General features: G+C 46.1%; 51 protein-coding genes (2 of these 51 cut by a window edge). 31 read left to right on the top strand and 20 right to left on the bottom strand.

The window, feature by feature from the left end; all coding sequences use genetic code 11:
• Window positions 1-616 carry the start of an MFS transporter gene (locus JN178_RS18800; protein WP_269752170.1) on the bottom strand. The gene continues 623 nt to the left of window position 1, outside the view, so only the first 616 of its 1,239 coding nucleotides appear in the window; its start codon is at window positions 614-616; its stop codon lies off the left edge, out of view.
• A gap of 866 nt (window positions 617-1,482) precedes the next feature.
• Here JN178_RS18800 and JN178_RS18795 point away from each other — a divergent pair.
• The 5 genes from JN178_RS18795 (at window position 1,483) to JN178_RS18775 (ending at window position 7,834) form a co-directional block, all read left to right on the top strand.
• On the top strand, window positions 1,483-4,062 hold the full coding sequence (locus JN178_RS18795) for an efflux RND transporter permease subunit (protein WP_202262824.1): 2,580 nt from the start codon (window positions 1,483-1,485) through the stop codon (window positions 4,060-4,062).
• A 1-nt stretch (window position 4,063) separates the two neighbouring features.
• Window positions 4,064-4,927 (top strand): outer membrane lipoprotein-sorting protein, encoded by an 864-nt coding sequence (locus JN178_RS18790; RefSeq protein ID WP_202262823.1) that lies wholly within the window; start codon window positions 4,064-4,066, stop codon window positions 4,925-4,927.
• An 18-nt stretch (window positions 4,928-4,945) separates the two neighbouring features.
• Entirely contained in the window at window positions 4,946-6,403 is a 1,458-nt protein-coding gene (locus JN178_RS18785) for a hypothetical protein (protein ID WP_202262822.1), read from the top strand.
• A gap of 79 nt (window positions 6,404-6,482) precedes the next feature.
• Entirely contained in the window at window positions 6,483-6,695 is a 213-nt protein-coding gene (locus JN178_RS18780) for a YgaP family membrane protein (protein ID WP_202262821.1), read from the top strand.
• A gap of 116 nt (window positions 6,696-6,811) precedes the next feature.
• Complete coding sequence (locus JN178_RS18775) at window positions 6,812-7,834, top strand: FAD:protein FMN transferase (RefSeq protein WP_232369625.1); 1,023 nt, start codon at window positions 6,812-6,814, stop codon at window positions 7,832-7,834.
• 26 nt (window positions 7,835-7,860) lie between these two features.
• Here the strand turns inward: JN178_RS18775 and JN178_RS18770 are convergent, their stop codons facing one another.
• The 4 genes from JN178_RS18770 to JN178_RS18755 form a co-directional block, all read right to left on the bottom strand.
• Window positions 7,861-8,865, bottom strand: coding sequence for a sensor domain-containing diguanylate cyclase (locus tag JN178_RS18770; RefSeq protein WP_202262820.1), 1,005 nt, complete (start codon window positions 8,863-8,865; stop codon window positions 7,861-7,863).
• Window positions 8,866-9,088: 223 nt separating this feature from the next.
• Complete coding sequence (locus JN178_RS18765; protein ID WP_202262819.1) at window positions 9,089-10,708, bottom strand: general secretion pathway protein GspF; 1,620 nt, start codon at window positions 10,706-10,708, stop codon at window positions 9,089-9,091.
• A gap of 10 nt (window positions 10,709-10,718) precedes the next feature.
• Window positions 10,719-13,199 (bottom strand): LamG domain-containing protein, encoded by a 2,481-nt coding sequence (locus JN178_RS18760; protein ID WP_232369624.1) that lies wholly within the window; start codon window positions 13,197-13,199, stop codon window positions 10,719-10,721.
• A gap of 2 nt (window positions 13,200-13,201) precedes the next feature.
• The gene (locus JN178_RS18755; protein WP_232369623.1) at window positions 13,202-14,506 is read right to left on the bottom strand and encodes a hypothetical protein; all 1,305 of its coding nucleotides are present in this window, start codon (window positions 14,504-14,506) and stop codon (window positions 13,202-13,204) included.
• 468 nt (window positions 14,507-14,974) lie between these two features.
• On the opposite strand from JN178_RS18755, the gene JN178_RS18750 reads away from it, so the two are divergent.
• The 18 genes from JN178_RS18750 to JN178_RS18665 all read left to right on the top strand — a co-directional run bounded on the left by JN178_RS18750 (window position 14,975) and on the right by JN178_RS18665 (window position 32,956).
• The gene (locus JN178_RS18750; RefSeq protein WP_202262818.1) at window positions 14,975-17,674 is read left to right on the top strand and encodes a PD40 domain-containing protein; all 2,700 of its coding nucleotides are present in this window, start codon (window positions 14,975-14,977) and stop codon (window positions 17,672-17,674) included.
• Between the two features lie 4 nt (window positions 17,675-17,678).
• Complete coding sequence (locus tag JN178_RS18745; RefSeq protein WP_232369622.1) at window positions 17,679-18,431, top strand: SH3 domain-containing protein; 753 nt, start codon at window positions 17,679-17,681, stop codon at window positions 18,429-18,431.
• Window positions 18,401-19,030 (top strand): outer membrane beta-barrel domain-containing protein, encoded by a 630-nt coding sequence (locus JN178_RS18740; RefSeq protein ID WP_202262816.1) that lies wholly within the window; start codon window positions 18,401-18,403, stop codon window positions 19,028-19,030. Before JN178_RS18745 ends, JN178_RS18740 begins: the two co-directional genes overlap by 31 nt.
• A gap of 10 nt (window positions 19,031-19,040) precedes the next feature.
• Window positions 19,041-19,565, top strand: coding sequence for a TlpA disulfide reductase family protein (locus tag JN178_RS18735; protein WP_202262815.1), 525 nt, complete (start codon window positions 19,041-19,043; stop codon window positions 19,563-19,565).
• Between the two features lie 2 nt (window positions 19,566-19,567).
• A complete protein-coding gene (locus JN178_RS18730; protein ID WP_202262814.1) occupies window positions 19,568-19,822 on the top strand; it encodes a DUF4266 domain-containing protein in 255 nt (84 codons plus the stop codon).
• Window positions 19,809-20,966: a DUF3570 domain-containing protein gene (locus tag JN178_RS18725; RefSeq protein WP_232369621.1), complete on the top strand. Its 1,158-nt coding sequence runs from the start codon at window positions 19,809-19,811 to the stop codon at window positions 20,964-20,966. The genes JN178_RS18730 and JN178_RS18725 overlap by 14 nt, the downstream gene beginning before the upstream one ends.
• A 13-nt stretch (window positions 20,967-20,979) precedes the next feature.
• On the top strand, window positions 20,980-21,582 hold the full coding sequence (locus JN178_RS18720; RefSeq protein WP_232369620.1) for a hypothetical protein: 603 nt from the start codon (window positions 20,980-20,982) through the stop codon (window positions 21,580-21,582).
• A 12-nt stretch (window positions 21,583-21,594) separates the two neighbouring features.
• Window positions 21,595-23,955 carry a hypothetical protein gene (locus JN178_RS18715; protein WP_202262813.1) on the top strand — a complete coding sequence of 787 codons (2,361 nt, stop codon included), beginning with the start codon at window positions 21,595-21,597 and terminating at the stop codon, window positions 23,953-23,955.
• Window positions 23,948-26,926, top strand: coding sequence for a tetratricopeptide repeat protein (locus JN178_RS18710; protein WP_202262812.1), 2,979 nt, complete (start codon window positions 23,948-23,950; stop codon window positions 26,924-26,926). The genes JN178_RS18715 and JN178_RS18710 overlap by 8 nt, the downstream gene beginning before the upstream one ends.
• Entirely contained in the window at window positions 26,910-27,722 is an 813-nt protein-coding gene (locus tag JN178_RS18705) for a tetratricopeptide repeat protein (RefSeq protein ID WP_202262811.1), read from the top strand. The genes JN178_RS18710 and JN178_RS18705 overlap by 17 nt, the downstream gene beginning before the upstream one ends.
• A complete protein-coding gene (locus JN178_RS18700; RefSeq protein WP_202266151.1) occupies window positions 27,715-28,029 on the top strand; it encodes a hypothetical protein in 315 nt (104 codons plus the stop codon). The genes JN178_RS18705 and JN178_RS18700 overlap by 8 nt, the downstream gene beginning before the upstream one ends.
• Window positions 28,030-28,168: 139 nt before the next feature.
• Entirely contained in the window at window positions 28,169-28,834 is a 666-nt protein-coding gene (locus JN178_RS18695) for a MotA/TolQ/ExbB proton channel family protein (RefSeq protein ID WP_202262810.1), read from the top strand.
• A 6-nt stretch (window positions 28,835-28,840) separates the two neighbouring features.
• Window positions 28,841-29,428: an ExbD/TolR family protein gene (locus JN178_RS18690; protein ID WP_202262809.1), complete on the top strand. Its 588-nt coding sequence runs from the start codon at window positions 28,841-28,843 to the stop codon at window positions 29,426-29,428.
• Window positions 29,425-29,961, top strand: coding sequence for an ExbD/TolR family protein (locus JN178_RS18685; protein ID WP_202262808.1), 537 nt, complete (start codon window positions 29,425-29,427; stop codon window positions 29,959-29,961). Before JN178_RS18690 ends, JN178_RS18685 begins: the two co-directional genes overlap by 4 nt.
• Window positions 29,958-30,938: an AgmX/PglI C-terminal domain-containing protein gene (locus tag JN178_RS18680; protein ID WP_202262807.1), complete on the top strand. Its 981-nt coding sequence runs from the start codon at window positions 29,958-29,960 to the stop codon at window positions 30,936-30,938. The genes JN178_RS18685 and JN178_RS18680 overlap by 4 nt, the downstream gene beginning before the upstream one ends.
• Before the next feature lie 250 nt (window positions 30,939-31,188).
• Window positions 31,189-31,713 carry a DUF3299 domain-containing protein gene (locus JN178_RS18675; RefSeq protein ID WP_202262806.1) on the top strand — a complete coding sequence of 175 codons (525 nt, stop codon included), beginning with the start codon at window positions 31,189-31,191 and terminating at the stop codon, window positions 31,711-31,713.
• Window positions 31,714-31,720: 7 nt separating this feature from the next.
• A complete protein-coding gene (locus JN178_RS18670) occupies window positions 31,721-32,173 on the top strand; it encodes a hypothetical protein (RefSeq protein ID WP_232369619.1) in 453 nt (150 codons plus the stop codon).
• Window positions 32,174-32,194: 21 nt separating this feature from the next.
• Window positions 32,195-32,956, top strand: coding sequence for a DUF3299 domain-containing protein (locus tag JN178_RS18665; RefSeq protein WP_202262805.1), 762 nt, complete (start codon window positions 32,195-32,197; stop codon window positions 32,954-32,956).
• Between the two features lie 28 nt (window positions 32,957-32,984).
• Here JN178_RS18665 and JN178_RS18660 read toward each other — a convergent pair whose 3' ends face one another.
• From JN178_RS18660 to JN178_RS18645, 4 genes are all read right to left on the bottom strand, one after another.
• A complete protein-coding gene (locus JN178_RS18660; protein ID WP_232369618.1) occupies window positions 32,985-33,779 on the bottom strand; it encodes an HAD family acid phosphatase in 795 nt (264 codons plus the stop codon).
• A gap of 61 nt (window positions 33,780-33,840) precedes the next feature.
• Window positions 33,841-34,767 (bottom strand): GTP cyclohydrolase FolE2, encoded by a 927-nt coding sequence (folE2, locus tag JN178_RS18655; RefSeq protein ID WP_232369617.1) that lies wholly within the window; start codon window positions 34,765-34,767, stop codon window positions 33,841-33,843.
• Between the two features lie 47 nt (window positions 34,768-34,814).
• Window positions 34,815-35,270: a MerC domain-containing protein gene (locus JN178_RS18650; protein ID WP_232369616.1), complete on the bottom strand. Its 456-nt coding sequence runs from the start codon at window positions 35,268-35,270 to the stop codon at window positions 34,815-34,817.
• A gap of 22 nt (window positions 35,271-35,292) precedes the next feature.
• A complete protein-coding gene (locus JN178_RS18645; RefSeq protein WP_202262804.1) occupies window positions 35,293-35,886 on the bottom strand; it encodes a ZrgA family zinc uptake protein in 594 nt (197 codons plus the stop codon).
• A 105-nt stretch (window positions 35,887-35,991) separates the two neighbouring features.
• Between JN178_RS18645 and JN178_RS18640 the strand changes: the two genes are divergently transcribed.
• On the top strand, window positions 35,992-38,433 hold the full coding sequence (locus JN178_RS18640) for a TonB-dependent receptor (protein ID WP_202262803.1): 2,442 nt from the start codon (window positions 35,992-35,994) through the stop codon (window positions 38,431-38,433).
• Window positions 38,434-38,475: 42 nt separating this feature from the next.
• Window positions 38,476-39,843, top strand: coding sequence for a 5-methyltetrahydrofolate--homocysteine methyltransferase (locus JN178_RS18635; RefSeq protein WP_202262802.1), 1,368 nt, complete (start codon window positions 38,476-38,478; stop codon window positions 39,841-39,843).
• Between the two features lie 72 nt (window positions 39,844-39,915).
• Here JN178_RS18635 and JN178_RS18630 read toward each other — a convergent pair whose 3' ends face one another.
• The 7 genes from JN178_RS18630 to JN178_RS18600 form a co-directional block, all read right to left on the bottom strand.
• Window positions 39,916-40,767: a pirin family protein gene (locus tag JN178_RS18630; RefSeq protein ID WP_202262801.1), complete on the bottom strand. Its 852-nt coding sequence runs from the start codon at window positions 40,765-40,767 to the stop codon at window positions 39,916-39,918.
• Window positions 40,768-40,779: 12 nt separating this feature from the next.
• Window positions 40,780-42,558 carry an amidohydrolase gene (locus tag JN178_RS18625; RefSeq protein ID WP_202262800.1) on the bottom strand — a complete coding sequence of 593 codons (1,779 nt, stop codon included), beginning with the start codon at window positions 42,556-42,558 and terminating at the stop codon, window positions 40,780-40,782.
• Window positions 42,559-42,589: 31 nt separating this feature from the next.
• Window positions 42,590-42,943 carry a c-type cytochrome gene (locus JN178_RS18620; protein WP_202262799.1) on the bottom strand — a complete coding sequence of 118 codons (354 nt, stop codon included), beginning with the start codon at window positions 42,941-42,943 and terminating at the stop codon, window positions 42,590-42,592.
• Window positions 42,944-43,012: 69 nt separating this feature from the next.
• Window positions 43,013-43,723, bottom strand: a complete 711-nt coding sequence (locus tag JN178_RS18615) for a hydrolase (protein ID WP_202262798.1) — start codon at window positions 43,721-43,723, stop codon at window positions 43,013-43,015.
• A gap of 126 nt (window positions 43,724-43,849) precedes the next feature.
• Window positions 43,850-44,257, bottom strand: coding sequence for a YybH family protein (locus JN178_RS18610; protein WP_202262797.1), 408 nt, complete (start codon window positions 44,255-44,257; stop codon window positions 43,850-43,852).
• Between the two features lie 286 nt (window positions 44,258-44,543).
• Window positions 44,544-44,732 carry a hypothetical protein gene (locus tag JN178_RS18605; protein WP_202262796.1) on the bottom strand — a complete coding sequence of 63 codons (189 nt, stop codon included), beginning with the start codon at window positions 44,730-44,732 and terminating at the stop codon, window positions 44,544-44,546.
• 120 nt (window positions 44,733-44,852) lie between these two features.
• Complete coding sequence (locus tag JN178_RS18600) at window positions 44,853-45,299, bottom strand: hypothetical protein (protein WP_202262795.1); 447 nt, start codon at window positions 45,297-45,299, stop codon at window positions 44,853-44,855.
• A 160-nt stretch (window positions 45,300-45,459) separates the two neighbouring features.
• On the opposite strand from JN178_RS18600, the gene JN178_RS18595 reads away from it, so the two are divergent.
• A complete protein-coding gene (locus JN178_RS18595) occupies window positions 45,460-46,230 on the top strand; it encodes a sulfite exporter TauE/SafE family protein (RefSeq protein WP_202262794.1) in 771 nt (256 codons plus the stop codon).
• Window positions 46,231-46,250: 20 nt separating this feature from the next.
• Here JN178_RS18595 and JN178_RS18590 read toward each other — a convergent pair whose 3' ends face one another.
• From JN178_RS18590 to JN178_RS18580, 3 genes are all read right to left on the bottom strand, one after another.
• Window positions 46,251-48,359, bottom strand: a complete 2,109-nt coding sequence (locus tag JN178_RS18590) for a TonB-dependent receptor (protein WP_202262793.1) — start codon at window positions 48,357-48,359, stop codon at window positions 46,251-46,253.
• A 48-nt stretch (window positions 48,360-48,407) separates the two neighbouring features.
• Window positions 48,408-48,818, bottom strand: coding sequence for a hypothetical protein (locus JN178_RS18585; protein WP_202262792.1), 411 nt, complete (start codon window positions 48,816-48,818; stop codon window positions 48,408-48,410).
• 88 nt (window positions 48,819-48,906) lie between these two features.
• The gene (locus tag JN178_RS18580) at window positions 48,907-50,253 is read right to left on the bottom strand and encodes a sigma-54 interaction domain-containing protein (protein ID WP_202266124.1); all 1,347 of its coding nucleotides are present in this window, start codon (window positions 50,251-50,253) and stop codon (window positions 48,907-48,909) included.
• Window positions 50,254-50,705: 452 nt separating this feature from the next.
• On the opposite strand from JN178_RS18580, the gene JN178_RS18575 reads away from it, so the two are divergent.
• The 5 genes from JN178_RS18575 (at window position 50,706) to JN178_RS18555 (ending at window position 56,935) form a co-directional block, all read left to right on the top strand.
• A complete protein-coding gene (locus tag JN178_RS18575; RefSeq protein ID WP_202262791.1) occupies window positions 50,706-52,301 on the top strand; it encodes a cytochrome ubiquinol oxidase subunit I in 1,596 nt (531 codons plus the stop codon).
• Complete coding sequence (cydB, locus tag JN178_RS18570; protein ID WP_202262790.1) at window positions 52,298-53,434, top strand: cytochrome d ubiquinol oxidase subunit II; 1,137 nt, start codon at window positions 52,298-52,300, stop codon at window positions 53,432-53,434. Before JN178_RS18575 ends, cydB begins: the two co-directional genes overlap by 4 nt.
• A 10-nt stretch (window positions 53,435-53,444) precedes the next feature.
• A complete protein-coding gene (cydX, locus tag JN178_RS18565; protein WP_202262789.1) occupies window positions 53,445-53,558 on the top strand; it encodes a cytochrome bd-I oxidase subunit CydX in 114 nt (37 codons plus the stop codon).
• 61 nt (window positions 53,559-53,619) lie between these two features.
• On the top strand, window positions 53,620-55,350 hold the full coding sequence (locus tag JN178_RS18560) for an ABC transporter transmembrane domain-containing protein (protein WP_202262788.1): 1,731 nt from the start codon (window positions 53,620-53,622) through the stop codon (window positions 55,348-55,350).
• A complete protein-coding gene (locus JN178_RS18555) occupies window positions 55,343-56,935 on the top strand; it encodes an ATP-binding cassette domain-containing protein (protein WP_202262787.1) in 1,593 nt (530 codons plus the stop codon). The genes JN178_RS18560 and JN178_RS18555 overlap by 8 nt, the downstream gene beginning before the upstream one ends.
• On the opposite strand, the gene JN178_RS18550 is transcribed toward JN178_RS18555, so the two are convergent.
• Window positions 56,925-57,671, bottom strand: the 3' end of a protein-coding gene (locus JN178_RS18550; RefSeq protein WP_202262786.1) for a sugar porter family MFS transporter. 828 nt of this gene lie beyond the right edge of the window; 747 of the gene's 1,575 nt are visible here — the last part of the coding sequence; its start codon lies off the right edge, out of view; the stop codon is at window positions 56,925-56,927. The two genes, JN178_RS18555 and JN178_RS18550, sit on opposite strands and share 11 nt — an antisense overlap.

Genomic DNA, 57,671 nt, shown 5'->3' with positions numbered 1-57,671 from the left:
TGTTTTGCTGTGAAACCGGTGCCAGTACAGGAAGTTTTACATAAACGAGTAATAGTGCCAGCAGTGTGAGCAAAACAATACTGTAAAGTGGTGCGAGTAAGCCGAACCCAACTAATAGCCCAGCGTACGCAGGCCCGATAATCTGGCCTACATTACTAGCCGATGTTACTTTACTAATTGCACTAACCCGCCCTTGCACAGAGCTGATGGCAACAGCATAACCCACTGCTGACGGTGGTGTGGCTGACATTATTGTTGATTGTAAGCTTCGACTTAGCAGCAAGGCTAAAAACAAATTGGTTCCGCTTATGAACCCTGAAAATCCCGCCATCCAGGCGCTTGCAAAGGCAAACGTTCCCAAGCTATACCCGGTCAAACCAACCATCAATATTCGTTTAAAGCCAGCTCGTTTAGCAACTTTGCTCCATACGTTAGTGCCGAGGGCGAAGATAAATGCAGAGCTCGACATGATAGTGGCAATATGAAATTCCGTCAGCTCAGCTTCTCTTCCCATAGATGGCAACGTCGTAAGCATGACGCTTTGGCCAACTGAGGTAGCAAGTAGTGCGCAGAACAAGACACGAAAAACAATGGGTGTAGAGGAAGCCGGTAACACTTATTAAAGCCCTTAAACACTAGGCAAATTAGACGGCAAGCAGTATATCATAGCGACGCTAAAAAAATGCCCGCCAAAGGCGGGCCAAAATCAGAGGTATGTAAAGGCCGGGATGGGCCTTTGAGGGGAGAGGGTAGTCGCCTGATGACAACTCACTAATAACATCGACGACATTACCAGTGTCCTCACAATGGTTTCGCTGAAGGAACACACAAAGTCATTCAACGAATCCAAATAGGGTCAACAATCCCTTGCTGCACGAGACATCACTGTCAAAGCTTTCGATGTAGGTACTCTTGTACTTGTTTGCATTCCTTTTGAAACAAGTTCGTTGCATCCTGCGAGTTTATTTAGGTTGTCTTTTACCTAACCTCATCATCGTCCAGCGCTTAACGAATACAAAACACCTTGTCCTTAGCATCGATATCAAAACACTCCGGTTTCCTTGTTGACCAAGTCCATTTACATCCAATGTCGTCAACGTCAATATCAATCACCCATGCAATCTGGTCTCTCCGTTACTAAAGCCTTCCTGGCTACACATTGCATTCTGTCTTTATCCGTTAGTCTAATCTATGCTTTATCTGTGCCATAAATTTATTTTCGAAAGTAACATGTTTATATCTTTGATTTTTATGGGTTTATTTGTTCTTCTGTAAGTAGAGTAAAAAGCTACTACACGCACTTTGAAAAAACGATATGTAGTTTTTTCAAAGTGTGTGTCGCGTTTTACAAACAACAAAATGTGCTGGCTCGGTACTGTTTAAAAAATAGCTTGATCTTAGTGTATTAATATAAGATTATTTATATATAAGATTTATCTTATTTTGATTTGTCTTGAGTTAAGTTGGTTCTTTGGAGTTTTTATGACAGCACTAAGTACTCGCATCGTCGAAAAGTTATTGTGGATATCTACGCATAAAGGGAAATGGGTATATGCCGCATTGCTTGCGATAGTGTTATTTTGTGCATTCCAAATGCGTCTTATCGCGATTGACACCGATCCGGAGAACATGCTCGAACGCACTCATCCTGCGCGTACTTTTCACAATGAGACAAAACAAACCTTCGCCATGTTTGATGCCATTGTTGTTGGCGTGATTGCCCCGACGGGCGACATCTTCACACAAGAAAACCTAGTGGCTATCGATAGTCTTACCCAGCATATTTTATCTATAGACGGTGTTGTCGAACGGGATGTGATGTCGTTTTCCACGGTGGATAACATTACACAAGGTGATCAGGGCGAGTTGGTCTTTTCTTGGATGATGTCAGCACCTCCCGCATCAGATGTTCAGGCTAAAGATATTGCCTCTGCAATTTCGCGACTGCCTATGCTAGATGGCACGCTAGCGTCGTCGTCAGGCAACGCGGCGGCTATTTATGTACCAATAAAAGATAAAAACGAAAGTTATCGCATTGCACAAGATATTCGCCTGTTCTTAGAGAACAGTGGTAAAAGTAATGCAGATAGTCGAGATTCTAACAGCACATTGCAGTGGCACATTACTGGCCTTCCGGTGGCCGAAGACCAATTTGGTGTTGAAATGTTCGTACAGATGGGCATTGCAGCGCCTGCGGCGGGCTTGATGATTTTTGTTCTTCTGTTTGTGTTTTTCCGCAATCTCACCTTGATTAGTGCCCCTATGGTAGTGGCGATGGCAACTGTCATCATAACCATGGGCGCGCTAATTGGTATGGGGTTTACGGTGCATATCATGTCATCAATGATTGCGATTTTTCTTATGCCCATAGCCGTCGTAGATTCTGTACACATTCTTTCTGAATTTTCAGACCGCTATAAGCCTAGTCAAAAGGCAAATGAGGTCATTACTACCGTTGTTGAGCATCTATTTAAACCCATGCTGTTTACGTCACTGACATCGTCGGCGGGTTTCTTCTCTCTCATGCTAACGCCCATTCCACCAGTGCAGATATTTGGTGCTTACATTGGCTTTGGTATTTTATTAGCGTTTGTGATTACCCTCACGTTTATACCGGCATACATCTCGCACATGTCAGATGCATCACTACAAAAACTTCAGCAATCACTTCACGAAGGTAGAAGTGAAACTTTGCTGCAGCGCGGCATAGACCGTGTTCGTTATGTCGCACTCAACTATAAAAGTGCGCTGTTAATAACGTTTACCATAGTATCTGCTGTGTCTGTGTGGGGTATTACGCAAATTCAAATAAACGATAATCCCGTGCGTTGGTTTAAATCTGACCATGAAATTCGTGTGGCAGACCAGGCACTAAATCAAGCGTTTGCGGGTACTTATAACGCCTATATCGTGATTGAGAGTAGCCGCGAGGCCGAGAGCGCAGAGCGTATTTTAGCAACTTCGCAATTGCCAGATTCGCTTAACCAATGGAAACAACAAACGCTGACACTGCTGCAACAAGAAACTGAAGATAATCGACTTAGCCAGCTTTCCTTACGCATAGATGATGCACTTTTTGACGTCACTGACGATAGCGCAATAACAGCCTTGGAAGCATTCTCTAAACGCGTAGAAACCATTAAGCGAGAAAGTAAAATATTTCAACAGCCAGAGAACGTAGCGCTGCTAGCTAAATTACAGGCCTATCTTAATGAGCAAGCGTTGGTCGGTAAATCTCAATCGCTAAGCGATATTGTTAAAGTGGTCAACCGAGAGCTTCGCTCAGGGCAAGACAAAGACTACGTACTACCCACAACACAAGCGGCAATTGCACAAACCCTATTGCAATACCAGTCTTCACACCGTCCGCAAAACTTATGGCATTTTGTAACGCCTGACTATCAGAAAACGCTGGTATGGCTGCAACTAACCAGTGGTGACAACCAAGATATGACCCAAGTAATCAAGCTGGTAGATGATTACTTTGCGCAAAATCCGTTACCTGAAGGCTTGCGCTATCAGTGGGCAGGCAAAGCCTATCTCAACGTGGTATGGCAAGAAAATATGGTGGCAGGCATGCTCGAAAGCTTGCTAAGCGCATTCATTATTGTGTTCTTGATGATGGTCGTACTGTTCCGCTCACTGGTGTTTGGCGTACTCGCTATGTTGCCATTGACCATCACCATCACGTTTATCTATGGCGCAATTGGCATTGTTGGCAAAGATTACGATATGCCAATTGCCGTGCTGTCTGCACTGACACTGGGGTTGTCGGTAGACTTCGCTATCCACTTTTTGGCAAGGGCAAAAGAAATATACAAAGAAACGGGCAATGTAAACGCCACCTTAAACGCTATGTTCGACGAGCCGGCAAGTGCGATTACTCGAAATGCGTTGGTTATTGCGCTTGGATTCACGCCACTACTACTGGCGCCACTGGTACCTTACATCACGGTGGGCGTTTTCCTCGCCAGTATTATGTTTATTTCGGCGCTGGTCACCTTGTTGGTGTTACCCGCGGCCATGATCATGTTTAAACGTTGGGTTTTCAAGGAGGCCTAAAATGCGCGTTACAACTGTTCTTTCTGAAAATATAAAGTTATTCACGGTATGGGTGATAGCACTGCTTGTATCAGCCACTACGCTCGCTGCACAGCCATCAGAGCAGCAAGCTAATACAGACATGGCACTCGATGTCGATACAATTGTTAAAAAAGCCGAGCAGGTGGCGTACTACTCTGGCAAAGACGGTAAGTCTATGGCGCGCATGCTCATTGTGGACGAACAAGGCCGTAAACAAATGCGTCAGTTCACTATTTTGCGCAAAGACGTAACCACTGATGAAGGCGCAGATACTGGCGACCAACGCATGCTGGTGTTTTTTAGCCGTCCTACAGAAGTACAAGGCACGGTTTTTCGTGTTGAAAAGCATGCTGACCTCAATACTGATGACGACCGTTGGTTATATCTTCCGGCGCTTGATTTAGTGAAGCGTATTGCCGCAGGAGATAAGCGGACGTCGTTCGTAGGCTCTCATTTTTTCTATGAAGATGTGTCGGGGCGCGCAATCGCGCAGGATGATTTCACCTTGGTTTCTCAATCTGATACACATTATGTGCTTAAGGCTACCCCTAAAATGCCTCAAAGCGTTGAGTTTACCCACTATCTGGTTGAAATCGACAAGCGTACTTTCTTACCAACCACCATTAATTTTTATAAAGGTGATAACAATTATCGTCGTGTTGAAGCGGTAAGTGTGGAAATTATTCAAGGCCACCCTACAGTGGTGCGCAGCAAGGTGTCAGATTTAGCCTCAGGAGGGTATACCTTAATGGAGTTTAAAGGTGTGCAGTACGACGTTGACTTACCCGATAGTATCTTTAGCGAGCGCAGTCTGCGTGTGCCGCCACAGGCATACATGAACTAGTATGTGAGCTGATCGACGATGCGAATTAAACATGCCAAGAAAATGCCTTTTATTTTGCTTGCATTGTTACCGGTAATGCATAGCCAGATTGCGTTTTCACAACAAACTCAAAGCACGCCACCAAATACTGCCCAACGTGCGGTCCAAGCTGCTGCTCAAGGTTCTGCTCAAGATGCTGTGCCTGCAGATGAACAAAGCGAATGGCAAAGCGACGGCTGGGAAAACGATGTATGGGATGAGAATGATTGGGCAGTAACTGAGTCAAACACGCTTACCTTCAGCGGCTTTGGCGAACTCGCCATTGGTAACAGAATGCAGCGCGACATGGCCCTTGATACGCAAAGTACATTGCGTGATGCACGGCTACAGCTTCGTGCAGACTATGCACTAAGTGCGTCGTCGCTTTCATCAAAAGTGGATGTTTTTTACGATGGGGTTAAAAAGCGCTGGCAAAGCCAAGTGAGAGAACTTGCGTGGCAGGGTAACTTACGTGAGTTATTACCACAGAGTATGGGAGGCAATGCTGCATGGGCTAATGCCTTTGATATGAAAATTGGCCGACAGGTACTCACTTGGGGCACAGGCGATTATGTTTTTCTAAACGATCTCTTTCCTAAAGACTACCAATCGTTTTTTTCCGGTCGCGATGACGAATACCTGAAAGCGCCCAGCACAGCGTTAAAGCTATCGGGCTATTTTGAACTGGCCAACATGGATGTGGTTTATATGCCACAGTTTGAGCCCGATATCGGTATAACCGGCGAGGTGTTTTCATTTTACAGCCCACAGGCTCAGCAAAATATTGCCCCAGCATTTAGTGTTGTTGATGAAAATCGCCCTACCAATCGAGAAATTGCACTGCGCGTTTATAAAACTGTATCAAGCATAGAGTTAGCGGCATATGGCTATGTGGGTTACAGCAAACAACCTACCGCGTTTGATGTGAGCGGTCGCCCTCGCTATAGCAAAATGAACGCGTATGGCGTGAGTGCAGTGGCTCCCATTGGTAGCGGAATAGCCAACGCCGAATACGTATTTTACAACAGCACAGAAGATACCGATGGTAGCAACCCGTTTATACCTAATGATCAAAGCCGTTTTCTTTTAGGTTACAGCCAAGAACTTGTGGCCAATGTTACCGCGGGTGTGCAGTGGTATACCGAGTATACCCATGATGCTGCAAGGCTAGATCGCACCATGGGCACATTGGAAACTCTACAAGAAAAATATCGTCATTGGGCTACGGCGCGCCTGACATGGATGGCCCTTCGTCAAACACTTAACGTAAATGGTTTTATTTTTTATTCCCCCAGCGATAATGACGCTTACCTAAAGGCAACCGTCACTTATTCGCCTACCGACAAATGGCAAATTCGAAGTGGCATTAACCTGTTTGGTGGTGACAATCCATTTACATTTTGGGGGCAGTTTGAAGATGCCAGCAATGCGTACGTAGCGTATCGCTATTTTTATTAACGTCAGTTTGAAAAGACTGTCAGGTCAATCGTTTGTGTTTCTGACAGCCACTACATGAGTAAAGTGAAGAGGAATTATCATGTCTCAAGAAAAAGCCCTTACCGCATTTGCAGGTTTTATGGTGTTACTGTCGGTGGCGCTTACCCACTTTGTGCACCCTAACTTCATGTGGTTTACCGTGTTTATCGGTGCCAATTTGTTCCAGCAAAGCTTTACAGGGTTTTGCCCAGCCACGCTTTTCTTTAAAAAGGTCTTAGGGCTTAAAAGCGAGCGCGAATTGGCAAATCAGTAGCAGGGCTCACCCAAGGCCCTTTAAAAATACTTATTAAAAATGCCCAGTAGAAGTGCCTAAATATAAAAGATACTCAGATATAAATGCTAACACCCGCAATTTAAAAGGGGTGTGCTATGGTAGTGCCATTGTTATATGCAATTTTTTTCAGAGCAATGCGAACTGACAGTATGAAAAAGTGGCTAGCACTATTGGCATTTTGGGGAGTATGTTCACCCAACACACTATTAGCAGATTGGTTTTGGGGCAATGCTAGCATTATGGGTACCAATATCGAGGTGCAAGTGTGGGCTGATAACAAAGCCCAAGGTGATGCCGCTATAAAATCCGTCTTCACTCAAATGGAGGCGGTTAACCAACTTATGAGCCCTTATATTGAAACGAGTCAGCTTGCCATGCTTAATCGCGAGGCAGCCCAGTACCCTGTAAAAGTCGATACCGCTTTGTTTGAACTTATCGAAAAAGCCAACACCTTTAGCGCGATGAGCCATGGTGCCTTTGATATTACCTTTGCTAGCGTTGGCTTTATGTACGACTATCGCAACCACGCAAAACCCGATCAAGACCGTATTAATAAGCAGCTTAACGCCGTAAATTATCGCCATATTTCGCTAGATAATGAAGAAAACACCGTTTTCTTTAATCATCCCGACGTTAAAATTGACCTTGGTGGTATAGGAAAAGGCTACGCAGTTGATAAGTCGATAGAAGCACTGATTGCGATGGGAATAGAGCATGCACTGGTTACTGCAGGAGGCGATACCCGCCTTCTAGGAGATAGACGCGGCAGACCTTGGGTGGTCGGTATTCGCGACCCGCGAAACGAAGATAAGCAAGCAGTAAGGTTACCCCTTGAGAGTATCGCCATTTCGACATCTGGCGATTATGAGCGTTATTTCGAAGAAGATGGCAACCGATACCATCATATTCTGTCACCTAAAACAGGCAAGTCAGTGTATGAAGTGCAGTCAGTGTCGATTATTGGTCCATCAAGTACGATCAACGATGCTCTTTCTACCACTGTATTTGTGTTGGGCGTGGTCGATGGTATTAATCTGATTAATACCTTTTCTGACTACGAAGCTATCATTTTAGATAATGAGCGAAAGCTACATTACTCTGCGGGATTAACGCAGTAAGAATGCAGCGTAAGAGTTCGTACGCGCTAAACCATAACGTATTTATTTCTTCCCGTAGCTTTAGCGTTGTATAGGGCTTTGTCGGCCAATTCAATAAGTGACTCACTTTTCGTACTTCGGGGGATGGTATGCACTATACCTAAACTCATGCTCACATACTGGCTAACTTCAGAGCGAGAATGCGCTATTTTGAGTGATTGAATATGATTGAGAAGCTTTTGTGCTGCGTGTTCGGCACCGCTTGCATCTGTGTCTGTCAATATAACTGCAAACTCTTCACCACCATAACGCGCGACAAAATCGCCTGCACGTTGAAACACCGTCTTCAGTGTCTGGCCAACCTGCTGCAGGCAACTGTCACCTTCAATATGGCCATAGGTGTCATTGTATTTTTTGAAAAAATCGATATCGCCGAGTATAAGCGTTATGGGTTTATTTGAACGTTTTGATCTGCGAATTTCTTTACTTAATGCTTTGTCAAAGGAGCGCCGGTTAGCTACCCCTGTTAGCCCGTCGGTTAGTGTTAGTTTCTTCAGCTTTTCGTTTGCTTGAACCAATTTTTGCGTTTTCTCTTCTACAATTTTTTCAAGCTGGTGCTGATATTTATAAAGTAGCGCCTCTTTTTCTTTGCGTTCAGTAATATCGATAAAGGTAACGACAACGCCCGTTACTTCTCCGTCAGACAAAATTGGGTTTGCAAAATACTCTATTGGGAAGAGTGTACCATCGGCTCTCACAAAATATTCGTCATCGCCATGACGAGGCTGCCCGTCTTGTAACGTGGCGTATATTGGGCATTGGTCTTTAGGATATTCAGAACCGTCTTCATGCTTATAATGCACCAATGTGTGATTGCACTTTCCCTTCAGGTGCCCGAGTTCTAATCCAACCATACGCGCTGCCGCATTATTAACAAAGGTGGTTTTTCCATCTAAGTCCAGACCGTAAATACCTTCTCCTGCGTGTGTGAGTATTAGTGATAACTCCTGTTGTACTTTGTATAGAATATTATCGTTTCGACTTCTTCCCATAAGTACCGCCTTATGCAGGAGCTATATGATGTACACACTAGCGCGCGTGGCTTAAATGCTAATGCAAGGAATGCAAACGCGTATGTTTAAAGGTTAGTTCAAACATACTTTTACGCCAAGTAATCCAGGTGGTGTTACAGAATGTGACCTAGGGAATAGAGAGAATTGAGAGTGGAAAGAAGGGGCTTACACACTTAAAGCCCCTTCATACTATAAAGGCAGATTAAATAGTGCCACTGACGATAGGCTCAAAGGCAGTTAGACTGTCCATTAACGCACTGTTACCCAATCCGTGATTAGGAAACATCGACGCAAATTGACCTTGTTCTCCATGCAGCGCTAAATAATTTAGAATAATGGTTTCAACCAGCAAGTTAACATTGTTTGCTGCTGGTGTTGACGCTGTTTCTACTGAACCGTCGCTGCGCATAAAGCCAAGCTGCTGATGCTGCGCCTGCATATCTGGCGTTGCGCCAATGAGTTGCGGTGCGCCGCCGGGGTTGTATACCAAGAAGAATGAGGCCGACGTTGATGAGTTATCACCCGTCCACACACCTTTGCCACGGCCGTTCTCTGAATCATCCACCATGCCGTTACTGAATACCGAGCCATCACTGCAGACATACATCATAAGCGGCATGCCCACTCGTGCTGCGTATTCTAAACATGCACCCATGCAGCGTCCCGCTCGGCGGTCGCGCACCTCACCGGTGGCGCGACTACCGTCGTGATAATCATATCCGCCCATTGTAATTGTGCCAGCACCGGCAAAGCCATTAATTACCAACTTCATAACAGACGCGGTTTTTCTAAACTCACCGTCACCGCTGAATTCTTCTTCACTGAATATGCCATCGCTGCCCACAATAACGGGGTCGAGTGCAGGGTCTAGTGTTGAAGGATCGCCAAATCGGTCGGCAATGTCAGCGCTTTTCACATAGCCACAGCGCACCATGTCTTTGACGACTTCGTCAGCAGTAATTTGTGTGTTGACGTTATTTAGCTTCATATCGCTAATACGCTGAATCGACTCCATTACAGCCACCGAGTCTTGCTGGCTTAATAAGCCAACTAAATCGCCAGTGTTTACAAGCCCAGTTACATCAGACGGTCTGTCAATTTTGGTGGGCCTTACGGCAGCATCAATCATGGCTGCCGGTGCCATTGAGTTACCGCCAGAGTCACTGTTGCGGCTGCCTATCAGGGTAAGTAGAGACCCATCGGCACCTGCGCGATTAATACCGTACATGGGGTTGTGCGGGTTGTTACCCGTATCGTTTTCTGAGCGTGCGGGAATGACAGCGCCATCAATGTTGGCGCGATTAGTTACGCTGACTTTATCGAGAATACCGTGCAAAAAAGCACTGTCGCTGTGAAACGCAAGGCCCAATTCGTTATTTACAAAATCAGATAGCCCAGTATCAGGATTAGCAATGGACGGCACCATATCACCCGGCAGGCCTTGGCGAGAATAGCCAGCGGTGCTCAAAAAGTCGAGTTGGCCGCCGCGACCACCTACCAGTACATTCGAGCCTGCTATATTCGCACCGCCTGCGAGATCAAAAACGATAAAGGGTATTTTTCCCGCGCCTTGTGACGCAATACCACAGGTTGCTTTTAAGGCTTCCAAATCGGCTGATAGCGTGGCGTGTGCCATTTTAGGGTTGGCAAATAGGCTCATTACAGAGCCCCCCATAACCGTGGCTGCCCCCGTACAAAAACCTTGTGCGATGAACTCGCGGCGACTCATCGGGCGGCCGTGATCAAGGTGATACAAAGGAGCATCTGCACTTGCTGCTTGCTTAGGGCGTTTCTTAAAAAAGTGTGATGTAAGTTTTGCCATAATTGTTGTCCTACTGTATCAGCATAGTGGCGCTGCCAAGCACGGCGGCACAACTTGCTTTAGTCACGGTGCGCGTATACTGCACGTCGCAGCTGTTAGCGTTTGCGCATTGCGTTAAGCGGTCAATGAGCTGCTCAACTTCACTGCGTACTAGAGCGGCATCGGCTTGAGTACCAATATCAGTGCCGAGCATTGTCGTAATAATGGGGTTGATGACGCCATCGCGAGCCGCGCCGTTAAACGCCGTACTTGCAGGTTGAGAGAAGTCAAATTGCGGAAAGTAGGCTTGGCGTAAGCTGTCACTTTCAACCAAGGTATCGCAGTATTTAATTGCAAGCTGAGTAACGGCCATTTGATTCGCCGCTAAGAAGCTGGTGATGTCGGTGACAGACGGCAGTTGTTGTTTCAACTGACTAAAGGTCTGGTTAACAGAGGGTGTACTCATCGGCACGGTAGTCATTGCTGACATGCTGGCGTTAATCTCAGCGAAGTGCTTGGTGCCAATATCAGGTTGTGCTTCGAGGTCTGCCGCTTCTGCAGGGGCCGGTGGTGTAGCCTCAACTCGAACATCAGTATTGTCACCTAGTACTTCAAAGGTCAAAAAGAACTCGTCTAGTTCTGGCCCTTTCTCTAAAGGAATAATGGTACCTTGTCGTGACAACAGTTGGCCTGACTGTGCCGAATAAGACGCTGCGTTAATCGAAGTACTAAGCGTTGAAAACACTTGTCCCGCGAAAGACTCTCTGCCATTTATGCCTATGCGAATACCTTCTATGGCAACGTCTGGAATCTGCGCATTACTATCAAGGGAAATAAAGAACGGCTCAGCAAAAAGGTAGCTGTAGCTATCAAACTGGCTTACCTCAAAAACAATATAGCTTTGTGGTACGTCAATAAGGTCACTAATGCCAAACAGCAAGAAGTATTGCTGGCCAACACCCGCATCGAAGTTTTTCGTAATTTCATCATCGGTTAATGTACGGTTGTGAACCGCAACCATACGCAGTGTACCTGCCCATGGAAAGTCGCCTGATACTTCGCTGCCCAGTACAAAAGCAAAGCTGTCATCCCAGTCAAGGAAGTTGCCACCCTCAACATCATCTATATCGTCAGTAAACGCGCCGTTAACGTAAATTCTACGACGGTTATTGGCGTCAATATTTACCACAACATGTTGTAAGGCCGCTTGTAAATCTTCATCGGCATCGGCAGTTGATAAGGCGGGTTCGCCATTTACATCGGTGTTTTCATTGCGTAGCAGCACATCATAATTGTATAGCGTTTGCCCTAGTGTGAAGTTGCGGCGGTCGCGCCCTCCCGAGTAGCTCACAATACGCGCTGGGCCTTCTTGAGTAACATTCGCTGGTGCTACCCAAGCTTCAATCGCAAATTCGCCACTACCTAGAATGAGATCATACAGTTTTCGGCTGTTGGTGGTGCTGCCTTGGGCTTTACCATTGGCAAACTGCACGCCGTAACCGCCTACCCAGTTGTAGCTGCCCGAGAGTGTCAAATCGAGTGCCGGATCTACGCCTGACGTGTCAAATGCCGTGTTCCCGCTACCGGTTTTAAATTCCCATTTTGCAATGACATATTGCTCGAATCGTCCGCCACCACTGGCTAGGGTTCCGTCAAATAACGATAGAGCATCAGAGTTAACAAGGTTTCCATCAAGCTCAGTGAGTTCAATATTGTCTGACATCTGTGCAATCGCCGCGCTAACGGCATTGCCATCTTGCTGGCAGTCACTCCAGCAATTGTGAAACTCATCGCGCAAACGCACCACAAAACGCGAATCGTCCGGTACGTCAAGGTTCATTCGGTCTTTTGCGGCTTCATAGGCTTCATCAATATCGCTCGATGAGAAGAAAGGCGAAATAGGAATGGTGGCACTATTGGTGTGACAGCTGGCGCAATGCGTTTGCAATATGGGATACACCGTATTCTCAAAAAGCGCAGGGCTCTCTGGAAAGTTTTTGGTCGAGCCCGGTGCTCTAGCAACAGGGGCTTGTAGCTCTATTTCGGTGGCTTGGTTTTGCGCATCAGAGTCACTAGCCCAATCGCTAATCCATGTCGTCATGATGTCGGCGCAAGCGCTGTCGCTGGTGAGCCAGCAGTTGTGGCCGCCAGCAACTTTGGTGACAAGCCGTGACTCACTTGGTTGTGCTAAATCTACCAAGGCGCCTGTATCGGCATAGGCTAAATTAATATCATCGTTACGCGCGAAAGTGGGCGTTTGTACACCTTGGGTATGACACGCGCCGCAGCGGTCGGCCGTGGCAATGTTATCCCATAATGCGCGTTTGAAATTGGCGACGTCATCGGTACTCGCTGCAGGTCCTGTGTAATTCACAACTGGCTGCTCGGTAGGGGGCGGTAACGGTGTAGATTGTACCTCTACATCGCTGCCTCCACATGCACTTAATGCTGTTACCAACGTTCCTATAGCAACGGCGCGAAGACCGTTATGGTTGAAGAGAAAGTGCGCCACAATTATTCTCCTTTGCAGTAGTTTGCCGCATCAGCAAACACAGACTTCATTTGATAGCCAGACGCTGCAAATTGAGATTGCATAGCGCTAATCTGAGTGCGATCGTCGCTGTCTTGAGGTTTGCGAAGGCACACTTCTTCAAACACTTTTGTAACTTGGCATTTTGCGAATTGCTGGCTATTCGCCAGTTCTTGTCCCATCGATTTAGCACCGTTCCCAGAACCCGGCAGGGCGTTTGACCAACCAAGATTAAAGTTGGGGCCTTCCCGCCAGTAGTTGTCCCAACCGTCATCAAGTGTCACAAAGCCGTGAATAAAGTTGTTGCTGTTAATGCGATACTTCTCTTGAACACGAGTACCCGTGACAGGATCTGTTTGACCTTGAGCGTTGTACTGCAGCGCGCCGCGTTCGCCGTCTGGGTCGTTGTCTACATCGTATTGATAGTTGTAGTAAGCAAACGCTTGGGCAAGAGGATCCATACCAGAGTGACAACTTACGCAGTTGTTGTGGAATAACCTACTATCGCCACCCGGGCTTCTGCTTACGTCTTGCCTAATGCGATCTGGTGCACGGGTTATATCGGCAACCCCTTCTAAGTCGGTGCACATATGGTTCATTAGAGTAAAACGAAACATGGCACGATTAGTTCCGTCTTTGAAAAAGGCTTTGGCGGCTGCACGGGTAGTCATAACACCTGCAGTAGCCTCTGCGGGTAGGCCGGTTGTTGCCGATTGTGTGGTGCTCACAAGGTGTGCATGTAAATCGGTTACGGCGTCTTCCATAGCCAAATAATGATCGTTATTGCTCGTGCTATAGGGTGGTAAGCCCAATGTGGGTGAGCCGACGTATAAAATGTCGCCGCTCAATACTTCGCGAAAATCAACATCGTCCCTCACCATGCCGATTACCGTTGCCATGTAATCATTGAGAGGCTCAAATTTATCGAACGCTTCATTGGTCCAGGGCGCTACCCACGTTTTCACCGTCACGTTGTAAAAAGCGGGATTTTCCATCGCTAGGTATGCTGCACTTCGGGCATCCCCAGCTTCGATATAGCTTTGCATAGTATTAAGCACAGTTTCAGAAGCAGGCACGCCTACAAGGCGTTCGTGCATACGTGCAGCTTGTTCTCGCGCGCCTGCGTTTGCATTAGCGCAAAATACAGTAGAAAGTGCGGCAGAAAGCCCTAACCCCCAAAGGGTGTGTTTGATACCGAACTGTAAAGCACGAGGCCTTAACGAACCTGATGGCCAAGCGGAATATAAAAAATTGGGTAACGGGGAAAAAAGGCTGAGAAAATTTCGCACGGTGTGTGATCCTGTCATTCGCAGTATGACAAATGAAACCAATCGCACCGTTACAGTTAAATACTCATAAAATGTTATAGGTCTTAAAACTTATAACTAAGTGTAAAGTGTCGCGGTTGATAAGTAGTGAAAAGCAAACCTTTAGGTGACAGCATTAAAAAAACCACAAACTGCGCTAAGTCTCTGAAACTTGGATAAAGTATCGGCTAATTTTCTTGTCTACTGTCTGGGATAAGCCCGCAGTAATGAGCAGCAGCGCGCTGTCACACCCATACCCTCGACTTTTTTCAGTCTGTTGTCGTTATTGCACCAAAAATTAGAAGTAAGTCATTCCTGTGTCTGTTACGTCAGGTATGAAAACGCATCCCCTTATATAACCTACAGTCTTGTGACATTTTGCTCTCAGTGAAATGCTGATATGGCTTAAAACCCTTTATCGCACCATTTTTACTCTGAGGTATGATGACAATGGTATTTAATTCACTACACAGCTCGACGAAAAAGTCAGCCCTTCGTGCAGTAGCGTTACTGCTAAGTGCTACTTTAGTGAGTGCGTGCGGTGAATCTGTGGTTTCTCAAAGTAACGAAGAGCCCGACCCGGTTGTTGTTGATATTCCCATCGCGTTTGTAAAACGTACCCTGCCTATTGATGAAGAAGGCATGCGCGTAGTCAACGATTTACGTAACCCTGCCGAGTTTGTACCAGGTGCAGCACTTTATATAAAAGCGCGCGCCGCGGTTAGCAGTGCTGAAATAAATATTACAGACCGCGCATTTAGCGATGGCGATACAGCACAAGATGCTGCGCCGCTATATGATGTAAAAGATATTGAAGTGTCGTACGACGGCACCAAACTGCTATTTGCCATGCGCGCACCTGAAATTGAAGGGGCAGATGAGGACGAGCAGCCCACTTGGAACATCTGGGAATACGACATTAGCACCGACGTGCTTCGCCGCGTTATTGCTTCTGATATTGTGGCCGAAGCAGGTGAAGACACTAGCCCTGTCTATCTTCCTGATGGACGCATTGTATTTAGCTCTACGAGACAGCGCACTAACCAAGCCATTTTAATCGATGAAGGCAAAGCGCAGTACTCTGCATTGGAAGAAAGCCTAAACGTAGAAGCATCGGTATTGCATGTAATGGATGCGAATGGCAGCGACATTACGCAGATTTCGTTTAACCAAAGCCATGATATTGACCCGTTAGTGATGCCAAACGGTAAAATCCTATTTACGCGTTGGGATCAGGCCGCTGGTGATAAAGGTATGCACCTGTATCAAATGAACCCAGACGGTAGCGAACTAGAAATTGTGTATGGTCGTCACAGCCATGAACTCAATGGAGATAATGTCCATTTTGTGAAAAGCCGCATTACGCCTGATGGCGACGTGTTGGCCGCTGTTCGTGAGTACACCCGCGATACACTAGGCGGAAATTACTATCGTATAGACGTACAACAGTATATTGATAGCAACACCCCAATCGCCTCTAGCGATAGCCTTTCTGAGCCGGGGCAAACTGCCGCGTTGTTCGACAATATTGATACCCATGCCCCTATTTCTGCTGGCGGTTATGTAGGCGCGCTATATCCGTTATTTGACGGCAGCAATCGTCAGTTATTTGCATGGAGTCAGTGCCGCGTTTACGACCCAGAGCAAGAAGTAGCGGAAGGTGAGACGCGTACTATTTTGCCGTGCAGCGACGCCTTGCTTGCCAATGAAAACATTGAAGCTGCACCATTGCTATATGGCCTATGGATGTACGACCCACAAACCAATACACAGCAAGTTATTGCGACTCCACAAGAGGGTGTTGCGTATACCGAGCTCGTGTCGATGGAGCAACGTGGGTTTCCCGCTGATTACACCCCCGGTGAAAACTACGATGATACGCTGGCAAGCGAAGGGCTTGGCCGTATTCATATTCGCAGTGTTTATGACTTTGCAGGTGATGATGTAACACCAAGTGGTATTGAGGTAATGGCTAACCCGAGTTTGACCGCTGCCAGTGAACGCCCAGTGCGCTTTGTACGTGTGGTAAAAAGTGTATCTATTCCCGATGAAGATGTCATTGATGTAGAGCGTAGTGATTTTGGTCCATCTCGCAATTTGTTGATGCGCGATATTATTGGTTATTCGACCGTTGAACCAGATGGTTCGGTTCTGCTTGATTTACCTGCGAATATTCCTCTGTCATTCGAGTTTCTTGATGTTAGAGGCAAGCGGGTTTTGCCACGCCACGACAATTGGGTGCAACTCGTTCCCGGTGAGGTTAAAACCTGTAATGGCTGTCATACGCAAGACAGTACGTTACCGCACGGGCGACTTGATGCCGAGTACCCGTCTATCAACTTAGGCGCACCGTCGACAGGTGTGGCTCACCCTGGTGCCAACCCTGCATTGTTTGCTGATATGGGTGAAACCATGGCGCAAACGAAAAGTCGCGTTTTAGGGGCAACGTATCCGTTGGCTGACATTCTCTATGAAGACGTATGGAGCAACCCTCAAAATACCCCTCTTTCTGATGCGTTCGCTTACGCTTACGGCGATATGCAATCGGCTATTCCTATCTCGCAAAGTTGCGCGCAAAACTGGACCAGCTTGTGCCGTATTACGATTAACTACCCAGACCATATACAGCCACTGTTTGAGGTTGACCGTCGCTCTTTTGATGATGCGGGTATGCTTGTAAGTGATACAACGTGTATCAGCTGTCACACGCCAACAGACAGTGACGGCGTTACCCAAGTACCCGCTGCGCAACTCGACTTAACAAACCAAGTGTCGCTTGATAATCCAGACCAACTTACGGGCTATCGCGAACTGCTTTTCACCGATGCTGAAGTTGAGTTAGTGGATGGCGTATTGCTAGATAGACTTGTAGAAGCTGTTGATGGTAACGGCAATCCTATTTTTGAAAGGGACGAGGATGGTGAATTGATCCTCGACCCTGAAGGCAATCCTATTGTTGTCATGGTGACAGTACCTGTTGCTCCCTCTGCTCGCGCGTCAAGTGCCTTGGCAAGCGAGCGGTTTTTCACTTTATTTGAAACGGGCTCACACGCCAATTGGCTAAGTGATGCTGAGTTGAAGTTAATGGCCGAATGGTTAGACCTAGGTGCCCAATACTACAACAATCCGTTTGATGCGCCGCAGGACTAAGTACATGAAATTGGTTGCAGCGGTGTTAACAGTACTTATTTCGACATGCTTGTGTGCGTTAGGTGGCGATGCAAAAGCAGACGAGCTTGTTGTGAAAGTAGTTGAGCCTTATGCCGACATGCATACAGGGCCCGCTCAAGCCTTTCCTATTTTTCACGCCATCAAAAAAGATGAAGTGATTACCGTGCTGAAATCGCATACGGGGTGGTACAAAGTGCGTACGTCTGATGGCAAAGAAGGTTGGATTGCCAAAACATCACTTGCGGCCACGCTACATTTAGATAATGCAGAGGTGTTGATCGCGCAAAGTAATTTTGAAGGCTATCAGCATCGTACATGGGAATTTGGTGTTCACGCTGGCAAATTGAAAGATGTAACTGCTATGTCCATCAGTGCCGCATGGGTGCTCACCGACAATATCGCCGCTGAAATTAGTGCCACGCAAGCACTAGGCGACTTCTCTGATAACAGAATGTGGCTTGTTCGCGTTCAACATTACACCTTTCCAGAGTGGCGTTTATCGCCCTACTTCAGTCTAGGTGCCGGACAAATCCGAACTGAACCTAGCGCTACGCTTGTGCAAAGCGGTGCTGAGTCAAGAACGAATGACCTCCTCGAAGTAGGAGTGGGTGCGCGTTATTACCTACAAAACAACTTTGTAGTTCGCGCGGAATACAAACGCTTAACGGCATTAACCGAGCGTGACGAATTTGAGGAGTTGAATCTATGGACGTTAGGTCTATCCGTCTTCTTTTGATGAGCTTTACCGCTTTAGTGGTATCAGTTGGTGCCGTTGCACAGCAAGGCCCCATTATCGAGCCAAACCTTGAACGTCGCGATATACGCGAAGCCGACATTGACAGTGAAAACGTCGAAATTGGCGTGTTTGCAGGTCAGGTGAGTATTGAAGACTTCTCCAGTTCATCGATTGTTGGCGTCAGTTTGGGTTATCACATTACTGAGAATATCTTCGCTGAAGCAACGTATGCACAAGCTGATGCCGGCGAGACAAGCTTTGAGATCCTCTCTGGTGGTGCGCCATTTCTCACTGAAGAACAACGCGAATACCGTTATTACGACTTATCAGTGGGTTACAACTTTAATGGAGAACTCTTTGTTACTCAAAATACGGTTTTTAATACCGACTTTTTTGTCACTGTAGGCGGCGGTAGCACCGACTTTGGAGGCGAAAGTCAATTTACATTGAGTTTGGGCGCGGGATATCGCGTGCTTATTACCGATTACTTTGCACTGCGTTTAGACGTGCGCGATCGTATCTTCAACAGTGAGATTATTGGTGAAGAGAAAGACACTCACAACATTCAGTACACCCTAGGTGCGACTTACTTTTTCTGAGTAGAATGCTATGAAAATAAAACACTTTGACTCAATTTCTTGCTTAATCGCCTGTGTCACTATCTTGCTGGGACTGGCTTTGACCACGGCAACGCGAGCGGCTGAACCTGCACTCAATACACCTGCAACTGACTTTACGCTAAAAGGTAGAGACGGTGCCAATCATCGCTTAAGTGAAGAGGTGGGCAATATCGTTATAGTGAACTTCTGGGCGTCGTGGTGTGGCCCTTGTCGCGAGGAACTGCCCGCTTTTGAGTCACTGTATCAGGAATATGCCGATTTGGGCGTTACCGTGCTTGGTGTCAATGTTGATGACGATTCAAGTAAAGCTAATGTGCTGCTAAAAGATATAGAAGTGTCATTTCCAGTGCTTTACGACCCAGAGGGTGAAGTAAGCCAGCTATACGATGTTTCAGCGATGCCTACCACTGTTATGATCGATAGAGATGGCAATACGCGACTTATTCACAAAGGCTACAAGTCTGGCGATGAGAAGCACTACGAAAAAGCCATCAAGTCATTGTTGAGAGAATAGCAATGAAGAAGCCCATTCAGATGAGCGCCTTAGCGCTGTGTAGCACACTACTGAGCACCGGTTGCGTAAGCACACTGGAACACTTATCTGACATAGAGCCGTGGGTAAAACCTTACGAGCGAAGTCATCTTGCTGACCCTATCATGAGTGTCAACCGAAACCCTATTGCGACTGCCTACATCAAGCACGTATTTGAAGCACGTGAAGGCGCGCGAGGCGCTGATGGTGGCGCAGGAGGCGGTTGTGGCTGCAACTAACGCTAAAATATGGCAGCGAATGCTTGCGCTGCCTGTGCTGTTTGTAAGTTTAGTGACTACCTGTGCATATTCGGCAGTGCTACCTCAAGACCGCTCTGATGCGATGTATCACAGTTATTCAGGTGATGGTGTAACGATTGATGGTCCTTCGGTACTGTTGCGCAAAAAAATTGGCAACAAAGTGTCGCTGTCGGCTAACTATTACGTTGATACGATTTCTGGCGCCTCAATTGATGTACGCGCACAAGCCAGTGAATATCGCGAAGAGCGCACCGAAACCACAGTAGGTGCCGACTTCCTTCACAATAAAACCTTGATGAACGTCAGTTACACTAATTCCAGTGAAAATGATTTTGAAGCGAACTCCTACCATCTTAGTTTTAGTCAAGACTTCTTTGGCGACCTGACTACCTTAGCCTTAAGTTATTCTCGTGGTGAGGATGAAATTCGCCGCCGCGGAGATGAAAGTTTTTTGGAAGAAGCTACACGTCAAAAATTTGGGTTTGGTCTAACGCAAGTGGTAACCAAAAATCTAATTGTTGGCTTTAATGCTGAGAATATTTCAGATGAAGGTTACTTAAACAATCCTTATCGCGCTATTCGCTACATTGATTCAGACAGTGCCAGAGGCTTTTCATTTACCACCGAAGTGTATCCCAATACACGGGTCAGCAACGCTTTTTCATTAAATGGCAATTACTATTTGCCGTACCGCGCCAGTATTTATGGTGATGTGCGTTATTACTCAGACACGTGGGGCGTTAGCGCAACCAACGTTAAGCTAGGTTATGTACATACGTTTGGCAAAGCGTGGATCGTTGATGCTCATGTGCGTTTGTACCAGCAAGATCAAGCCGATTTTTATCAAGACATCTTTAATCGTGCAGACGAATTTACCTTCATGGCAAGAGACAAAGAGCTCTCAACCTATTCAGGCGTTGCAGCAGGTGTCGGGGTGACCTATGAATGGGCATTCTCATCAGACAGCTATGTGGAAAAAAGCACATTCAACCTTGAATACGACTACATGCAGTTCGACTACGACAATTTCCGCGACGCAACAGCGGGTGGTGAAGTGGGTGAAGAAGCCTTGTTCGGCTTTTCTGCCAACGTGATACGCGCTTATGTGTCAATTTGGTATTAGGGAGGGAGCGAAAATGTTCCACAAAGCCAAAACCAAGCCTTCTAAACCCTCAATTTTCGCACGAATAGGTGCGGGGCACTGCGCAATGATAGCTGCACTTGTGATAGCCATTTTTCTTAACCTTGCTTCATTTGCAGCGAAAGCAGAAAGTGTATCGGTAAATAACGATCAACACGTTCCACTAAATACGCAAATCGAAGACCTCAAAAAAGCCCTGATTAATCTCAATCGAGATTTGTTCATTCTTGAGGAAGACCTACTGTTTCCGTCAAGTACACAAGTTGCGGTGTACTTGTCGCTTGATGTGGGTGTGTACTTTCAGCTTGATGCGGTAGAGCTTGTTATTGACGACGAGACTGCCACACATTATCTGTATACCGAGCGTCAGGTAAATGCCTTAAAACGCGGTGGTGTGCAGCGTTTGTATATGGGCAATGTCAATCAAGGTGCCCACCAACTTACGGCCTTTTTTATCGGTATTGGACCTGAAAATCGACCGTACAAGCGAGCAGTCACTTTGGCATTTGAAAAAGATGATGATGCCCAGGCTGTAGAGCTCAAAATTACTGATTCAAGTGCCAAACACCAGCCCGAATTCACTGCTACTGTCCTTTAGGTTGCGCCGAGTATGAAGAAGCAGTTCACCCATTTAACCACAGCCTCGGTGATGTTACGTTTACGACAATGGCCTGCATTGTGTGCTTTGGTGTGCTCGCTTATGACATTACCCGCCTACAGTGCGGATGAATACGCATCGTCTAATGAGGACCCGCTAAGCGAGCAAGCGCTAAAAAAGCGACATGATGTAGCATTGGGTGAAGTGGTGTACTCGCTTTACGTTGATGACGCGCTTACCACGCTCAGTAAAATGGCGATGGTGGAAAAAAGAGCCGAAAACAGTGTTGTGCAAAACAATCCAGCAGCGACACACGCTAATATGTTAAGTCTACTAAAGGGCGGTGTTGCACTGGGTTTTGGCATGCCCCATCTCGCACAGCAAAAGCTCTCTTCACAAGCGCAATCGTTACAAGACGGGCAGCGTCCTTTGGCGTGGTATTGGCTTGCCCGACTTAATTTTTCTCAAGCACTTGGCTCTAATGGTTCATCTAACGGCTTGCAAGCTGGGCTAGATGCTTACAATGCGTTTGTTTCAAGCCTTGAAGCATCGGATAGCGAGCTTGATGAATTGCTGACACCAGCCCAGTGGTACGAATTAAATTATGAGGCTGCGCAGGCGTCTATGGCACTCACTAAAGGAGCCTTGTCTACCGACAATACAGCCAATGCTGCACACCCAGGTATTGAACGTTTTATTGCAGTTTTACCTGAAAGCCATATCGCGCGGCAGTACCTGGGTTATAACGAGGCGGTGAGTGCTTTTGAGCGCGGCGATTACGCATTGGCAGATCAGCGCTTTAAGCAGTTGGCCTATGCGTTATCAATGGAACTTGAACGCGAGATAAGCGCTAGCGGTTGGTTTTCATGGTTAAATTGGTGGCAAGATAAGCGTGATGAGAGTGTGACAAAACACGAGACTCACGCGTTACTTAATGAAGTACTACTGGCGCGCGGTCAAACCTTATTGATGCTCGGTGAGCAAGAACAAGCACTCGGTGTGTTTGACGCTATCGACACTGACATATATGCCAATGACGTGCGCGCTCAACATACCGACATTGCCCAAAACACAGTATCAGAAACAGGTAGCGCTCAATCGCTTATTCGCGATGAGGCATTACTGCACTATGGGTGGGGTTTGGCGCAATCTGGCGACTGGCCCTTGGCCATGGGCGTGTGGAGCTTCCTGTCTGAGCAAGACAACAATCTTTACACGCTGCAAGCAACGCATGCGCTGGCATATGGTTATGCCCAGCAAGGTGGTGAGGTGCAAGCTTACGCTACATTGCAATTACTCCTTGCCAAGTTAACGGTTGTTATTGATGAATTAGAACTACTTTCAAGGCAGATTGAACAAGAACGATATTGGCAGAGCGTGGCATTGGGCGTGAATACGTTACAGATAGACCAAGCTGAAACGATGCGTACAAGCAATCAAGCTCCTCGACATCAAGTTAATGGCGTATCTACACACGGGGCATCTGTTACAACACCTTGGCAATCACTTTGGCCTGCGTCACACAAAGATTTATTGATGGACCTAATTACCGAAACAGCCACTAATGCAGGTAATCAAGGGCAAGACCAGCTAGAAAATTTAACGTCTTTGTATCACATTCAGCGTCAACTGCTAGCGCAGCGAAACCTAACTACAACGTTTGATGTGTTACTTGATGAGCGAGAGCAAACTCACAAAGCGCGCGTTGCCAATCATCAATCTCAGCAGTCTGAGGAACAACTGAAACAGGCACAAGCGGTGTTTATATCGTTAGAGCAGCGCATTGCTCTTGCCGAGCAACACACGAATCTGCCTGTGGGTGAGAACACAAATGACATGTGGCTGGCGGGGTTAGCGACTTTCGCTAACGCAGAGCAATTAGCATGGCTTAACCGGTTATCAAATGCAGAGCAACGCCTAGCGCGGGTGTCAAAAGAGCGCACTGTGCGTCCGGCCTACGGTGAACGTCTAGCGCGTATAAAAGGCGTACTGGCATGGCAGCTTTCTGAGCAATACCCTAAAGCGCGTTGGCAACACAAAAAGGCCTTGGATGAAGTGGCCGAGCGTTTATATGATGCAAAGCGTGCACAGCTTAACTTCTCTACTTTACTGGCCACACCCAACATTACCGATGCACAGCGCGCTAACGTTCAATCGCTGCAAGCGCGTATTGACACTCACTTAGAAACAACATCGCAGCTTATTATGAATGTTGAGGTTTCCCTTACCGATAAGGCGTTAGCCGCAATTGAGGCGCGCAAAGCGTATTTAGCTGAGCAGTATGCGCTAAGCCAGCTTGCTATGGTGCAGCTGCGAGATAGCGATAGCAACGCGCCGATTGTTGGTGAGAACGAGGAGAATAGAAGTGAATAGTCCTGTTCATCGCCTGTTGTCTATGGCTGTTGCCAGTGTGCTAATCACGGGCTGTGCGTATACCTCTTTGACTGACAAAAACCAACAAGCCAAAGGCGCTCAAAACGCCTTAGTCACGTCTTTGGGTATAAAACGCATTGTGGTAGAAAAAACGCAACTTGAACCCGCCGCATTAAGCGAAATTCGCGATGGTTATGCAGAGTTAGTAGGGCAGTTTTCAGAGAGAGGGCTTGCCCAGCAGCTTGAATTGCGACTAGCTGATGTGGAAATGCTATTGGCCGAAGAGCGCCAAGTATCTATTGATGCCAGCACTTCGGGGGGCACGTATCAACATGCGATAAGCGCATATCAAAACATCTTGGTTAAGTACCCCGATGAAGCGTCAAAAGAAGCCGTGCTTTATCAGTTATCGCGAGCCTATGACTTGCAGGGCGAACGCGAAGAAAGCGTGGCTGTGCTAAACGTGTTGCTAGAGCTTTTCCCCGCATCACAGCACGCGCCGGAAGCGTGGTTTAGGCAGGGTGAGGCCTTCTATGGTCAGGCAGAATATGCCAAAGCCGCCAATGCTTATGCACAAGTGCTCGCTAACAGTGAGAACAACAACTTTTATGCTATGGCGGCCTATATGCAAGGGTGGGCGTACTATAAATTGGAAGCCTACGATAAGGCACTAACTTCATTTGATAGCATGCTATTGGCAAGCTTTAGTGATGAAACGCTGCAGAAACAGGCGGTATCAACTTCCGTGTTACCTGCTCCCGTATTACCTGACATGGCACAGCTGCCTAAAGGTCAGCAAAAGCTAGTGAAAGACAGTTTACGCATGATGGCGACGCTGTTTTCTTATCGCGGTAACGGTGAAGCTATCGTCGATTTCTATAACGTACGGGGTAACCAACCTCATAGCTATTTGGTTTACAACGAACTTGCGCAGCAGCACTTAGATAATGATCGCTACCTGGATGCCGCCGAGGCATACCACGCTTTTGCAAGCCATTTTCCTGCACACCCTGAGGCAGTAGCATTTTATGTTAAACACATAGACGCCTTTATTCTGGGTGAATTCCCCAGTGAGGTACTAAGTGCAAAAGCAGGCTTTGTAGACACTTTTGGCGCCACAACTGGTCAGTATGCGACCTTGCCAGATTATGTACAGCAGGATGCAAGACCTTATCTTCATCAGTATTTAAGAGAATTAGCGCAAACACAGCACAGTTTTGCGCAGCAACTTACCACTCCCACAAAGCGACATACGCTTACACCAGCACTGCGCAGCCTTAATGAGGATGCATTACGCAAAGAGGCCAGTGCCGCCTACGCCAAAGCTCAAGGTTACTACCTTGCCTTTATTGATATGTTCCCTGACGATGAGCTTGTTGCGCAAATGCAATTCAATCTGGCAGAGAGTTACTTTGAGTCAGCGCAGTATGAAAACGCGATCACACATTATGAAGCGTTCGCGTACACATTCAGTGACCATGAGAAAGCCAGTGATGGTGCATACAGCGCGTTACTTGCATTTAAGGCACTTTCAGAAAAAACGCTTTCAGACGAAGTAGCGAATTCATCTTTGCAAGGGTTAAAAGCGAAGCAGCGACAAAGTCAGCAACGATTTATCGCAACGTTTAGTCGCGATAGCCGAGTAGTACCGGTAGTGCAAACGTTAATGCAAGAAACCTTTGATGAAGCGCAATTTGAACAAGCACTGTCCTATAGCGATTGGTTACTCAACCCTCCTAGTGGCACCACCGGCAGTGTTAATGAGCAAGTGCGCCTATCCGCATTCTTAGTGAAAGCCCATAGTTTATTTGGGTTGAAGCATTATGTTGAGGCAGAAACAGCCTATGCCATGTTGCTTGCCGATACCCAAAAATGGGGTATCGCTAAACAAGATGCGCTCACACAAACGCTGACTCGAAACTATGCTATTAGCATGTTCAAGCAGGCAGAAGCTGCTGTAGGGCAAGATGATTTATCTCAAGCAGTTACTCACTTAACCAGGCTAATGCGTAATACGCCGAATATCGATATTCGCGTTAATGCACAATATGATGCAGCCAGTTACTTGATGACGCTTGAACGCTTTGATGAAGCGCAAGCCTTACTTGAAGACTTCGAGCAACGTTTTCCTTTACACGAACTTACACCCACAATTGAAGGGAAGCGCTTGTTCGTGTACGAGAATACCGAGCAATGGCAAGCCGCTGCCAACGTGCTTTATAACCAATATGAGCGCAACAAAAGTACCGATGCAGGGCGAGAAGCCCTATTGCAGGCGGCAGAGTATTTTGAGTTGGCGGGTAATCGCGCGGCATCGCTACCCGCTTATAGAACCTACGCGCATGCTTACCCAGCACCTTTTGATACGGTGATGGAGGTGAGGTTTATTATGAGTGAGTTCTATAAACAAAGTGGGGAGGATGCCAAGCGCCGTTTTTGGCTTGATAAGCTCATAAAAGGGCATGATGGTGCTGGTGACAACGCAACACCGCGTTCTCAAACATTGGCCGCTATGTCTGCCATGGTGTTTGCCGAAGATGCGAAATACGTGTTTAACCGCATAAAGTTAACCCAGCCGCTTAAAGCCAGTTTGACGAAAAAACGAAAAGCGTTAACGCAAGCCGTAGAAGCACACAATAAAGTGCTGTCATACAAGGTAAGAGAATACGCAACAGTGGCAAATCATCAGTTAGGTGCGTTATACCGTCAACTTGCCAACGACTTAATGGCCTCACAACGCCCGAGCAACTTAAACGCGCTAGAACTAGAACAATATGAGTTGCTACTGGAAGAGCAAGCTTACCCTTTCGAGGAACAGGCTATGCAGGTATATGAAGTCAACGCTAAACGCAGTTGGGACGGGGTTTATGATGAATGGGTTAAGGCCAGTTTTGCTGAGCTCTCAGCGTTAATGCCAAACCGTTATCGCAAGACAGAAAAAGTGGAGGCGCTCAGTGTTGAAGCATATTAACCCCTTTTGTTGCCTTGTAGCGGTGGTGATTGGCTTAAGTTTGAGTGGCTGTACAAGCACACCTTCTGAAACTCAGGTGAATGAACATTATTCACTAGGTGAAACGAGTGCTGTAAACCAAGATGTGGCCAATAATACCGACAATACCGCCAGTGCGGTATCTCAAGATGCACATTTAGCACAGCAGTTACGTAGCTCTGAAAACTACTATACCGCGACCAAGCGTGTATTTTCTGAAGAAGAAGCGGCGCGTTTCAACCTTGCTCTTGTCCACTTTGGCGATGGAGAGTTTGACAAAGCTACACAGGTTGCCGAAGGACTTATTGAGGCTAATCCTACCGCGACGCCTTCACCTCAGCCTTCATCTTCACCATCTGCTGTGTGGGTATTACTTGGTGATATCGCACGCGCATTGGACGACAACAACTTGGCGATAGCACACTATACCCAAGCTGTTGACCGTAACCAATACAACTATTATGCACTAAACCGTCTTGGGACATTAGCGCGAGAAAATGGCGAATTTCAGCAGGCACAGCAGTACTACTTGAATGCGATTAAGGCCTGGCCAGGCTATCAAAATGCACATTATAACCTAGGTATCTTGCTTGATCTGTATGTGGGGGATAAGGTGTCTGCCCTTGAATATTACGGTAATTACTACGCATTGTTACGCTACCCTGACACCCAAGCCGACCAGCAGGTGGACATGCGTTTGGTTAAGCAAGTCGAGCGCTGGATAGCGGATGTTAACCGTCAAATTCCAGCCACGGCGAGAGGAAGCAGCGATGAATAAATATCAAAAGTTGGTTGCTTTGATGATGGTGCTTGCCACCGTTGGTCATGTTCCCCCAATGAAAGCACAAGAAGTGCAAAATGATGATGCGCCTTTACGGCTTGAGGCAACAATACGCGGTGACAAAGAGCAGCCTAGGGTATTAAGTATTGTACCTTGGCAGTTACCCGCTCATCGCAATATAGAAGGCACATTGTCTTGGAAGCCACAACAAGCTACTCCCTCACCCCTTGAAAGAACGCAGTTTTTACGCAAAATGGCGCTCTCTCAGCAATTTAGTAAGCAAGCGCTTACTAATCAAAAATAGAGCGCCGTAAGAACGCGTTAGGTATTAATTCTGCCAACGATGTGGTGACCTAGATAACCTATAGACCGCAAGAATGCGATACAACTAACACTATGTAGCGAACACTATTTTCGCTGTTAATTGTTAAAGAGGAAAAATCATGCAGGTCTTCGATGTTATAGTGCGTTTCTTTCAAGAAGGCGGTTCATTTATGTTCCCCATTGCGGTAGTTCTTGCCATGGGCGTAGCCATCGCAATAGAGCGGTATTTCTTCTTATCATCAGCGAAACGAACCAATAAGCGCGCCTTTGCTGAGTTAGAACCTTTATTACACCAACAAAAATACGATCAAATTCGCCGAATGGGCGAACAAGACAGTGCGCCGATTAGCCGCGTGATTGGCGCTGGTATTGCGCGACTTCAAGTGAGTCCACGTCGTGAAGATATTGAATATGCGATGGAAGAAGGGCTGATGGAAACGATTCCTCGCTTGGAAAAACGTACACCGTATTTAGGTACGCTGGCGAATATCTCAACATTGCTGGGCTTGCTAGGTACTATTATCGGTCTTATTGCTGCGTTCTCAGCGGTTGCCAACGCAGACCCTTCCGAAAAGGCGAGCCTACTTTCACAAAGTATTTCTGTTGCGATGAACACCACAGCATTTGGCCTTATTGCCGCAATTCCTTTACTGGGTTTTCATTCGGTATTGCAAACCAAAACGACAGAAATCGTGGATAGCATGGAAATGGCTGGGGTGAAGTGTCTGAATGCCCTAATGGCGAAAAGCTCGGTAGCGCCACGAAGCCGCCAATCTGACGAGTAATCGATTATGTTAGGCAGACGTAAACGCCTCGAAAAAGCGGATGCTGAACTGGATATCACTTCATTCTTAAACTTAATGATTGTTCTGGTTCCCGTGCTCTTAATGATGATGGTTTTCTCGCGTATTACGGTAGTTGAGCTAAAACTACCGGGCCTGAGCGCCCTTAGTGAGGGGGAAAGCATTGAGCAACAACACATTGAGCTGGTGGTAACTCCACAAGGCAGTGCGGTGTACTTTCCGTCAGGGTATCTAGTGTCGCAGTTACCAGTATTGGAAGATGCAAATACCGGTGAGATAGTGCAAGACTGGGATGGGTTGCAACAAGTTCTTAAGCAATTGAAGCAAACCTTACTGGCCAAGAATACACAAAAAGATGACATTGTATTGATGGTGTCAGATAACGTTGACTATCAAACCTTGATCACGCTGTTATCGCGCACACGCTCTTACAAAGACGTAGTAGCAGCTTCTGTGGTTGATGCTGCGCTCTTTCCCGAGGTGTCATTTGCAGAAGTACCTGAGCACATGGCACAAATTGACTGGTCGCAGGCTAAAAAGCCTGAATACAGTGCGACACAAGGGGAGACGCCATGAAGCAGTCAGTACGAGCTAAACGTATGGCGCGCAATCATAAGCGCAACTCAAAACAAACAAAGCTTAGCTTAGTGTCACTAATGGATATCTTCACAATTTTGGTGTTCTTTTTAATGCTAAATGCATCAGATGTGCAGGTGCTGGATAACCATAAATCGGTCACCTTACCAGAGTCAACATCCGACACGCCCGCGAAAGAAACCTTGTTAATACTTGTGAATAACGACGCTATTGTGCTGCAAGGGAAGAAAGTGACCGATGTAGACAGCGCACTTCAAGATAACCAAGATACAATTTCAGCACTGGCAAAAGAACTTGAGTATCACAACCAAAAACGTCAAAAACGTGCGGTGATGCAACACGCAGTAACAGCGCCGCAAAGCGATGCCGCAGGCCAAGCGATTACCATTATGGGTGACAGAACTGTGCCTTATGCAGTGCTTAAAAAGGTGATGTACACCTGTGCCGAAGCAGGTTATACCGATGTGTCATTAGCTGTTGAGCAACTACTTAGTAGCGAGGGTGAGGTATGAGCAGTAGCTACTATCAAACCCAATTACCTTGGGCATCAAGTGACAATGACAACAAAACGTTTTCACGCATTACCTATACATGTTTAGGTTTAACCCTAATGTTTGCGCTTGTTGTGCAGTGGGTACAATTGCCAGAGCAAACGCGTGAAGAAAAAGAATCGATTCCCCCGCAGTTGGCCAGAATTTTAAAGCCTGTTACACCACCCCCTCCACCGGTGGTAGAGCCGGAACCGATAGTAAAAGAGAAGCCGCCAGTCGTTGAAACGCCGCCAGAGCCCAAACCAGAACCTAAACCTGAACCCAAAAAGGTTAAGCCAGAACCCGCGCCACCATTGCCAAAAGTGACCCAAGAAGAAAAGGTCGCCCAAGCTCGTGAAAATGCTAAAAAGACCGGTTTGCTGGCCTTTGCGGATGACATTGCCAGCATGCGCAACGACATGAACGTTAATAATATGGCCAATACTCAAACCATTGAAGGGGCGGGTAAGCAAGAACAAACCTCGCGCAAACGGATTGGTCAAGATGTCGCAACCACCACAAGTGGTGGGCTGAAAAACGCAGAAATCAGCCAAAATATTGGAGCTCGTGGTGAATTAGCGGGCAGGAAAACCACCGAATTTTCTGCACCTGAAGAGGGCGCCGCGTCGCTTGCGAGCAAGCGTATAGTGCAAGAAAGCCAAATAGTGGGCGACCGTGATATAGAGCTCATCCGCAAGACACTAGATGCCAACAAAGGTGCCGTGTATTCATTGTATCGTCGTGCACTGCGTCAAGATCCTGCGCTTGAAGGTAAGGTAACAGTGAGCCTTACTATAGAGCCAGATGGTAGCTTGTCGGATGTCACGCTTATTAGCAGTGAACTCAACAATGATGCGCTTGAAAAGAAATTGTTGGCGCGTATTGGCATGATTAATTTTGGCGCGGCAAATGTTAAACAAACCAAGTTAGAATACGCATTTAACTTCTTACCTTATTAGCGTATTGCTGTATCACCAATAACCTCTACCTTTAAAAATGCCCTTGTAGTCTCATATCAAGGGCTTTTTTATTACTAGTTCTTGTTGGTCCTACGCCGATAAAAGTTGCTTTCACTATGTATTTTTGTGATATGTTATAAAGTAACTATTTTTGATGGATTTGGTGATAATGGCCAAGACTTACCGTTCATTACTTCAGAAGAAGCATTATATCTTCACACTTTGGTTTCTGTGCTTGGTTGCCTTAAACATGAATCAAAGTCTTGCATCGGACAGCGCTGCTGTATCCTATGAAGAAATAGACTGGGTAGCTTTGATGCCGGAAGATGACTTAAGCGCGTTGATGAACAGGCCTGAATTTCTCAATGATATTGCAGATGGTTCAGCGGAAGATTCTCTCGATAGTTTTGCGTCTCAGATGTTAGAAGATGAACAAGCACAGCGATATCAATCGGCATTAGTATCGACACGCGTTATTGATGCGTTCGACGGCAAGGCTATTCGCATTCCTGGGTTTATCGTTCCGCTTGAACAAAACTCGGAGCAGTTAGCCACCACGTTTTTTGTGGTTCCGTATTTTGGTGCGTGTTTACACATGCCTCCACCACCGCCAAATCAAATTCTGTTTGTTGAATTTGAAGAAGGCGTTGAAGTAGAGAATTTATACGATCCCTTCTGGTTTGAAGGCACCATAAAAATAGAAAATCACGAGAGTGCATTAGGCACGTCGGCATATTCGTTATTGTTAGATAACGTTATGTTATATGAGGAGTGATAAGACCATGTTTTTACCAACATTGAAAAAATCACTGGCCGTTACGCTAATGACGTTTACTTTTAGCAGTACTGCATGTGAGTTACATGCGGGTATGGATAGCATGGGGTTTGGTTTTCAACACCCATTGATGCAGCAGCATATGTCGCCAAAGCGCGAGGCAATCATCGGTCTTAGAATAGACCGCAAGCGCGAGATGGCAAAAGACGAGCAAGCAGCCGTTCCGCTTCGTTTTACCGTGCCACCTAACTACGAAAAAGTGAATGTGGATGTAACAACAAGTAGTGGTCTGTCGCTGCTTTCTGATGAACGCTTTAAAATAAATAAGGCGATGGGCAAGCAAGATATTAGTTTTGTTGCGTTAGAACCCGGTACACATGAGGTGGTATTGAAGGTATATGCGTTAAAAAGCAATGTCCCTGTTACCTATACACGCAAAATAAAAGTTGTCGTTAGCTAGGCACTATTAGTCCCAGTGAGTATGAACGTTTTTCGTAGTGGAGTATGGGGTATATCCATCGTCTTTTTTCTGGCGCTGGGAGTCGCAGTGGGGCTAGGGCTAACGGGCAAGTTTTCTGAAAAATTATGGGGTAAGTTTCCGGCGTTGTCTGCATTTTTTACCAGCAATGACAATGTGCTTTACAGCAAGACTGCTGATAGCTTTGATAGAAAAGCGTACCCTGATGTGAATTGGGATGCATTGCTGCCTGAGACTGAAAGAGGCTTGTTAGGGAACGGTGCTCAAGGACAAAACGACGAAACATCTACGCCACTTCACGAACAAATTTTCAATTCTATTCAGCGCACGTTTGATGATGACTACCAACGCGCGCTTGTTTCAACCAATATCGTTGCCGCACTCGATCAAAAACCAGTGACACTCAACGGCTTTATTGTTCCTGTAGAAGCGAACGCAGAGCGCCGGATAACCGCGTTTTTTGTGGTTCCCTACTTTGGAGCATGTATTCATTATCCTCCACCGCCTCCCAACCAAATTGTGTATATATCGCTAAAACCTGATAGTGATGGCGAAGCTGGACTTAGTCACGATTCAGTAGGTATAGGAAATATTGATATTCAAAAAGCCTATTCGTTTTCAGGAGTATTGCATGTTGGTATGTATGAAGATGTGCAAGGTACATCCGCCTATATAATGGATGTGGTTGAAATTGCGGAATATGTTGGTAGTGCGCAAGAAGGTGCGTTCCATAAAGAAAGCACCTTTACCAAGCCTGTGCGCTAAGCGCGTTGACTAAAACGTATTTCGAAAGTTACCAAGAACCATACATAGGATTGGGTAAGATAAACAGTGATATTCCCGTCTCAGTTGACAGTGCATTAACGTTAGCAGACTCTTGGGTAACACCAGCAAAGTCTTCAATGTTGTCACCTATTTGCATGATGATCGCATGTTGTTTCTGCCACCCACGGTTAGCGTCGTCGATGCTGCAAACTGCCTCACCATTGGTAAGCTGCTGTCTACGTAAGTCTTTGTCGTTCACAATGTCGGTTTGCCCCACAGCGTCCTTATCTCGCTGAAGTCTTCCCATCACACAGGTGTTTTGAGGCGTTAACGGTAGCGATTGCGCCAATAGGTTTTCCCATGTGTAGCGATCTAGGCTTTTGTCTCTATTAGTGATAAGTGCGACTTTGCCATTTCGTGCAATGACTTCTTTTAAAAACTCAGCCACACCAGGCACAAGCGTGGCTTCTTTGCGCTTTACCCACGCTTCCCAACTTGATGGCGAATAACCTAAACCTTGTGACTCTCGTTCACGCTGATACTGACTGTTGTCGAGTACCGTTTCATCCACATCCATTACCACTACATCTGTGGCATTAAATTGGGTTGGGAGTGCGTCAATAGCTTGTGCGTATACAAATTGACTTAACAATGGGTACTCTTTACTTTCTGTTTGATAAACCACAGCGGTGGAAAGAGAAGGGCTTTCTTTAGGGCCCTGTAGTGAAGTCGAAGTTGTGCTTGTACATGCAGCCATTGTCGCTGCAACGCCAGCTGCCACCATAGCGCGTACTAAATTTGAATGTGAAGATGTTAACGTCAACGTAGTTTCCTTAACTGAATTGATGAGTTGTCACTGCTGTATTAATGCTGTATCAAGCGAACTAGCGTGAATTAATCGCACCGCTTATCTCTGCAACAGCATCATGCGCATGTAGACTTTCTTGATGCTCTACTTTGACATGAAAGTAGGTGGCGTGAGAATACGTAGACAGCGCATCATGTAGTCGTCTTACCGCATCTTCCACAAACATTAGGTTTTGTGCATTTCGCCTAGCAAACTCTTGCTCATCTTCCCGTTTTACCGCTGTTTGTAGCGGTGTCGCTAACGTATTCTCAGCTAAGTCAATAATGTCAATAAAGTCTGGTACCGTGCTCTCCATCAAGTTTAGCGTAATATGTGCAAAAGAGCGCTGCGCATGCGCTGTGGCAATGCTCGCCTGTTTAGACGCAAGCCATTCGCTTACCACATTTGTATCAAGCGGTTTATTTTCAAACTGCGCCTGGAATGCTTCTGCTAGCGCTTGCCTCGATAGCGATGCCGAGCAAGGACAAGTACTTGAATAGGGAATACTAATACATAGCTGTGTTCGAATTTTTCCCTCGTCGTTTTTTAATGTAAGTGCTGCATCATAATGCTGATAGCCCGCAGTTTTACTGATAAGAGCTGGTCTTGATACGGTAAGTGTAAATTGCAAAGAGAGTGTCGCAGAAGTGCTTAGTCCTGCCTGAGACGATACTAATGCATCCATTAACTCACTCAGTTGTATGTTGCCAAGTACCTTATTACTTAGGTGTTCCTGCAGTAAATTGTACAATCGCGACATATGAATACCCTTAGCATGAGGGTCGTCAAGACTCACCGTTACATTCGCCTTCGCTGTACTGGCGATGACGGTGCCTTTGCTATCGTGAATGGTCAATGGAATTGCAATACCTTGCATACCCACTTCGTCGATACGAGGTCTAATGGTGTTTGAAGACTCGCGAGCGATATCGGGCAAGGAAGATGAAAAAGCATGATTCGACAAGACAATGTCCTTACTACAAAGAATAGATTAAAAATATATGCATGGAGCTAGACTGAGGTAAATGAGGCCTCTTGTGGAGTGCCTCTCTTGCTTAGACGAAGGTTGCCAATATGTGCAGCGACAACAAACAATGACCCTATAACAGTAACCACAGCTTCCCCGTTTTCACCGAGAACCTCATGGCCCAGTCCTAACATTTCAAGAACTAAGGGAGAGCTCAATACCATTAACCCAGTTAAGCCAAAACAGATTACCCACAACGTGCGATGATGCGTAAAGCCTATAAGCAAGGCGACAAAACCGACGGGGACAACAAAATACAGTAAGAGATGATGAAAGGATTCATCGGTCAGCAATGCTACGCCTGCCAGCGAAGGAATAGCAATGAGAAGTAAAGGAGTTAGCAGGCAGTGCACAACGCATAGGGAAGACAAGATCATCGCGAACTTATCTGAAAACGCTTGTGTCTTTGTCATTGCATTTCTCTGTGTAATTGATGTCATAAATAGTCCTGTAAACAAGAGGTTACTTAATCTCAAATGACGGTTCAGAGGCCTTGATGATAAAAGCCTGTTGATTGGTTTGTGTTATCCAAGTTGCTCTTAGCATGGATACGCTGGGCCAGAATTCAAAACCGCTTACTTCGACCTTGGAAATAGGTGACTCACACGCAAGCAAATAAGCAACGCGGAAATCTGAGTGCGTCGCGTGGTTATCTTCCTTTTTATGTTCATCGTGTTCCTCATGATGCCCGTGTTGGTTGTGTTCATTCGCTTCACGATGATCGGATTTATGCTCTGTGGCCTCTTGCCATGGCGATTCCAATGTGGTTTCAACAACAGAACAACTTGCATCAATACTGAAAATATCTTTAAAGTTTGAAAGCGTACTTTCGGCCTTTTTAAATTGGTGTCGTTCAGCTGTCGAATCAGGTTTATGTTCAAACCCCAGCACATCCGCGGCAGGAAGCTGTAAAACTAATTGCCAATCGCTGCCCGCTTGTAACACTTGTAGGGTGCCCTCACCGTGCGTATGAGGAGCGGCAGTGACGGCAAAAGTAGCCATAAGCGCGAGACTTCCCGCCACTTTAAGTAGCCCATTCTTTAAGGTATCTGACATAACAATCATCTTTATCTCTTGAATTATTGTTATACTATAACATATCATCCTCTGGTTTTTGTTACATTATCACATTTTAAAATTGAAAATCAGGGGTTATAAGAAATGAAACTCACTCGGGTGGCATTAGGACTCTCGCTGTTGATGCCGACGTCAATATTGGCTCAAACGCTTTCAGGCACTGTGACGAATGCGTCAGGTCAGCCTATTTCGGGCGCGGTTGTTGAAATTGAGTCGTTAAAACGCACGGCTAATACAAATGAAAAAGGTCAGTTTGTTTTTTCGGATATTAAGGAAGGGAGCTACGACCTCCATATTTTCTCTCCCGGCTTTGCGCATCTTCATAAGGACGCTACGGTCGCTACCAATCAATCTGAGAATGGTGTTTATGTATTGGCGAAAAGTGCTATCGAAGTTATCGATATCTATGCCACGCCGATGCACTTGTCTGTTATGGAGTCTGCGACACCAGTTAGTGTACTTTCAGGCGACAACCTTAGGCGCCAACAAGCAGCAACATTGGGCGATACGTTAGAGAAATTACCAGGCGTACAAACAAATTTTCATGGCAATGTTGCCAGTACACCGATTATTCGTGGGTTAAGTGGTCCTCGCGTGTTAATTACGCAAAATGGCTTAGATGTGAGTGATGTATCTCGCGTAGGTCCCGACCATGCTGTTGCAGGCGAAGCATCGAAAGCACAACAAATAGAAGTGCTTAGAGGCCCTGCAACCCTATTTTTTGGTAGTGGCGCTATAGGTGGTGTGGTTAACGTTGTTGATCAACGTGTACCTACATCTAATGATACCCGTGGTGAGTTTCTTGTTGAGACCCAGACTGTTAATGACCAAAGTCTAGCTACATTCAACGTTACAACTGGTATGGACAATGTGGCATTTTATGCAGATGGTTTCTATCGTGATTCTGATGATTATGAAACGCCATCTGCGCCAGATATCGACGATCCGGATGGCCCGAATGTGGTGGAAAACAGTGCAGAGGAATCGCATGGGTTCACTTTAGGGACAAGTTATCTATTTGACCAAGGGTATGTTGGCGTTGCTGTTGAGCAGTTTAATCGTGAGTATGGAATTCCTGGCCATAGTCATGGTGGCGTAGAATCTGTTTATGCCGACTTGGAGCAAACCCGTTATCAGCTTTTGGGTGAGTACAATTTCCAAGATAGCTTGCTTCAAAGCGTTCATTTTAGAGCGGGCTATACCGATTACGACCACGTAGAAATTGAAGGGAGTTTTGCTGGTACTCAGTTTAGCAATGAAACTGAAGAAGTACGTGTTGAATTGCTTCATAAACCAATAGCGGGTTGGCGCGGCGGTTTAAGCGTGCACTATAAAGGCAGCGATGTCTTTGCCGAGGGTGAAGAAGCCTTTACACCACCTTCAGAAATGGAAATGTTTGCTTTGGCGCTAATGGAAGAACGCCACTTTGGTAACTGGCTCGTCCAGTTGGGTGGACGTGTTGAACGCGTAACGCTAGATGCCGCGAGTGTGCTTTTGCCGGATATTGATGCACACGAGCATGATGATGATCACGACCACGGCGACGAGCATGACCACGGCGATGAGCACGATCACGGCGACGAACATGACCATGACGATGAACACGATCATGGTTCTAGCGAACTTATTCGTCAGTTCGATGTGGCACAAGAGTTTACACCTGTCTCTCTCTCAGCAGGTGCGGTATATACGATTAACGACGAATACAATGTTGGTATTTCATTGTCTCGCTCACAGCGCGCGCCTTCTGCTTCTGAATTACTCTCTTTTGGCCCCCACATCGGAACGCGGACTTATGAAGTTGGTGCACTATTCGATTTAACCAGTGACGATGAATTTATTCTTGCGCAAACGCCAATTGACCTAGAAACGGCCAATAACGTTGACTTGACGTTTAGAAAAACACAGGGCGACGTTGGGTTTGTGTTCAATATTTTCTACAACCAAGTAGACAACTACTACTATCAAGAAGGTACAGGGCTTTTTGCTGAAAGCGGCCACGACCATGATCATGGCGACGAACACGCCCACGAGGAAGAGCACGCTCACGATGATGAGCATGATCACAGCGACGAATTGCCTGTGTATTTGTTCCGCTCAGCGGATGCCATTCTTCATGGTTTCGAGTTGCAAGTTGCGTGGCAAGCAACGGATGCACTTAAAGTGGACATGTTTGCCGATTACGTAAAAGCGCGCTTAAAAGATGGCGGAGACCTACCGCGCACATCACCCATGCGTGTAGGTACACACCTTCAATATTCATTGGACCGTTTGCGTGCTGACCTAGACATTACGCATTTTGCCAAACAAGACAATATCTCTTCTTTTGAGACCGAAACAGATGGTTACACGCTAGTTGATGCCTCTATCACCTACGATATTCCTCTTGGAGACATCGATTTATCCGTATATCTGAGCGGTGAAAACTTAACTGACGAAGAAGCTCGCGTTCACACCTCTTTCTTGAAAGATATTGCACCGCGCCCGGGAAGAAACTTTGCGCTAGGTGTACGCGGGTTTTTCTAAAAAAAGACTAAGAAAAAACAGAATTCTAAAAGGACATAACACATGAAAAACAGTTTGATGCTCACGGCTATCGCAAGCGCACTTATTTTGGCAGGTTGCGGCGATGCAGAAACCAACATTGTAGAACTACCTCCCATTGAAGTACCTGATGATCATGATCACGACGACCATGACCATGATGATTTTGAAATTGAAAGCGAAGGTCGTTTAGTGGTTGCGGATGCAGACTCTAACACGCTGACTGTGGTTGATTTAGACGATAGCAGTGTACTTGATACGTTCACCTCAACTTTTGAGGGCAGTAGCTTAAGTGCGTCAGCAGGATATCGCTTTGCAGTGATTAACTCGCGCAGTAATGGACTTACCGAATTCCTAGACGGTGGACTGTGGCGAGAAGACCACGTTGAGCACCTACACGACTATAAAGAAGCGCCTGAGATGTCTGACTTTAACCTTGAAGGCAGTAAGCCTACTCACGTTGTTGCACATGATGGGCAGCTAGCCGTATTTTATGACGGTGACGCCGAAACCAGCATGCCAGCAGGTGTGAAAGTGGTTACAGATATGCAAATTGCTAGCGAAACTGACGATGTTCCTTCGCTTGATTTCACAGTGAATATGCATGGCGTTGCTGAGCCGCGTGGTAACATGTTGATAAGCTCGGTACGTCGCGATGATGCTGTAAGCGTATCGTCTAACCCAATTTTGCCAGACAGTGTTGCGGTTTTTCATTACCACGATGGTGAATACGAGGAAGAACAACGCTTTGATGGGGAATGTGCTGACTTGCATGGCGCAGCACAAAACGAACTTGCTGTCGCGTTTGGGTGCAGCAATGGCGTATTAGTGTTAAACGAGAACGATGAAGTATTTACCAGCACGTTTGTTGAAAACATCGATAGCCTAAATGGTCTTCGCATTGGCAACTTGTATGGGCACGAGCACGCTGACGCATTTATTGGTGTTGCATCACAACACGGTGGCGGCAGTGCCATTCTTGCTAATGTTTCACCAGTTACAAGCTCTATGGAAGTGATTGATTGGATGCCGGAAGCTGACGCACATGCGGTGTCGTATGGGTTTACCCACGAAGGTGAATACTTCGCTATCCTTGATGATAAAGGCTATGTGACGTTGCTTGAAGCACACGAAGAAGAGGGTGATACCCACTGGGAGTTTGCTCACAAAATTGATGTGGCAAGTGCAAATGCTGAAAGCCTAGAAGACGATCAATCATTCAGCATGACAGCATCTCAAGTAGAGGATATGTTGTTTGTGGTTGATCCGGTTGCGCAGGCCATTTGGGCTGTTGACCTTGAAGATGAATCGGCAACGCCACTGCTATCATTAGACTTCGTTCCAAGTGGAGCAGTGTGGTTAGGTATTGCTGAGTCACACGACCACGACTAACCTAATAAAAGAGCAGGCATAGCCTGCTCTTTTACAATTGCGCTAGTGGTTGCATCCCATGGCGCTTGCATCTTATGGCAAAGGTATAAACTCGCGGTCGTCCCCCGGTATCGTCGGAAACTGCCCATTTGCCCAGCGTTGCTCAGCCTCGGCAATCTTTTCTTTCGAATAGGCCAAGAAATTCCATTTTAAAATAGGTTGTTTTGCCAGCTTTTGGCCACCTAACAAAAAGTAGCGACTGTTCTCTATCGTTACAATCTCACTTTCATCATCAAGCAATACAAATGAACCCGCTTCAAATGTGCTTTCGCCTATTTTTACGCGCCCCGAAATGACATAACAGGCTGTTTGCGAGTCGCCACAAGGCCGCTCAATAGTAGCGCCTGCCTCGGTGATAACGTCCAAATAGAACATAGATGAATAGGTTTTTACTGGCGAGGTGTAGCCATACGCTTCACCTGCTATCAATCGCATAAGCACCTTTTCTCTATGAATATAGGGCAGCTGAGCCTTGTTTACATGAATAAAGCTGGGCTCCATATCTGCCTTTTCTTCAGGGAGTGCTATCCAGCACTGAAGCCCGTTTAATACGTGGTCGCTACCACGAGTTTCAATGGTTTCACGTTCAGAATGCACAATGCCTTTGCCCGCGGTCATCCAGTTCACATCGCCCGGCTGAATTTCTTGAATAGTACCCAAGCTGTCACGGTGCAGCATACTGCCTTCCATCAGATAACTAATGGTAGCAAGTCCAATGTGTGGGTGAGGTCTAACGTTGATGCCAGAGCCTGCGGGAAAGTGCGCTAGGCCCATATGATCAACAAATACAAACGGGCCTATACTTCTTGCCTCAACGTGCGGGATTATTCGGCTTACCGAGAAACCACCCAAATCTTTCTTGTGAGATGAAAGTTGTTTTGCCATGTTATGCCTCGCTTAACGTTGTGTGTCGAAGTTAACTGGAGACCAGCTTGGTTCGGCTTTCAAAGGTGCAGTGTAATGCTCAGGGTAGTCTTGCTTGTCGGCAAATACAATTTTTCCGCCTACTACCGTTAACTGTGATTGCGTATTTAATAGTGCGTCTTCATCTACACGTAAAATGTCGTGATTAAGAATAGCAAAGTCAGCATAAAAGCCTGGTTTGAGCTGCCCTTTAAGCGCTTCTTCTCCAGAAAGTGCGGCACTACCCGATGTAAAAAGTTGAAGCGCGGTTTGTCTTTCTAAAGGTGTACTGCCTAATGCAAAACCTCCTACGGTTTTTCCGGTAACCGCCCAATAGTAGGTCGCCCAAGGGTTAAAACTAGATACTCTTGTACCGTCAGTGCCAAGCCCTACGGTAATTCCGGCGTCTATCATCGCTTGAATGGGAGGCGTACGAGCGGCTTGGGCTTTGCCATAGCGCGCGACAAAATCTTCACCAGCAAAGGCCATGCGACCTTGAACCGCAATAGCGCCCCCTAACTTTTTAATTCGCGCTAAGTTTGCGTCAGACACGGTTTCGGCATGATCAATAATCCAGCGTACGCTATCAACGCGCTGCGTGTTATGAATATGTTCAAGTACATTCAAAATACGAGTAATCGACTCATCGTAAGTTGCATGCAAACGAAACGGCCAGCCCTCTAGCAGGTGCAGACGAATGACTTCTTCAAGGGCATGTTCTGCATCATCAGGAAGTTCAGGCCTTGGTGCGCGAAAGTTTTCATAATCTGATGCTCTATAAGTCAAAAGTTCCCCGCCTCCCTCGATCACATAGCCATTTTCAAGGTGTGAATGGTGGTTTTCATCAGCTTCAAACGCATGCATCCACTGCATAAAGTTAAGCATTTCTTTAGCAGGAACCTGCGGAAACAGATAGTTAGATACGCGAATAGGTAGTTCACCTTGTTTCGCCAATGTCTCGCTGGCAATGTAATCATCCGGAAAGGTGTGGCCACCGCCTCCCGCATCAATCACACTGGTTACGCCAAGGCTTAACAGCTTACGATAAAACTGGCGGCTTGAATTAAGCTGCTGGTCAGTTGTCATTTGAGGTAGTGCGGCAATAGTCTTGTAAAGAATCATCGGGTTGGGCTGAGCAAGTAAAACACCAGTGGGATTTCCTGCTGAATCACGCTCTATCACACTGCCTTCAGGCGCTTTGGTATCTTTGTTAATGTTAAGTACCTCTAGTGCCTTTTGATTGAGTACACCGCCAGAATATAGGTGTAGAACGAATATGGGCGTATCTGGCGCAATCGCTGTTAGCTCCTGTGGTGTTGGCAAACGTTTTTCTTCAAATTGGTTCGGGCTGAAGCCGCCGACTACGCGAACCCACTGGCCTTTAGGCGTGCGTTCAGCCTGCGCTTTTAGCATAGCTAGCCCTGCTTTAAGTGACGTGACGCCTTCCCAGCGGGTTTCTAGATTGTAAAAACGCCCACCTCGCGTGACATGAAGGTGTGAGTCGTTTATTCCTGCTATGAGGCGCTTTCCTTTGGCATCAATAACAATGGTGTTGTTATCTGCCTGTGATAATAGTGCGTCTGCACGGTTTGAGAACTCGCTAAATACGCCATTCTCAACACTAAGGGCACGGTATTGTTCTGTGTCTGCTGCGGTAATATTGGCGTTAATTACGACAAGTTCTGGCGCAGCCATTATGCCTGGACTTATCAATGCCAAGGCAACGCTGGCGATACTTGCTATACCAGCAAAACGCTTAGTAAAAGTATTCATATTAAAGGTTCCTTAAGTATCGGGGCTGTTGCTAGGGCGTAGCAGTTTTGCCACTTTGGGATGAAAAATAGGTGGCCAAGGCATCGATGTCGTCATCACTTAATCCCGATGCATTTGGGCGCATTATGCTGGCCATTCCACCCTTACGCGTGCCGTCTCTGTATGCCTTTAAGGCATAAACTAAATATTTTTTGTTTTGACCTGCTAAATTCGGATTGCTTTCTATTGGTGAAATACCCGTTTCACCGTGACAACCCATACAGTATTGAGCAAGCGCGTAGCCTTTGTCGTACGCAGTAGATGTTGAGTTGGTGTAAGCGTTTGAAAATGAAAGTGGTGAAAGTACAAACAGCGTGGCTAAAGATAAAGTCGATAAGGTTTTCATGGCGAGCCCCTCGGATGAGTTAGATGTACGTATCAGGTGAGCGAAAGCCGCTCACCTGTTCGACAAGGCCTACCGACCTTCTTTCGCGTTGAACATTTCTGTTGCGTAGATAAGACCTAAGCCGTATCCGCCAGCATGCTCTTTAGCAATGTTTGTTACGTCAACGTAGGTATCAGTGCGAGCCCAGTCACGTTGTAGTTCAAGTAGATACTGCAACCATGTGATAGGTTGTGCGCCTGCTTGAATCATGCGCTGAACTGCCATGTCATGAGCTTCTTTCGATACACCACCTGATGCATCTGTAACAAAGTACACTTCGTAACCTTCTTCAATTGCCGATAGTACTGGGCCTACGCCACATACTTCGGTCCAAAGTGCTGCAATAACAATTTTATTTTTCTTAAATTGTTTTACTTTGTCTGTGACACGTTTGTCTTCCCATGTATTCATAGTGGTACGGTCAATAGGACGTTGCTCTGGGAATACAGCTTTTAACTCTGGAAACAATGGGCCGCTAAATGACTTTTCAGCTACCGTCGTCAAAATCGTTGGCACGTTGAATGCCTTTGCTGATTTTGCCAGACCAGTCACATTATTACGTACGTCTTCAATTGAATGAGAGCGAGTTGCAAACGCCATTTGTGGCTGATGATCAATCAAAATAACAGTGTGGTTGTCAGGTGTGAGTAAGCTCTTGGCTGGCTCCCCCGCGTGTACTGAAGGTGCTAGAAGGGTTAAGCCAGTTACAAGTGCCGCTACAGATTTTTTAAAATTGAACATTGTATTTTCCTCTTGGTAAAAAGTGTTGAAGTACTTCGTTAACCTCGAGATAAATATTAGGTTCTATTTGTTGTGTTTAAAATGTACAAAAAATATATCAATCGTTCTAAAAATTAGATTATTGGTTTACGCAAAGTCTACTAAGTCTGTTCCGAAGAAGTTGTCGATAACGCAGCGCCATTCACCTGTTAGTTGTTTTTGCATAACATACAGTGCTTTTTTCCCCTCACAAGGTAGAGCGTTAGGTGTAGATTTTGGCACCAAATACAATTTGGCGATGACTAGTGCAACATCGCCGGCCTCTATCACTATTTCATCACCCGTGGTAACGAGGTGTTCTGGCATAAACTTTTGCTGAAATTGCTGCAAAGCACTTACACAATCATGGTGTTCTGTATTGTCAGCAGAAAACTGGCTTAATGGGGTAGCAACAACTTTTGCACGGCTACCGTAGCAACTAGACAGTGTATCGTAGTCACCATTGTTTACTGCGTGGTGAAGGGTATGCAAAACCTGAGTTATTGAAGTGTTCATGGCTGTCGTCTCTTTGTTTTCCGCCAATTCGAGCCATAAAAAAACCCGCCTTGGCGGCGGGTTTCGTGGAATTCTTAATTACGCACTAGCTGACCCGCCATTTTGGAATAATAGCGAGAATAATAATGTTAAGTGTTGCTAGTGAACTTACAGCGCTATCGCGCATAACTATATTTACCTGTGTTTTGATAGTTCGAGTATTCAACGACGGGTAAACAAAGTCAACTTTTTAGCGCGTTAATGTTGCAGGCAATGCAATTAGATGACGGCGGCAGTGTCACTGCCTTTAGGCTTCGAAGATAAACATTACTTGCAGCGTTCGCTGCTTTAAACATTGAGTAATATCGCTGTCAGTAAAGCCATTGTTGAAGAGTACTTGTCGTGCAATCCGTTTGGCAGCTTTAGTGCTTTGCTTATCAAGAAGTGCATTGAACGCGTTATTAAGATGGCGCGAAGGTTTTGAAGGTGAGAGCATGATATTTCACCGCGTAGTGCGAACATTATTTAAACGATACGGCTTGAAGAAATGATCAGAAAAAGATCAAAAAAAAGGACGCCTGGTGGCGCCCTTAGGTATTTTTTTGCTAAAACACTATTAGCCGTTGAATGACTTATTGTATTGCTTAGCAAACTTCGCCAATGCCATACCGTTACAAACAACCTGCTTTGGGTTTACTTTAGTAAGGAAACGGCGCTTAGTTTGATTAAATGCAGTATTTGATGTTGCTGCCGCAATGCATAGTTTGCTTTCGCTAGATGCATTTGTATTTTCGAAAATTGCATTAATATTTGTATTGCTAGAATCTTGCTTTTTGTACGTGCGAGCGAACTCTGCAATAGGCGTGTCGTTACAAAGTACTTCGTCTTTGCTTAGCGCGCGGATGTTGTTGTCACGAAGAACGTCTTCTAGAGAGCTGTTAGATTCTACAGCAGCTACGCAAGCCTTTGTAAACTGAGAGTTATCGCTTAGTTCGAACTCTAAAGCGTTAGCAGTGGAAGCGATAAAAGCAAGCGTAAGTAGTGGCGCAACAAATTTAAGCATGACAATTCCTAAAACAAGTAGTGTTAAACAAATAATAATCAAAAGTTGTGCGCATTTTAGCCATAAATTAAGATTGCACAATTGAGTTAAATTGTAATTTTGCATTAGTTTTTATAATGCAAATCGCATCTGCCTGTAACAATTGTTGAGAGGGTGTTAAATGGAATATCTGATTGCGTTAATAACCGCTGAAGGGGCACTAACACCTTTTTCAAGTTGCTTGCTTATTCTCACTTCTTTTTTCACATCGCTAATGACCGCGACGCTAGGCATTGGTGGCGGCGTGTTGCTACTTGCCGTTATGGCTGGGACCATGCCTGTCAGCGCACTTATTCCGGTACACGGACTAGTACAGCTTGGTTCGAACGGAAACAGAGCGTTAATGACTTTAAAGTTTATTGACTGGCAAATGCTGAAGTTTTTCTCTATTGGCGCATTGATAGGTGCTGTGATGGCGTCATTTATTGTTGTGCAATTACCCTTGGTGTTTATTCAGTTTGCGGTTGCTGGCTTTATTTTGTTTTTGGTTTGGGGGAGTAAGCCTAAGGCACAAGAAATGTCTGCTACAGGCCGGGCGCTAGCCGGCCTTATAACAACACTTGTATCTATGTTTGTAGGCGCGACAGGCCCCCTTGTGGCGGCGTTTGTGCATAGAAATAACTATAGCAAGATGCAGATTACAGGGACCTTTGCTAGCTGTATGACATTTCAACACGGGTTGAAAGCCTTTGTGTTTACGTTTGTGGGTTTTTCGTTCGTGCAGTGGGGCGGTATTATTATTGCCATGATTGCCAGCGGCGCGTTGGGTACGTTCTTTGGGCTTAAAGTACTCAAGCGTGTGCCTGCTGACAAATTTATGTTGGCGTTTAAAGTTGTGGTGACGTTATTGGCCTGCCGTCTTATTTTTCAAGCGATATCAAGCTTGCTGTAACAGACAGGCCACAAAGAGGGTTAGAATTGATAACGCATCGAAAGCTGCCATTCTCGACCCGCTCCCGGCACTCTCTCGCCCTGAGGGAGTTCGCTTCCCACAATTCGGTTTATGCCTGCAGTATGCGGTGCATAGAACTTATCAAAGGCGTTGTTGATTCGTGTGGTTACAACGAGCTCTGGCAGAATTTGCCATGACGCATTTATGTGAATAAGACCAAAACTCGCAGTAACCTGCTCGTTTTGAAGCGCAGATACATGGTTTTGGCGACCTGAGAGCTCTGATATTAGCTGCATAGATAACGGCGCGTTGCCAAGCGACGTTTGCCAAGACACTGTGGTGATGAGCTGTTCAGGTGCAATGCGAAATAGCGCATCGTCAATATCATCTCGGTTACCGTGCTGAACGCTTGCAACGGCATTAACACTCACGCTTTCGGTAAGCTGACCGTGCAGTTCAACATCTACCCCTTTAATAACGGCATCCGTGTTAGTCCACTGAAAAGGTGCCATGCCTGTCATCATGGTCGATACCATATTGGCCGCCATATTCGTACTTGGCATACCAGTAATATAATTTTCAACATCTTGATAGAAAAAGCGTGGTGAGAATGTCCATTTATTCGTGTGCACATCGATGCCCAACTCAATCTGGCGCGCGGTTTCATTGTCCAAATCAAGATTGCCAATGTAATTGAAACCGTCTGCCATACCGCCAGTAATACCCAATGGTAGCCAGGTGTAACGCTCAAAATAGGTAGGTGCGCGATTTTTCTGAGAAGCACCGATCACGATGTGCGTATTGCGATTCACGCGGTATTGAAACGTCGCCGCGATATCCAGCATGTTGTACGTTTCATCTCGTGATGACTGGTTAAAGTTGTCGACTAATGTGGCGATAGCACTGTTCATCATCACCATGTTTGAATTGACAGGGTCAGCGTCCATGTCTATCTGCGTAAATCGTGTACCAAGGGTGGTAAGGTAACGCTCTGTATCTCTATTCCATTGAGCAAAAACACTTGTGATATCACGCTCGGTATTGATGAAATTGTTTACAAAGAACGCGGCATTATTAGGGTTGGTAATGATGGAGTTATTTCTATTGTGCAGCAGGTTTGTGCCAAGGGTTAATTCGCCATCTTGCCACGGCATCACATACGTGGCATCAATACCTTGGGCCACCGAATCTGTATCGTTTTGGCGCGCCATCGCAGGCATCATCAGCGGTCGTTGTGAGAAGTTATCCATAGTGTGCTGATTGTCATTACCGAATACACTTAACGTCAAATAAGACGCATCTGACTGGTTGTAACGGTAGCCAAACCGATACCACGCAGCGTCAATAAAGGCGATATCCATTGCCAGCGCTGGAGTACCGCTTTCATTGGTGTTGAGGTTCTGATAGCTAATATCAACTTGGTGTTTACCCCACTCGTAACCTGCACGCAGCTTTACCCCGTTGCGTTGGTAGTGAGCATTGGGTATCAACATACCATCTCCGGACTCTCGCTCATCGCGCTGCTGATAGATAAATGCAGCGCTGACAAATGCATTGTCGGTATTAAATAATCCACTGCCTTGATATTGCTGCCCACTCCCCGGCGACACTATGCTTGCGCTGACGCTTCCTTGAAATTCATTGCCATTGGGTACATTGGCATAATTAAACAGGTTGTGTGCGTCAGACTGGATATGAAGCTGACCTCCGATGGTTTCTATACCTGCGCTTATGGGGGTAATGCCGCGATATAACGTGGCTGTCATGCCAGGCTCCGGCAATACATGAGATAGCGGCGAGTCCATCGCATTGGGCCCTGCGCCGTTGATATTTACGCCGTCTATAGTCACGCCCACGCGGGGGCCAAACATGCCACGGTATTGAATTAACGCTGTTACCGGTCCATTGCGGGCAATACTCAACCCTGGAAGTGTAACAAGCTGATCGCCAAAATCCGCCTGATTGTTGGTTAACGGGGCAATAGTCTCGCTAGTACTCAAGGTAATAGGTGAACCAATAACGGTAATAACTTCTGTGCTGTTTTTATTGTCGTGTTGTAGGGTTTGTGCAATCCCCACATGCGAAGAAAGTGCACTAGCAAGCGCCAGCGCGACAACTGATTTTTTCATAACAAATCCAATTAGTGTTGATAGGTATTTATGTGTATTGGAGGTAAGTTATGAGCGTGGTGGTGCACGGCTAAGCGGTGCAGCATAGGCAAAAGCGGTGTATGGCTGCTGAGCGATACGCGCAACCAGCGCTTGATAGCGAACGCCTTCGATGTTTGCCAGATCTGATGTGTAGATGTCGTCTGATTGAGGTAGGTCGGCTAAAGTGCCGTTGGTACAATCTACGCTTTGTGTTGGGGCTTTGAGTAGCTCCGGGCTAACGAAAATAAATTCACCCTCAAGCTCTGTGGCGCTTATCGAAATGTAGCGCATGGTTTTGCCAGTACAGATCAGCTCGATATCGTCACCGGTAAAAGCCTGTGCTTGCTGCATAGAAAACGCGGCAAGGCCCAATGCCAATGCATTTTGCATAAGCAGAGTAAGGCAAAGTAGGGTGGTGATGGTATATCGAGTCAGCATTGGTACCCGTTAAAAAATTAACGCTTTTTCATAATAGCGTTAGCCTGAAGCAAAATGCTAGCTAAAAAATTAGGTAATGCGAAGCCTTTTACAAAGGCCCCTTCAACGACGGGGCTTTAACCTTAACACCAGCCTTTTGTAATTTCCGATAGAGCGTGCGAACACTTATATCCAGCGCGCTTGCAAGGCCTGCAATATCGCCTTGGTATTGGTAATAGGCATCGCTGATATACCGTGACTCTTGTTCTTCAAGGGTCAGCAGTGGCGAATGATCTGGCATTTGTTGACTTACGTCTAAACATGACGTGAGCTGTTTCTCAAATAGTTGCTCTGGCAAATCTTTTTCGTAAATAATACTGTCGTCTGCCAGTAAACTCGCTTGTTCTATAATGTTTTTCAGCTCTCTAATATTTCCTGGGAACGAGTACGTTTTTAGCTTTGCGAGTGCTGCCTTGTCGAATCGCTTAGTAGTAAAGCGATTAGTGTGGGGCCGATGCGTTTGTGGTAGCGCCGCTAGAATATGATTGGCAAGTAGTGCAATATCGTCTTGTCGTTCACGTAATGCCGGTAACGTAATGGGAAAGCCGGCGATGCGGTAGTAAAGGTCTTGTCTAAACGTACCTTGTTGCACCATGTCCTTAAGATTCTTGTGGGTGGCGCATACCAAACGAAAGTTAGCTTGTTTTACATTAACGCTACCAACTGGCCGGTAGGTCTGGGTTTCGAACAAACGCAATAGCTTTACTTGCATACTTAGCGGTACATCACCTATCTCGTCAAAAAATAAGGTGCCGCCTTCTGCTGCTTCCACCAACCCCTTTTTGTTGTTTGTTGCGCCGGTAAATGCGCCTTTTTCATAGCCGAATAATTCACTTTCAAACAGGCTGTCTGTTAAGCCTGTGCACTCAATAACCACAAAGGGATTTTCAGCTCGAGCGCTTGTATCGTGAAGTGCCCGGGATACGAGCTCTTTTCCCGTCCCCGTCTCACCGTGAAGCAACACGGCAATATCTGCACTGGCTGCACGGTTTATTTTGTTAAGCATAATTTTAAATGCGTTTGACTCGCCGACCATCTTCCCAGGTGCGGGACGATTTGATGCAAATGATAGCTTGTCTAATATTTCAAGATAGCCCAGTAAGCTACCTGTGCTGTCATAGATAGGACGCATGAAAATATCGCAATAGCTTTGCCCCTCATTTGTGGCGTGAACATGCACCACGCTAGCGGGGCGTTTAGTATCTTGGCAGACCTTTATGGGGCATTGCTCGCCGCATTGATCACAAGGCTTTGTATTGCGATGGGAAACGCTGTAGCAAGTGCTATAGCCAAGCTTTATATCTACAGGGTAAGTGTCGCGATAGGGTTTATTGACAGCTTCAATGATATAGCTCTGATTGATAAAAATGGCGGGTTTATCGATTGCGTCAATCATGGCTTGCACGATGGAAATATTCATCCTGCTTTCCTGTATATAAGAAAATCTTTATTAAATTATCACAGTGGCATAGAAAGTGTCACACCATGTTTTAGAAAGTAAAAAGAATGCACAAAATCGCATTTACGCTTACCTATTCCCCTCAGTGATCCTATTACGCTCCCTGTTTTTGTCATTTTTGTCTTTTAGGTGTCAAAAATGGCAAAGCTATTGGGCCATTCTCTTGCGTTGGATCAAAGTGAACAACTTTTCGCCATGAAATAATTCTGCTCGCACAGTAAGAAATCTCTGCTGTTTGCCGGTATTCCTTGTGTTTTCTGCACACCCAATGCGCTTGGCATTAATCCTGCTTAAAGCGTTTGGTATTAGCCAAGGTTTCCCGTTGGTTCGAATATTATTGTTTACTGTCAGGCGCTTACGCCGTCTTTAAGATACAAGGGAGAGCACCCATGAGCGATACGTTAATAGAACTATCGCGGTGGCAATTTGCGTTAACTGCAATGTTCCACTTTATATTTGTCCCCCTCACGTTGGGGTTAAGTTTCTTGCTGGCCATTATGGAATCGGTTTATGTAATGACCGGTAAGGAAGTCTACAAGCAGATGACCCAATTTTGGGGAAAACTGTTTGGTATTAACTTTGCCATTGGTGTTGCTACGGGCTTAACCATGGAATTCCAGTTTGGTATGAACTGGTCATATTATTCTCATTATGTTGGCGATATTTTTGGTGCACCGCTTGCCATAGAAGGCCTTATGGCGTTCTTCCTAGAATCTACGTTTGTTGGTCTGTTTTTCTTCGGTTGGGACAAAATGTCGAAGGAAAAACATTTAGCTACCACATGGCTAGTGGCAATTGGTTCTAACTTTTCGGCGTTATGGATCTTAATTGCAAACGGATGGATGCAATATCCAGTAGGCGCTGAGTTCAACTTTGAAGCCATGCGTATGGAAATGACAAGCTTCGCTGAGGTCATCTTTAACCCAGTCGCTCAAGTTAAATTTGTACATACGGTGTCAGCAGGGTATGTCACAGGCGCTATCTTTGTGTTGGCAATTTCAAGTTACTATCTCTTAAATCATAAACATATCGCCTTTGCCCGGCGTTCGTTCGCTATTGCGGCAAGCTTCGGTTTAGCGGCAACGTTATCAGTTATCGTGTTGGGTGATGAGAGCGGTTACGAATTGGGTGACGTTCAAAAAGTAAAACTGGCAGCGGTTGAGGCCGAATACGATACCCATCCAGCGCCCGCACCTTTTACTGTTTTTGGTATTCCCAATGACGAAGAAGAAAAAACCGAATATGCGCTTCAAATTCCATGGGCAATGGGGATCATTGCAACCCGCTCATTAACAGAAGAAGTGAAGGGCATTAAGGCGCTCAAAGAAGAAAATAAAGTGCGCATACTTGAAGGCATTAAAGCGTACGAAGTACTTGATGATGTGCGCAACGGCACTGCCACTGCAGCTGAGCGAGCCACATTTGAAGCCCACAAAGACAGCTTGGGCTACGCTATGCTGCTTGAACCTTTCACCACAGATGTGGCAAATCCCACTGACGCGGCACTTAAACAAGCTGTGGATTACAGCATTCCGCCGGTTGCGCCACTGTTTTGGAGCTTCCGTCTTATGGTGGCATCAGGTTTCATCATGCTAGCGTTATTCTTATGTGCGTTCTATTACAGCACTAAGCACAGAATAACCAAGCCACGTTGGTTACTAAAAGCATCACTATTTAGCTTACCGTTACCTTGGGTGGCCAGTGAGGCTGGTTGGTTTGTCGCAGAATATGGTCGCCAGCCTTGGTCTATCGCAGAAGTCCTGCCAGTGCACGCTTCAGTTTCTAACTTAGCTGTAAGTGACGTAGTGATTACTCTGGTAGCTTATTCAGCGTTCTACACCGTGATGTTCATTATTGGCTTCTATCTGATGAAAAAGTTTGCCAAAAAAGGGCCAGTTCCTCCCTCAGCTAACCCCACTGAAAGCGAACTTGACCTTATTGATGACAATTATCTTGGTAAAGACGGACAAGGAGCAAACGCATGATTGATTATGAACTGCTACGCGTAATTTGGTGGTGTTTGGTAGGTGTGCTACTAATCGGTTTTGCTGTTACAGATGGCTTTGATCTGGGCGTTGGTGCTTTACTTACACTAATTGGAAAAAACGACAAAGAACGCCGTGTGATGATTAATACGGTGGGGCCCCACTGGGATGGAAATCAAGTATGGTTTATTACCGCAGGTGGAGCTATTTTTGCTGCGTGGCCGATGATTTACGCCACAGCGTTCTCGGGCTTTTACTTGGCATTGGCGCTAACGTTAATTGCACTTTGGATGCGCCCAATTGGTTTTGACTATCGCAGCAAATTGCCTAACCCTCAGTGGCGTAAGGCTTGGGACTGGGCACTGTTTGCGGGTGGCATTATCCCGTCGCTTATCTTTGGTGTAGCCTTTGGGAACCTGCTACTTGGCGTACCTTTTGAGTTAGACACTACACTTAAATCAACCTACACGGGCTCGTTCTTTGGCCTACTTACGCCCTTTGCGCTGTTAACCGGGTTACTGTCAGTTGCTATTTTGCTTAACCATGGTGCGACCTGGCTGCAAATGAAAACCGATGGCTTTATTGAGGTTCGCGCTCGCGCCGTATCGGTGGTGCTAAGTTTGGTTGGTGTTGTATTGTTTGTTGTTGGCGGTATATGGGTAGCTTACGGTGTAGACGGTTTCGTCATTACCTCAACCGTTGACACGCTGGCAACCTCTAACCCGCTTAAAAAAGATGTAGCGGTTGAAGCCGGTGCATGGATGAATAACTATTCTAAATATCCATTGATGATGATTGCGCCTGTACTTGGTGTTGTGAGTGGCTTGGCGTGCGCCTTCTTTTCTAAAAAAGGCAATGCTGGAATGGCGTTTGTCTCAAGTGCGCTGTTTATTGCAGGCGTCATTTTAACTGCAGGTTTCTCGATGTTTCCATTCTTGATGCCAAGTATCACTATGCCTCAGGCAAGTTTAACGGTATGGGATGCCACATCAAGTCACCTTACGTTAAATGTTATGTTTATTGTGGCCTGTATCTTTGTACCTATCGTGCTTAGCTATACCGCATATAGCTTTTATGTCATGCGTGGTCGAATTAAGAACGAAGATTTAGATCAGTCGCACACTATTTATTAAGGAGAGAGTCATGTGGTATTTCGCTTGGATTTTAGGTGTGTTGCTAGCGTGCTCTTTTGGCATCATCAACGCAATGTGGTTGGAGTCTACAGAGAACCTGGATAGACCTGAAGACGCCGACTGATAACTAGACAATAAAGGGGTTTATGGCGCGATAGTGGCGTAAACCCTTAAACGAGATAGCAGTGAACAAAGAAAAGCTTCCCAACAGGCAAGTACTTAATTCGTGGTGCAAGGATTTAGATAGTGCGCATAAGCTTGGCCTGCGCGCATCGTTAATAACCCTGGTATTTATTAAGTGCTTGTCTCTTTTTTCTTTGCTTATTGGCTTCTATTTTTTTGCAGCTATAGCCCATAGCTGGGTGGTGACAGGTACATCCGCGTCGTCACAAGTACTTATACTATTAGCACTATCTCTTGGCAGTGCGTGGATGTTGCAGGGCATATTTAATCATGTTTTCTTACAACGCAAATTCGTATTGCTAGGTATGTTAGAGCAGCTGCTGCTGTCTACACTTTTGACACGTCAACATGCAATAGTGCGCACGCAATCCCCCTATTTTTGGCAAGTGTTGTGGCACAATCAGCTGGAGGCGTTTACTGACTGGGCAATGGAGTATCGCGTTCAGCAGTGGGTAGCGCTAATAGTGCCAATAATGGCCCTTGGTGTTATTTTTGCGGTAAACCCGATAATAGGCCTGGGACTGCTTCTGACATTACCCGTGGTGCCTTTGTTTATGATTATTGTCGGTAAAGGTGCTGCCGCGTTACATCGCAAACATTTTGTAGCGCTAGAGCGTTTGGGAAGCCTGTTTACCGATAGGTTAAGTGCACTTTCCATGCTAAGTAGCTTTAACGCCAATCATAAGCAAACCGAGCTTTTAACGAACGCTAGCGATAATCTAAACAGCCGAACAATGAAAGTAGTGAGCGTAGCATTTCTCTCTACCAGCGTACTTGATTTTTTTGCCACGCTTGCGGTAGCACTAGTTGCTGTTTTTATAGGTTTTACTTTGCTAGGTGAGCTACAGATTGGACCGTCAATATCACTCCATCAGGGGTTATGGATACTGCTAGTCGTGCCGCTTTTACTCAGCGAAATGAAAAAGTTGGGACAGGTTTATCACCAAAAAGCGCAAGCGGAAGCGGCATGCAATGATCTACGCCCTTTATTTCATGTCCAATCAAAGAGTGACAACAACGCGGTTAAGAATACCTCGTTTAATGGGTTTGAAGCCCACAATATGCGCATTTTTGACTCTTGTTACTCAACGCTACCAAACGAATCAAAAAAAGAAGGTAAAAGCCTGCTCACTTGCCCGAAACTTATACTAGAAGCGGGTGACAAAATCTTGCTCAATGGACGTTCTGGCAGCGGAAAAACAATCCTACTTGAAGCATTAAGTGGACAGCGGCCCGCAACCCATACACTTAAAACGCAAGTGGCATGGCTAACGCAACACCCCGTAATTTTAGCGGGGACTGTACGAGAAAATTTGTGTCTTGATGAGCACTTTGACGACAGTCAACTTTGCAATGTGCTAGAACAAGTTGAGCTTACCAGTTGGCTTTATACCTTACCCAATGGGTTAGACACACCGATGACGGAGTATCCCAGTATGTCTGGAGGCGAGGCACAGCGTTTAGCGTTAGCCAGAATACTATTGCGTAACCATCAGGTTTGGCTTCTTGATGAACCAACTGCGCATTTACCTGATGTTCAACACCATCGCTTAGCATCACTCATATACGAACTAGGCAAAGATCGAACACTGGTATGGGCGTCGCATAAAATGTTACCGGTGAATTGGTTTACTGGCTGTTGGCGAGTGGAAAATGGGGCAGTCGCTGACCATGTTGATTCCCAATTCGAGAGTGCTATGCCCGTCAGTAATGAGGAAGGCTGTCATGCCTAATGTTCAAACACGTCGACCAGCATACATTACCCTCATTTTGGCGTTATTGCATGGGTTGACGGGTGTGACTTTACTTGTGATCGCAAGTTGGTTTATTGCCATTAGCGCGGTAGCGCTACCAGGCTTTAACTATGTCATTCCTGCTGTAGTTATACGCGCACTGGCTTTACTTCGCATAGCATCAGGGTATGGCAGTATGTGGGTGGGACACAATGACTTGCTCACGCGCATTGCTAGTACTAGGTTGAGCTTATTTAAGCAATTACACAATCAACGCCTTAATAGCAGCGTTGGAATGACAGAAGCATTAGCACAACATACGGAAGCGCTTGCCAGTAAATGGGTAGCATGGGTAGCGCCACTTTCAAGTGTCACTATTGTGTTCACACTATCGTGCAGTGTGGCAATTGTTATGGGCGTTCCTGGGGCTTTCTATCTCTGTTTGGTTTTTGTTGTGTGGCTGATAGCAGTGGTGATTCAGGCGCTTAAAGCACTCGGTTTGGCAAATGAATATACACAGCAATCTTCACACTTCAGGCAAAACGCTACTAGCTTTTTAAAGGCCAGTGCAATATGGCACCTTTATTCACGTGTCAGCTATACACCCAACGCGGAAATCTATCCTTCTGCGAGCGCATTGTGGAGATGCTCATTAGATCAAAAAAAGCTCGCATGGCGCGCGAGCTGGTGGTTTCAAGGCGTTGCTTACCTTGCTGTAGTATCACTGTTAGCGGGTATTGGAATGACGACCTCGTCAAATAATTCTGAGCTTACTACAACACTGGGGGCTGTACTGACATTTGCACCTATCGCCATAGTCATTCCCATGGTCCTATTGGCATCACCAGACTGGGTGAGCCCTTCATTTTTAGCGATTCCTAAGTTCGCACAATATAAGCAAAGCGAAAAAGCACTTAAACACTTATCGACGTCGCCTATTCATATTTTGCCTCGCAAATCACCAAGTGAGAGCCTGATACTTGATGCGCTGCGAGTTAAAGGCAGAAAAGTAAATCCTACTTCAACTACACTGCCGGCCAGTGGCGTAGTTGTACTGAAGGGGCCCTCGGGGTGCGGAAAGTCTACGCTACTTCAAGGGATTGCAGGTTTACTTCCTTCTACAGGGCATAGGCAAGTGGACGGTGTTGGTCTGCCAAACGGTGTGCCCTCAAATTGGATCTATGTAGAGCAAGAACCGATTGTGCTTGCCGCAAGCATACAAATGAACCTAGATGTAGCAGGTGTCCCATACGCTAAACGCGACATGCAGCAAATCCTCTGCGATCTAGGGCTTGAATCTCTAGCACTTAATACTTGGGTAGGTAAAGCCGGCCGGTCGCTATCAGGTGGAGAGCGAAAGCGCTTAGCCCTAGGACGTGCCGTACTTGCAAAGCCCTCTGTGTTACTAATTGATGAACCCTTTGAAGGGCTAGATGCTATCAGTCAACAAGCAGTTTGTAGTGTAATTAATGCCTTCGCTCAACATGCATTGGTTATTGTTGCATCTCATGTACTACCTAAGAGGTTGTGTGTTGCGCAAACGCTAACGATGACCGACAGCACAAACGAAACTATTACGACTTAGACTGTGGTGTTAGCTCTTGCGCAATTTGCTCTAAAGAGCGCCCTTTGGTTTCCGGAAACAGCGTAACGACACATATCAACCCGATCACCGCAAATGCACCATAAATCGCAAAGGTCATTGCGGCTCCCAGTGTTGCTAATTCCCACGGAAACACTAGCTGTACTGAAAAGCTGGTTAATGAATTTATTACGCCAACCAGTGAGATGGCAAGGGCGCGGGCTTGATTGGGAAATATCTCTGCCAGCATGGCCCACATAACCGGCCCAAGTGACATTGCAAATGAGGCGACAAAGGCAATAATGCCAAATAACACTAAGGGTGCATTCATCGAAATTGCCGCATTTAAGAGTGTTTTCTGGTGAGCTTGGTACTGTGCTTCACTTAGCGTTGCTTTAAGAGCATTCTTAAAAGCAACGTCAGAGCGAAACACTTCATTGCCCATACTTGAAAGCGAAACTGATAATGATTCATCTAATTCACTGACTTCGGCGATGGTCTCATTGTTTAGTTGGTAGGTAGCTTGTTTAAATCCGTAGGCACAAATGGACATACTGATGATAACGCCAGTCAATCCAATAATAAGCAGGGGTTTTCTACCCCACCTGTCGATCGTAAGCATTGCGATAATAGTGAAAGCAACGTTAACCAAGCCTATCCACACAGCTTGCATGAAAGCCGCATCGGTTCCCACGCCACTTTGCTCAAAAATAGTGGGTGCGTAGAAAAAAATAACATT

The organism is Alteromonas sp. KC3 (assembly GCF_016756315.1).
GTDB lineage: Bacteria > Pseudomonadota > Gammaproteobacteria > Enterobacterales > Alteromonadaceae > Alteromonas.
Note: the sequence above shows the minus strand (reverse complement) of the source record. Positions and strands in the feature narration are given on the sequence as shown.

Excerpts from the sequence above, each read along its gene's own strand:
- JN178_RS18795 (WP_202262824.1), top strand. The coding sequence starts at position 1,483 with ATGACAGCACTAAGTACTCGCATCGTCGAAAAGTTATTGTGGATATCT.
- JN178_RS18790 (WP_202262823.1), top strand. The coding sequence starts at position 4,064 with ATGCGCGTTACAACTGTTCTTTCTGAAAATATAAAGTTATTCACGGTA.
- JN178_RS18785 (WP_202262822.1), top strand. The coding sequence starts at position 4,946 with ATGCGAATTAAACATGCCAAGAAAATGCCTTTTATTTTGCTTGCATTG.
- JN178_RS18780 (WP_202262821.1), top strand. The coding sequence starts at position 6,483 with ATGTCTCAAGAAAAAGCCCTTACCGCATTTGCAGGTTTTATGGTGTTA.
- JN178_RS18775 (WP_232369625.1), top strand. The coding sequence starts at position 6,812 with ATGGTAGTGCCATTGTTATATGCAATTTTTTTCAGAGCAATGCGAACT.
- JN178_RS18770 (WP_202262820.1), bottom strand. The coding sequence starts at position 8,865 with ATGGGAAGAAGTCGAAACGATAATATTCTATACAAAGTACAACAGGAG.
- JN178_RS18765 (WP_202262819.1), bottom strand. The coding sequence starts at position 10,708 with ATGGCAAAACTTACATCACACTTTTTTAAGAAACGCCCTAAGCAAGCA.
- JN178_RS18750 (WP_202262818.1), top strand. The coding sequence starts at position 14,975 with ATGGTATTTAATTCACTACACAGCTCGACGAAAAAGTCAGCCCTTCGT.
- JN178_RS18745 (WP_232369622.1), top strand. The coding sequence starts at position 17,679 with ATGAAATTGGTTGCAGCGGTGTTAACAGTACTTATTTCGACATGCTTG.
- JN178_RS18740 (WP_202262816.1), top strand. The coding sequence starts at position 18,401 with ATGGACGTTAGGTCTATCCGTCTTCTTTTGATGAGCTTTACCGCTTTA.
- JN178_RS18735 (WP_202262815.1), top strand. The coding sequence starts at position 19,041 with ATGAAAATAAAACACTTTGACTCAATTTCTTGCTTAATCGCCTGTGTC.
- JN178_RS18730 (WP_202262814.1), top strand. The coding sequence starts at position 19,568 with ATGAAGAAGCCCATTCAGATGAGCGCCTTAGCGCTGTGTAGCACACTA.
- JN178_RS18720 (WP_232369620.1), top strand. The coding sequence starts at position 20,980 with ATGTTCCACAAAGCCAAAACCAAGCCTTCTAAACCCTCAATTTTCGCA.
- JN178_RS18715 (WP_202262813.1), top strand. The coding sequence starts at position 21,595 with ATGAAGAAGCAGTTCACCCATTTAACCACAGCCTCGGTGATGTTACGT.
- JN178_RS18700 (WP_202266151.1), top strand. The coding sequence starts at position 27,715 with ATGAATAAATATCAAAAGTTGGTTGCTTTGATGATGGTGCTTGCCACC.
- JN178_RS18695 (WP_202262810.1), top strand. The coding sequence starts at position 28,169 with ATGCAGGTCTTCGATGTTATAGTGCGTTTCTTTCAAGAAGGCGGTTCA.
- JN178_RS18690 (WP_202262809.1), top strand. The coding sequence starts at position 28,841 with ATGTTAGGCAGACGTAAACGCCTCGAAAAAGCGGATGCTGAACTGGAT.
- JN178_RS18685 (WP_202262808.1), top strand. The coding sequence starts at position 29,425 with ATGAAGCAGTCAGTACGAGCTAAACGTATGGCGCGCAATCATAAGCGC.
- JN178_RS18680 (WP_202262807.1), top strand. The coding sequence starts at position 29,958 with ATGAGCAGTAGCTACTATCAAACCCAATTACCTTGGGCATCAAGTGAC.
- JN178_RS18675 (WP_202262806.1), top strand. The coding sequence starts at position 31,189 with ATGAATCAAAGTCTTGCATCGGACAGCGCTGCTGTATCCTATGAAGAA.
- JN178_RS18670 (WP_232369619.1), top strand. The coding sequence starts at position 31,721 with ATGTTTTTACCAACATTGAAAAAATCACTGGCCGTTACGCTAATGACG.
- JN178_RS18665 (WP_202262805.1), top strand. The coding sequence starts at position 32,195 with ATGAACGTTTTTCGTAGTGGAGTATGGGGTATATCCATCGTCTTTTTT.
- JN178_RS18650 (WP_232369616.1), bottom strand. The coding sequence starts at position 35,270 with ATGACATCAATTACACAGAGAAATGCAATGACAAAGACACAAGCGTTT.
- JN178_RS18645 (WP_202262804.1), bottom strand. The coding sequence starts at position 35,886 with ATGTCAGATACCTTAAAGAATGGGCTACTTAAAGTGGCGGGAAGTCTC.
- JN178_RS18640 (WP_202262803.1), top strand. The coding sequence starts at position 35,992 with ATGAAACTCACTCGGGTGGCATTAGGACTCTCGCTGTTGATGCCGACG.
- JN178_RS18635 (WP_202262802.1), top strand. The coding sequence starts at position 38,476 with ATGAAAAACAGTTTGATGCTCACGGCTATCGCAAGCGCACTTATTTTG.
- JN178_RS18630 (WP_202262801.1), bottom strand. The coding sequence starts at position 40,767 with ATGGCAAAACAACTTTCATCTCACAAGAAAGATTTGGGTGGTTTCTCG.
- JN178_RS18625 (WP_202262800.1), bottom strand. The coding sequence starts at position 42,558 with ATGAATACTTTTACTAAGCGTTTTGCTGGTATAGCAAGTATCGCCAGC.
- JN178_RS18620 (WP_202262799.1), bottom strand. The coding sequence starts at position 42,943 with ATGAAAACCTTATCGACTTTATCTTTAGCCACGCTGTTTGTACTTTCA.
- JN178_RS18615 (WP_202262798.1), bottom strand. The coding sequence starts at position 43,723 with ATGTTCAATTTTAAAAAATCTGTAGCGGCACTTGTAACTGGCTTAACC.
- JN178_RS18610 (WP_202262797.1), bottom strand. The coding sequence starts at position 44,257 with ATGAACACTTCAATAACTCAGGTTTTGCATACCCTTCACCACGCAGTA.
- JN178_RS18605 (WP_202262796.1), bottom strand. The coding sequence starts at position 44,732 with ATGCTCTCACCTTCAAAACCTTCGCGCCATCTTAATAACGCGTTCAAT.
- JN178_RS18600 (WP_202262795.1), bottom strand. The coding sequence starts at position 45,299 with ATGCTTAAATTTGTTGCGCCACTACTTACGCTTGCTTTTATCGCTTCC.
- JN178_RS18595 (WP_202262794.1), top strand. The coding sequence starts at position 45,460 with ATGGAATATCTGATTGCGTTAATAACCGCTGAAGGGGCACTAACACCT.
- JN178_RS18590 (WP_202262793.1), bottom strand. The coding sequence starts at position 48,359 with ATGAAAAAATCAGTTGTCGCGCTGGCGCTTGCTAGTGCACTTTCTTCG.
- JN178_RS18585 (WP_202262792.1), bottom strand. The coding sequence starts at position 48,818 with ATGCTGACTCGATATACCATCACCACCCTACTTTGCCTTACTCTGCTT.
- JN178_RS18580 (WP_202266124.1), bottom strand. The coding sequence starts at position 50,253 with ATGATTGACGCAATCGATAAACCCGCCATTTTTATCAATCAGAGCTAT.
- JN178_RS18575 (WP_202262791.1), top strand. The coding sequence starts at position 50,706 with ATGAGCGATACGTTAATAGAACTATCGCGGTGGCAATTTGCGTTAACT.
- cydB (WP_202262790.1), top strand. The coding sequence starts at position 52,298 with ATGATTGATTATGAACTGCTACGCGTAATTTGGTGGTGTTTGGTAGGT.
- cydX (WP_202262789.1), top strand. The coding sequence starts at position 53,445 with ATGTGGTATTTCGCTTGGATTTTAGGTGTGTTGCTAGCGTGCTCTTTT.
- JN178_RS18555 (WP_202262787.1), top strand. The coding sequence starts at position 55,343 with ATGCCTAATGTTCAAACACGTCGACCAGCATACATTACCCTCATTTTG.